At 69.8% G+C, this 57,671-nt stretch carries 42 protein-coding genes and 1 pseudogene (1 of these 43 running past the window's edge); 25 read left to right on the top strand and 18 right to left on the bottom strand.

Annotated elements, in window-relative coordinates; translation table 11 throughout:
* The 3 genes in view from VF106_RS35760 to VF106_RS35750 are tightly spaced (at most 16 nt apart) and all read right to left on the bottom strand, a layout consistent with a single transcriptional unit that may run on beyond the window.
* Positions 1-228: the 5' end (the start) of a carbohydrate ABC transporter permease gene (locus VF106_RS35760; RefSeq protein WP_330844369.1), read on the bottom strand. It extends 708 nt beyond the left edge of the window; the window shows 228 of its 936 coding nt (coding positions 1-228); it begins with the start codon at positions 226-228; its stop codon lies beyond the left edge, outside the window.
* Positions 221-1,528: an extracellular solute-binding protein gene (locus tag VF106_RS35755; RefSeq protein ID WP_330844368.1), complete on the bottom strand. Its 1,308-nt coding sequence runs from the start codon at positions 1,526-1,528 to the stop codon at positions 221-223. Before VF106_RS35755 ends, VF106_RS35760 begins: the two co-directional genes overlap by 8 nt.
* A 16-nt stretch (positions 1,529-1,544) precedes the next feature.
* On the bottom strand, positions 1,545-2,708 hold the full coding sequence (locus VF106_RS35750; RefSeq protein ID WP_330844367.1) for an ROK family transcriptional regulator: 1,164 nt from the start codon (positions 2,706-2,708) through the stop codon (positions 1,545-1,547).
* A 53-nt stretch (positions 2,709-2,761) separates the two neighbouring features.
* On the opposite strand from VF106_RS35750, the gene VF106_RS35745 reads away from it, so the two are divergent.
* The 3 genes from VF106_RS35745 to VF106_RS35735 are packed head-to-tail and all read left to right on the top strand — an operon-like array spanning position 2,762 to position 6,649.
* The gene (locus VF106_RS35745) at positions 2,762-4,858 is read left to right on the top strand and encodes an alpha-N-acetylglucosaminidase TIM-barrel domain-containing protein (protein ID WP_330844366.1); all 2,097 of its coding nucleotides are present in this window, start codon (positions 2,762-2,764) and stop codon (positions 4,856-4,858) included.
* Complete coding sequence (locus tag VF106_RS35740; RefSeq protein WP_330844365.1) at positions 4,848-5,717, top strand: N-acetylmuramic acid 6-phosphate etherase; 870 nt, start codon at positions 4,848-4,850, stop codon at positions 5,715-5,717. Before VF106_RS35745 ends, VF106_RS35740 begins: the two co-directional genes overlap by 11 nt.
* The gene (locus VF106_RS35735) at positions 5,714-6,649 is read left to right on the top strand and encodes an N-acetylglucosamine kinase (RefSeq protein ID WP_330844364.1); all 936 of its coding nucleotides are present in this window, start codon (positions 5,714-5,716) and stop codon (positions 6,647-6,649) included. The genes VF106_RS35740 and VF106_RS35735 overlap by 4 nt, the downstream gene beginning before the upstream one ends.
* Here the strand turns inward: VF106_RS35735 and VF106_RS35730 are convergent.
* The gene (locus VF106_RS35730) at positions 6,646-7,704 is read right to left on the bottom strand and encodes a hypothetical protein (protein WP_330844363.1); all 1,059 of its coding nucleotides are present in this window, start codon (positions 7,702-7,704) and stop codon (positions 6,646-6,648) included. The genes VF106_RS35735 and VF106_RS35730 overlap by 4 nt on opposite strands.
* Positions 7,705-7,912: 208 nt before the next feature.
* Here VF106_RS35730 and VF106_RS35725 point away from each other — a divergent pair, with 208 nt between their 5' ends.
* Positions 7,913-10,969: a tetratricopeptide repeat protein gene (locus tag VF106_RS35725; RefSeq protein ID WP_330844362.1), complete on the top strand. Its 3,057-nt coding sequence runs from the start codon at positions 7,913-7,915 to the stop codon at positions 10,967-10,969.
* 114 nt (positions 10,970-11,083) lie between these two features.
* Complete coding sequence (locus VF106_RS35720; RefSeq protein ID WP_330844361.1) at positions 11,084-12,448, top strand: protein kinase domain-containing protein; 1,365 nt, start codon at positions 11,084-11,086, stop codon at positions 12,446-12,448.
* Between the two features lie 139 nt (positions 12,449-12,587).
* On the opposite strand, the gene VF106_RS35715 is transcribed toward VF106_RS35720, so the two are convergent.
* A complete protein-coding gene (locus tag VF106_RS35715; protein ID WP_330844360.1) occupies positions 12,588-13,391 on the bottom strand; it encodes a dioxygenase family protein in 804 nt (267 codons plus the stop codon).
* Between the two features lie 94 nt (positions 13,392-13,485).
* Positions 13,486-15,861, bottom strand: coding sequence for a penicillin acylase family protein (locus tag VF106_RS35710; protein WP_330844359.1), 2,376 nt, complete (start codon positions 15,859-15,861; stop codon positions 13,486-13,488).
* Positions 15,862-15,988: 127 nt separating this feature from the next.
* On the opposite strand from VF106_RS35710, the gene VF106_RS35705 reads away from it, so the two are divergent.
* On the top strand, positions 15,989-16,648 hold the full coding sequence (locus VF106_RS35705) for a DJ-1/PfpI family protein (RefSeq protein ID WP_330844358.1): 660 nt from the start codon (positions 15,989-15,991) through the stop codon (positions 16,646-16,648).
* Here VF106_RS35705 and VF106_RS35700 read toward each other — a convergent pair.
* Both VF106_RS35700 and VF106_RS35695 read right to left on the bottom strand, forming a co-directional pair.
* Positions 16,631-17,272, bottom strand: a complete 642-nt coding sequence (locus tag VF106_RS35700) for a hypothetical protein (RefSeq protein ID WP_330844408.1) — start codon at positions 17,270-17,272, stop codon at positions 16,631-16,633. The genes VF106_RS35705 and VF106_RS35700 overlap by 18 nt on opposite strands.
* A gap of 262 nt (positions 17,273-17,534) precedes the next feature.
* Positions 17,535-18,119 (bottom strand): annotated as a pseudogene (locus tag VF106_RS35695) (glycosyltransferase family 39 protein); the annotation flags it as partial.
* Between the two features lie 138 nt (positions 18,120-18,257).
* On the opposite strand from VF106_RS35695, the gene VF106_RS35690 reads away from it, so the two are divergent.
* The 9 genes from VF106_RS35690 (at position 18,258) to VF106_RS35650 (ending at position 31,713) form a co-directional block, all read left to right on the top strand.
* Positions 18,258-19,697 (top strand): sensor histidine kinase, encoded by a 1,440-nt coding sequence (locus tag VF106_RS35690; RefSeq protein ID WP_330844357.1) that lies wholly within the window; start codon positions 18,258-18,260, stop codon positions 19,695-19,697.
* A gap of 2 nt (positions 19,698-19,699) precedes the next feature.
* On the top strand, positions 19,700-20,113 hold the full coding sequence (locus VF106_RS35685) for a roadblock/LC7 domain-containing protein (protein WP_414639140.1): 414 nt from the start codon (positions 19,700-19,702) through the stop codon (positions 20,111-20,113).
* A gap of 115 nt (positions 20,114-20,228) precedes the next feature.
* Positions 20,229-20,591: a DUF742 domain-containing protein gene (locus tag VF106_RS35680; protein ID WP_330844355.1), complete on the top strand. Its 363-nt coding sequence runs from the start codon at positions 20,229-20,231 to the stop codon at positions 20,589-20,591.
* On the top strand, positions 20,572-21,186 hold the full coding sequence (locus tag VF106_RS35675) for a GTP-binding protein (protein ID WP_414639137.1): 615 nt from the start codon (positions 20,572-20,574) through the stop codon (positions 21,184-21,186). Before VF106_RS35680 ends, VF106_RS35675 begins: the two co-directional genes overlap by 20 nt.
* A complete protein-coding gene (locus tag VF106_RS35670; protein WP_330844354.1) occupies positions 21,183-22,397 on the top strand; it encodes a cytochrome P450 in 1,215 nt (404 codons plus the stop codon). Before VF106_RS35675 ends, VF106_RS35670 begins: the two co-directional genes overlap by 4 nt.
* Positions 22,398-23,587: 1,190 nt before the next feature.
* A complete protein-coding gene (locus tag VF106_RS35665; RefSeq protein ID WP_330844353.1) occupies positions 23,588-25,348 on the top strand; it encodes a glycoside hydrolase family 6 protein in 1,761 nt (586 codons plus the stop codon).
* Between the two features lie 218 nt (positions 25,349-25,566).
* Positions 25,567-28,368 (top strand): glycoside hydrolase family 48 protein, encoded by a 2,802-nt coding sequence (locus tag VF106_RS35660; RefSeq protein ID WP_330844352.1) that lies wholly within the window; start codon positions 25,567-25,569, stop codon positions 28,366-28,368.
* A gap of 5 nt (positions 28,369-28,373) precedes the next feature.
* Complete coding sequence (locus tag VF106_RS35655; RefSeq protein WP_330844351.1) at positions 28,374-29,879, top strand: cellulase family glycosylhydrolase; 1,506 nt, start codon at positions 28,374-28,376, stop codon at positions 29,877-29,879.
* A 166-nt stretch (positions 29,880-30,045) separates the two neighbouring features.
* Complete coding sequence (locus VF106_RS35650) at positions 30,046-31,713, top strand: endo-1,4-beta-xylanase (protein WP_330844350.1); 1,668 nt, start codon at positions 30,046-30,048, stop codon at positions 31,711-31,713.
* Positions 31,714-31,718: 5 nt separating this feature from the next.
* Here the strand turns inward: VF106_RS35650 and VF106_RS35645 are convergent, their stop codons facing one another.
* The 5 genes from VF106_RS35645 to VF106_RS35625 all read right to left on the bottom strand — a co-directional run bounded on the left by VF106_RS35645 (position 31,719) and on the right by VF106_RS35625 (position 35,879).
* A complete protein-coding gene (locus VF106_RS35645) occupies positions 31,719-32,048 on the bottom strand; it encodes a hypothetical protein (protein ID WP_330844349.1) in 330 nt (109 codons plus the stop codon).
* A gap of 62 nt (positions 32,049-32,110) precedes the next feature.
* Positions 32,111-32,503, bottom strand: coding sequence for a universal stress protein (locus VF106_RS35640; RefSeq protein ID WP_330844348.1), 393 nt, complete (start codon positions 32,501-32,503; stop codon positions 32,111-32,113).
* Complete coding sequence (locus VF106_RS35635; protein ID WP_330844347.1) at positions 32,500-33,999, bottom strand: tripartite tricarboxylate transporter permease; 1,500 nt, start codon at positions 33,997-33,999, stop codon at positions 32,500-32,502. The genes VF106_RS35640 and VF106_RS35635 overlap by 4 nt, the downstream gene beginning before the upstream one ends.
* Before the next feature lie 9 nt (positions 34,000-34,008).
* A complete protein-coding gene (locus VF106_RS35630) occupies positions 34,009-34,737 on the bottom strand; it encodes a tripartite tricarboxylate transporter TctB family protein (RefSeq protein WP_330844346.1) in 729 nt (242 codons plus the stop codon).
* A gap of 149 nt (positions 34,738-34,886) precedes the next feature.
* Entirely contained in the window at positions 34,887-35,879 is a 993-nt protein-coding gene (locus tag VF106_RS35625; protein ID WP_330844345.1) for a Bug family tripartite tricarboxylate transporter substrate binding protein, read from the bottom strand.
* A gap of 177 nt (positions 35,880-36,056) precedes the next feature.
* Between VF106_RS35625 and VF106_RS35620 the strand changes: the two genes are divergently transcribed.
* From VF106_RS35620 to VF106_RS35605, 4 genes are read left to right on the top strand one after another with little or no spacing between them, the layout of a single operon-like run.
* Positions 36,057-37,208: an L-talarate/galactarate dehydratase gene (locus tag VF106_RS35620; protein ID WP_330844344.1), complete on the top strand. Its 1,152-nt coding sequence runs from the start codon at positions 36,057-36,059 to the stop codon at positions 37,206-37,208.
* A complete protein-coding gene (locus VF106_RS35615) occupies positions 37,205-38,125 on the top strand; it encodes an AEC family transporter (protein WP_330844343.1) in 921 nt (306 codons plus the stop codon). Before VF106_RS35620 ends, VF106_RS35615 begins: the two co-directional genes overlap by 4 nt.
* The gene (locus VF106_RS35610; RefSeq protein ID WP_330844342.1) at positions 38,122-39,501 is read left to right on the top strand and encodes an FAD-binding oxidoreductase; all 1,380 of its coding nucleotides are present in this window, start codon (positions 38,122-38,124) and stop codon (positions 39,499-39,501) included. The genes VF106_RS35615 and VF106_RS35610 overlap by 4 nt, the downstream gene beginning before the upstream one ends.
* Positions 39,502-39,557: 56 nt before the next feature.
* Entirely contained in the window at positions 39,558-40,772 is a 1,215-nt protein-coding gene (locus tag VF106_RS35605) for a GNAT family N-acetyltransferase (RefSeq protein WP_330844341.1), read from the top strand.
* Between the two features lie 3 nt (positions 40,773-40,775).
* Here VF106_RS35605 and VF106_RS35600 read toward each other — a convergent pair whose 3' ends face one another.
* Together VF106_RS35600 and VF106_RS35595 are read right to left on the bottom strand one after the other, a co-directional pair.
* Complete coding sequence (locus tag VF106_RS35600) at positions 40,776-42,101, bottom strand: FAD-binding protein (RefSeq protein ID WP_330844340.1); 1,326 nt, start codon at positions 42,099-42,101, stop codon at positions 40,776-40,778.
* A 59-nt stretch (positions 42,102-42,160) separates the two neighbouring features.
* The gene (locus VF106_RS35595) at positions 42,161-42,967 is read right to left on the bottom strand and encodes an SDR family NAD(P)-dependent oxidoreductase (RefSeq protein ID WP_330844339.1); all 807 of its coding nucleotides are present in this window, start codon (positions 42,965-42,967) and stop codon (positions 42,161-42,163) included.
* 71 nt (positions 42,968-43,038) lie between these two features.
* On the opposite strand from VF106_RS35595, the gene VF106_RS35590 reads away from it, so the two are divergent.
* A complete protein-coding gene (locus tag VF106_RS35590) occupies positions 43,039-43,587 on the top strand; it encodes a TetR/AcrR family transcriptional regulator (protein WP_330844338.1) in 549 nt (182 codons plus the stop codon).
* Between the two features lie 35 nt (positions 43,588-43,622).
* Here the strand turns inward: VF106_RS35590 and VF106_RS35585 are convergent, their stop codons facing one another.
* The gene (locus tag VF106_RS35585) at positions 43,623-44,105 is read right to left on the bottom strand and encodes a nuclear transport factor 2 family protein (protein ID WP_330844337.1); all 483 of its coding nucleotides are present in this window, start codon (positions 44,103-44,105) and stop codon (positions 43,623-43,625) included.
* Positions 44,106-44,342: 237 nt separating this feature from the next.
* Between VF106_RS35585 and VF106_RS35580 the strand changes: the two genes are divergently transcribed.
* Both VF106_RS35580 and VF106_RS35575 read left to right on the top strand, forming a co-directional pair.
* On the top strand, positions 44,343-45,446 hold the full coding sequence (locus tag VF106_RS35580) for a sugar phosphate isomerase/epimerase family protein (RefSeq protein ID WP_330844336.1): 1,104 nt from the start codon (positions 44,343-44,345) through the stop codon (positions 45,444-45,446).
* Positions 45,447-45,468: 22 nt separating this feature from the next.
* Positions 45,469-48,777 carry a ThuA domain-containing protein gene (locus tag VF106_RS35575; protein ID WP_330844335.1) on the top strand — a complete coding sequence of 1,103 codons (3,309 nt, stop codon included), beginning with the start codon at positions 45,469-45,471 and terminating at the stop codon, positions 48,775-48,777.
* Between the two features lie 40 nt (positions 48,778-48,817).
* Here VF106_RS35575 and VF106_RS35570 read toward each other — a convergent pair whose 3' ends face one another.
* Together VF106_RS35570 and VF106_RS35565 are read right to left on the bottom strand one after the other, a co-directional pair.
* Positions 48,818-50,851, bottom strand: coding sequence for a transglycosylase domain-containing protein (locus VF106_RS35570; RefSeq protein WP_330844334.1), 2,034 nt, complete (start codon positions 50,849-50,851; stop codon positions 48,818-48,820).
* 82 nt (positions 50,852-50,933) lie between these two features.
* Positions 50,934-51,779 (bottom strand): SAM-dependent methyltransferase, encoded by an 846-nt coding sequence (locus VF106_RS35565; RefSeq protein ID WP_330844333.1) that lies wholly within the window; start codon positions 51,777-51,779, stop codon positions 50,934-50,936.
* 235 nt (positions 51,780-52,014) lie between these two features.
* Here VF106_RS35565 and VF106_RS35560 point away from each other — a divergent pair, with 235 nt between their 5' ends.
* From VF106_RS35560 to VF106_RS35550, 3 genes are read left to right on the top strand one after another with little or no spacing between them, the layout of a single operon-like run.
* A complete protein-coding gene (locus VF106_RS35560; RefSeq protein WP_330844332.1) occupies positions 52,015-53,607 on the top strand; it encodes a flavin monoamine oxidase family protein in 1,593 nt (530 codons plus the stop codon).
* 4 nt (positions 53,608-53,611) lie between these two features.
* Complete coding sequence (locus VF106_RS35555; RefSeq protein WP_330844331.1) at positions 53,612-54,277, top strand: Rid family hydrolase; 666 nt, start codon at positions 53,612-53,614, stop codon at positions 54,275-54,277.
* Between the two features lie 25 nt (positions 54,278-54,302).
* Entirely contained in the window at positions 54,303-57,383 is a 3,081-nt protein-coding gene (locus VF106_RS35550; RefSeq protein WP_330844330.1) for an amidohydrolase family protein, read from the top strand.
* Positions 57,384-57,671 lie beyond the last annotated feature (288 nt).

The following is a 57,671-nucleotide window of genomic DNA, read 5'->3' as shown; positions in this document are numbered from 1 at the left end:
GTTCGAAAACCCCGCCGGGACGGCCGGCAGGATCCCGTCCCACTCCAAAAAGGACAGATAGACGGTGTGGATCGCCGGCCAGATCGCGAACAGCACGTACACCGCGAGCGCGGGCGCGAGGTACACGAGCCCGTGCAGCCGCCGACCGACCCTGCGTTTCGGCCGGCGGCGCGCGGGAGTCCGTTCCGGACGGACGGATCGTCCGGAACGGACCGCCACATCAGTCATGGTGTTCGGTCCACGACTCCTGCAGTGACGCGAGGAACTGGTCCGGGGTCATCTGCTTGCTCACGAGACCCTGCACGCCCGAGGTGAGCCGGTCGATCATGTTGGGGGACGCGAAGTCCGGGAACGGCACGATGCCGTTGTCGGCGACCACCTTCGCGAACTCCGTCGTGACCTCGGCGGTGACCCCGGTCGCCTGAAGGTCGGCGGAGGTGTCCACCGGCATGAAGCCGGACTCGAACTGCACCTTCGCCGCCTCGGGCGAGCGCATGAAGTCGAGGAACGCGGCCGCCTCGTTGGGGTGCTTGGTCTTCGACGAGATCGAGAAGGCCACGCTCGCGCCGGACGCCACCGCCGGGTTGCCCTGCTTGGCGGTCGGGAACAGGAAGAAGCCCGCGTTGTCGCCCATGGCCTCGGCGATCGTCGCCGCGTACCAGTTACCGGTGATGAAGTAGGCGTTCTTGCCCTGCGTGAAGTTCGCGAGTGCGTCGGTGTCGGCGATCGCGTTCGCCGACTCCGGCACGTAGCCGGCGCCCGCCCAGTCGGCGACCTTCTGCGCGGCCTGCTTCGCGCTGTCGGTCTCGATCGTGGCGCCGGACTTGCCGTAGACCCAGTCCCGGTACTGCTGCTCGTCACCGAGGGAGTTGTTCAGCGCGTTCCACAGCTGGAACCCGCCGACCTGAAGGCTGCCGAGGCTGAACGGCGTGGTGCCGGTGCCTTTCACCGCGGCGAGGTTCTGCTCGAACTCGGCGAGGGTCGCGGGTGGCTGCGTGATACCGGCCGCGCTGACGAGCTGCTTGTTGTAGAACACGCCGAGCACGGACAGCGCGCCGGGCACCGCGTACAGGCCGCCGGTGCCGTACTCCTTGGCCTTGGCGTCCGACCGCAACACCTCCAGGCTCGACGACGGGAAGCCGTCCTGCCAGCCGTACAGCTCCTCGTACGGCGCGAGATCGTAGATCAGCCCGCCGGGCACGAGCGAGCGCATGGCGCCGGGGTTGTACTCGGCGATGTCCGGCGGCTCGTCCGACGCCATGGACAGCTTGATCGACTTCACGTAGTCGGAGAACGGGGTCTGCTGGCCCTTGATCGTGATGTTCGGGTGCTTGTCCTGGAACGCCTCGATGAGCGCCTTCACCGGCGGGTCGTCGGTGTACGCGAGGGTCAACGTGACCTTTTCGGACGAGAGCTCTTTGGACACGTCCTTCGGCGCGGCCGGCCCGCTGCCGCCCGTCTCCGCGCAGCCGGCGGCGAGCAGCACCGCCGCGGCCACGGAGCCGAGTCGTAAGAACCTGGTACGCATGTGATGTCTCCTTCTCCTACCGCTGGCGGATGGCTCGCACGTCGAACCGCTCACGTTCGACCCAGGCCAGCGAGTGCCGGACGGCGCCGTACACGATCGCGTCAGCCCCCAATGTGGACAGCTCCAGCCGTGGCTGGCGGAGCTCCTCTGTCTCGAGCGCGCCGATGACCGCGTCGAGCAACACTTCCCCCAGTACGACGATGTCGCCGCCGAGCACGACCACCTCCGGGTCGAGCAGCGCGCGGATCGCGGCGACGCCTTTGGCGAAGCGGCTGGCGACCTTGCCGACCGCGCCGGTCGCCCAACGCTCGCCCCGGTGCGCCGCGGCCGCCAGCTCGGGCAACGCCACCGGCCGGCCGGCGAGTCGCAGCAGCTCACGGGTGCCGACCCACCGCTCGAACGGGCCGAGGTCGTCACCTCCCCCGGTCTTCGGTGCGGCCAGGTCGAGGTAGCCGAGGTCGCCCGCGTCGTTGGACGCGCCCCGGTACAGCTCGCCGCGCAGCACGATGCCGGCGCCGATGCGCTCGCCCCAGTCGACGAACACCAGCGAGTCCTCGACGTGCGGGGTGCCGCGCCAGCGTTCCCCTTCGGTGGCAAGCTTCACGTCGTTGTCGACGTAGACGGGAGCCGTGATGCCGGCGGACTGGATGCCGGCGAGGATGGCGTCGCCGGTGACCTCGGGCATGCTCACGCTGAGGCCGACGTGGCCGGTGACCGGGTCGACGATGCCGGGCGCGGACGCCGTCGCGTGCCAGATGCCGGCCGGGTCGACACCGGACCGCTCGATCGCCTTGCGCAGTGAGTCCGTCAGCGACCTGCGGCTCGACCGGCGCAACGCCGCCGTCACGTCCGTGGTGAACTCGCCGGCGAGGTCCGCGACCACGATCCGCACGGTCCCCGGGTTGACGACGACGCTCAGGACCTGGCCGGCCTCGGCCCGGAACCGCACCATCTGCGGTGGCCGGCCGGTGCCGCCGGCGGCCCTTTCTGGCGCGGAGATCTCGGCCAGCTCCATGGACTCGAGCACGGCCAGCGAGCGGGTGACGGCCTGGCGGGACAGCCCGGTGTCCTTGGCGATGGCGGACACGGGCGCACGGCGGACCGCTCGCAGGTGGGTGAGGATCGCGGCCGCGTTGTTCTCCAGCATGAACTTCGTGCCGACGGCGACTGTGCGCGTCATGGCGGCGAGGGTAACTTATTTACGTACCGTACGGAAGTATTAGGGTGGTGAGCATGTCACCGCCGTGGGCCGAGGCCGTCCGCCAACTGTGGACGAGAGTCGTCGCCGATACTCCCCCACCGCACGTGCACCGGCTGACCGGGACACGCGGTTTCGAGGTGTGGGCCGACGGCCCCACCGTGCACGTGGCCGCCACCGACGCGGGGGCGGCCTGCGCGGGCATCCACCGCTACCTCCGCGACGCCCACGACGTGCGGGTCACGTGGGACACCCCGCTGCCGCTGTCCATCGACCCGGCACCGACCCGTCCGCCGCTGCGTGGCCGCGCACGGGTGGACCGGTTCTACTACCTCAACTTCTGCACGTTCAGCTACTCCACGGCCTACTGGGACTGGGCCGAGTGGGAACGCGAGATCGACTGGATGGCGCTGCACGGCGTCACCATGCCGCTCAACCTCGTCGGACACGAGGCGGTGCTCGCGCTGGCGTACTCGCGGCTCGGCATGTCCGACGTGGACATCCGCGCCTTCCTCGGCGGCCCGGCGTACCTGCCGTGGCTCTACATGGGATGCCTGGACAGCTTCGCGGGCCCGATGCCGGCGAGCTGGCTTCCCCGCGGCCTGGAGCTGGGGCGGCGGATCCTCGACCGGCAGCGGTCGCTGGGCATGACGCCGGCGCTGCCGGCGTTCACCGGACACGTGCCCCGGCAGCTCGCGCCGGCCGGCGCGAAGACCCGGCTGTGGCAGGGCATGCCGACGACTGTCGTCCCGCCGGAGGATCCCCTGTTCGGCCGGCTCGCGGCCGAGATCGTCACCGCGCAGCGGGAACTGCTCGGCACCGACCACCTCTACGCGTCGGACCCGTTCATCGAGATGATCCCTGACGGTGACGAGCGCTATCCGGCGGCGGTCGCCGCCGCGGTCGTCGACGGTCTGCGGGCCGGTGACGAGGACGCCGTGTGGGTGTTGCAGTCCTGGCCGTTCTCCTACCAGCGCTCGCACTGGACGACGGAGCGGGTCAACCGGTTCCTCGACGGCATCCCGGATGGACGGGTGCTGGTGCTGGACCTGTGGGGTGAGGCCGATCCGCAGTGGCCGCGGCTCGACGGGTACGGCGGCCGGCCGTGGCTGTGGAACGGGCTGCTGAACTTCGGTGGCCGTACCGAACCGGTCGCCGACCTCAGTGCCACGAGCACGAACATCGAGGACGCGCTGGCGTCCGACCGGCCGCCGGTCGGACTCGGCCTCACGATGGAGGCGATCCACAACAACCCGGCGTTCTTCGAGCTGGTCACCGACCGGGCGTGGGACGAGCCGGTCCCGCTCGCGGAGTGGCTCGCCGACTTCGGCCGGCAGCGCCACGGCGACCCGGCTGGATCCGAGGCGTGGCAGCGGCTGGGCGCGTCGGTGCTGAACGCCACGGCCCGCTCGATCTTCCCCGAGTCCTACATCGGGATCGCCGTGTCCACACCGGACTACACGCGGATGCTGGACGACCGCGTGCACGACGACGTGCGGGCGGCCCTGTACTACGACCCCGATGACCTGGTGGCGGCCATCCGCGCGCTGGCCCGGATACCGGCCGCGGCCGACGACCTCGCGCTGGCGGGCATCGCACTGCTGCTGCGGGTGATCGACCACCGGTTCAGCGACCTGCTGCGGTCCATCCACACCGCACAGTGGGACGCGACGGACTTCCTGACGGTGTTCGACGATCTCGACGGCCTGGCGGCGACCAGACCGACGTTGCGCCTCGACACGTGGGTGGCGGCGGCACAGCGCCGCGCGGCGGACGACGAGGAGCGGCGGGTGCTGGAGGACAACGCCCGCCGCATCCTGACCGTGTGGCACACGGCGGACAACCCGTTCCTGGACAACTACTCCGCACGGATCTGGAGTGGGCTGGTCGGCGGGTACCTCAAGCGGCGCTGGGAGCTGTGGGCGCGGTTCCTGCCGAGGGCACTGGACCCGGAGGGACTAGCCGAGGCGCAGTCCGCACTCGACGAGTCCCTCCGCGACCTCGCGGAAGAGTTCATCGCGACCGGCCCGGCAAGCCGCGAGCCGGGGGACGTCGTCGCGGTCACCGAACACGTCCTGGCGCGCTATGGCGACGAGTTCTGTTCCCGGAAAGGAACACACAATGTCCACTGAGGATCGTAATCCACGGACCACCGACATCGACCGCTGGCAGGCGGAGCGGGTGGTCGACGCGCTGCTCACGGAGGACGCGCTGGCCGTCGAGGCCGCCCGCGCGGGCGGACCGGCTCTGGCGAAGGCCGTCGACCTGGCACTCCCCCGGCTGTCCTCCGGGGGTCGGGTGCACTACTTCGGCGCCGGTGCGTCCGGCCGGCTCGCCGTGCTCGACGCGACCGAGACGACCCCGACGTTCGGCGTGGAGCAGGGCTTGTTCACGGCACACTTCCCTGGTGGCGCCAAGGCGTTCGTCGACTCCGGACTGGACTTCGAGGACGAGGGGACGGCGGGCCACGACGACGCCGCGGTGGTCGGGCCCGGTGACGTCGCGGTCGGCATCACGGCGTCGGGCTCGACCAGGTACGTGGTCGGCGCGCTGACCCGCTGCCGGGCGGCGGGCGCGCTCACCGTGCTGATCACGTCCACTGTGGACGCTCCGCTGTCCGCCGAGGTCGACGTGGCGGTGGTGGCGGACACGGGCCCTGAGGCGGTGACCGGCTCGACGAGGCTGAAGGCGGGCACGGCGACGAAGGTCCTGCTGAACGCGTTCTCGACGGCGCTGATGATCCGCTCGGGCCGCACGTACTCGAACCTGATGGTGAACCTGGTCGCCACCAACGAGAAGCTGGTCGGCCGGGCGGCCAGGATCGTCCAGATGGCGACGGGGCTCGGTGCCGTGGAGAGCGCCGCCGTGCTGGCCCGGGCGGGCGGCGACGTGTCATTGGCCCTGGTACACGCCCTGTCCGACCGTCCACTCGACGAGTGCCGCGACGCGCTGAGCGGACGTGGCGTCCGAGCGGCACTGGACACCCTGTGACCACGTATGTCGGCGTCGACGTTGGCGGCGGCGGCATCCGGATCCGCGTCTCGGTGGGCGGTGAGGAACTGTCGGCGGAGGAACCCGGCCCGGTGCCCCGCAGGTCGGGCCATGTGGACACCCAGGCCGTGGCCGCCCGCATCGGCAGGCTGGCGGCGGGGATGTGCGCGTCGGTGGACCGTGTGGCTGTGGGCCTGACCGGCATGCCCGGACTGCTGGAGGATCCGAAGGAACTGGCCGAGCAGGTACACCGTTTCGTCAGGACAACGAGCGTGGTCGTGGCGAGCGACGCGCTGACGACCCATCTCGGCGCACTGGCGGGTCGGCCGGGCTGCGTGGTGGCCGCGGGCACGGGTGTGATCGCGCTGGGCACCGACCACGAGACGACGTGGCGCCAGGCGGACGGGTGGGGCCACCTCCTCGGCGACGAGGGCAGCGGGGCGTGGATCGGCCGGGAGGCGCTGCAGGCGGCACTTCGCCACCGCGACGGTCGTGACGGCGGCTCGGAGTTGTTGCTGGACAAGCTGTTGACCCGGTTCGGCGACACGGACGCGTTGCTGCGAACGGTCTACGGCTCCCCGTCCCCCGCACACGAGCTGGCGGCCTTCGCCCCGCTGGCAGCCGATGCGGCCCACGAGAACGACCCGGTCGCGGCCGGCATCTGGTCCCGTGCGGGCACCCACCTGGCGGCATCGGCCCACGCGGCGGCCCGCGCCCTACCCCCGGAATTCTCGTGGGGCGGCCGCCTGTTCGACGCCGGTCCGCTACTGCTCGACCCGTTCCGCGCCGAGCTGACCCGCCGTCGCCCGTCCGCCCTGGTGCGCGAACCAGCCGGCCAGGCCGTGGACGGCGCACTTCTCCTGGCCCGCCGGGGACTCCCGCCCGAGCATCCCCATCCACCCGAGTACGCGGTGGAACTACGCCGGCCCTAGCGCTTGTCTTCCCGTGACACGAGCGTTCGGATCTCCAGCTCGTAGCTTGCCCGTGTATCCAGTGCGCCCTCCAACTCGCGTAGACGGTCGAGTACGTAGTCGTCCTCGTCGAGGACGTCGCTGGCGAGGCCGATCAGCGAGTCGTCCCGGTCGGGCGTGGACGACTCGAACAGCAGGTCACAGAGTGCGTCGCAGTTCTCGGTCGGCTCTGGTGCACTGTTCAGGCCGAGCCACGGCCGGCCGACCCAGTAGTCCAGAAGCGCGGCGAACGTCGCGAGGCACTGCCACTTGTCGTACGTGCCGATATCGGATTTCAGCCTGGCGACCATGTCGGTGTACAGCTCCGGCATGGTCAGGCCGAGTACGCGGGTTCCCGCGTAGGCCCAACGATCCGATGCGGTACCGCCGTCGTGGGCATCCCACCGAGGACTCCACAACAACCGGAAGAACTCGGCGCGGGCACGGTCGCCGTGCAGCGCGATGCCCAGGATCAGGCCGCCGTTGCAGTCTGTCGAAGCCGCACCTTCACCCCACTCGACAAGCTTGCCCAACCACGACGGATCCCCCGTCTTGATGGCCAGCACCGGCAGGAACTCGGGGAACAGGGCCGCGCCGAAGTGCCGCCGCAGCGCTTCGCCGATGTCGGCGAGCAGGCCAGAACACGACAGATGCAGCAGCCCCAGACATGCGTTCATCGCCTCGTAGTGCAGGCCTTCGACGTGGTCCCACAGCATCCGCTCGGCCGGCTCGTACCCCAGGAAGCCGATCGCGTGCAACACCTCGGGCGGCATACCCTCGCGCAACCGTCCGTTCAGCACGCACGCGGCCAGCAGACGCTCGGCCATCGACACATCTCCGTGCCGGGCGAACACCGGAACCAGCCGATGGCCCGCCTCAGGATCCTCCAGGAACGCCGGGAGCAGAGCCTGCGCGTCGGATCGTGACCCGTACCGCATCACCACGTCGACGACCGCCGACTCGAACCGCGAGATCCCCGTCCGCGAACCGCTGCCGTATCTGTCGAGCAGCTCCCGCGTCGCCAGCAACACCGCCATCACGCTCCTCGCCGACCTACTGGAATGGCTCATTGGATCACGGCACTATTTTATGATCACGGTCAGACCTTTGGTTGTCCGGACGTCCTGACCCACCGTTCGATTATTCTCCGTTAATTTCCACGGGTTCCCGTCATGACCAGATGCCGTCGTGCTCTCAACGGGCAACTGCAGCTGTGGGGGAGTTTCTACAATGGCTTCGACGGGAATGGCTTCGAGCGGTCGGCCGGCCCGGGTTTTCGTGTCGTACGCGCACGACACGCCGCAGCACCGGATGGCGGTGCTGAGGCTGTGTTTCCTGCTGCGTCGGCTGGGTGTGGACGTTCGGGTGGACGAATGGGACACCGACCTGCGGCACGACTGGACGCTGTGGATGATCGACCAGCTCACCCACGCCGACCACGTCATCGTCATCGCGTCGCCGGAATACCGGGCCGCCGGTGACGGAATCGTGCCGGCCGATCATCACCGGGGTGTGCAGACCGAGTCCGCTTTGCTGCGGAACTTCCTGCACCGCGACCGGGCCACGTGGACGCCCAAGATCCTTCCGGTGATCCTGCCGGGCCGGACGGTGGACGAGATTCCGCTCTACCTGCAACCGCATTGTGCCAGCCATTACCTGGTGCCCACGATCAACCCGATGGGCGTCCGGGAGCTGATGAAGGTGTTCAACCGGCAGGCGCCCCGCCGCGAACCGACCGCCACGGCGACGCACTGGAGCGCGTCCGCGGTGTCGACCCTCCCCCGCGACGTGCCGTCGTTCACCGGCCGCGACGCCGAGGTGCACCAGTTGGTGCGGCGGATCGTCGAGGCACGCGAGGACGCCACCGCGATCCATGTCGTGAACGGCATGCCCGGGGTGGGGAAGACGGCGTTCGCGGTGCATGTCGCGCAGAAGGTCGCCGCCCGTTTTCCCGACGGGCACCTGTTCCTCGAACTCCGCGGGCACACGCCGGGCCAGCAGCCGGTCACGCCGCTCGACGCGCTCGGGTCGCTGCTGCTGGCGTGCGGGGTGGCGGCCCCGCACGTCCCGGCCGCGCTCGACGACCGGGCGCGCATGTGGCGGGACCGGCTCGCCGGCAAGAAGATGCTGCTGCTGCTCGACGACGTCGCCGACCACGAGCAGGTCCGGCCGCTGTTGCCCGGCGCGCCAGGTTGCCAGGTCGTGATCACCAGCCGGCGACGGCTGCCCGGGCTGGAGGACGCGCGGCCGCTGCCTCTCGACGTCCTGCCCCCGGCGCAGTCGGTCACGATGTTCCTGCGGCTCACCGGCCGCACGGCCGACGACGAGGAACGCAGGCGCATCGCCGACATGATGCGGTTGTGCGGCCACCTGCCCCTCGCGATCGTGCTCACCGCCGGCCGGTTACGCACCCACCCCAGCTGGGACGTGCGGTACCTGACCTCACAGATGGTGTGCACCCGCGACCGGCTCGGACAGATGCGGGCCGACGACCGCAGCGTGATCGCGGCGTTCGGGTTGTCCTACCGCGACCTCCCCGCCGACGCGCAGCGTCTCTTCCGCCGCCTTTCCCTGTATCCCGGGGTCGACTTCGACCTGTACGCGGCCACCGCGCTCGGCGGCGGCGACCTCGACACGACGCACGGGCTCGTCGAGACCCTGTACCTCAACCATCTCATCGAGGAACCGTCACCCGGCCGGTACCGGCTGCACGACCTCATCAGGCACTACGCGGAAACCCTGCTCGCCGGGGACGAGCGGCGGGACGCGGTCGTCGGGCCGGTGCTCGACTACTACGTCCACGTCGCGACCGCGGCGGCCCGCCTGCTCCCCCACCACACCACAGTGGAAGAGCCACCGCTCCGCGGCGCGCCACCCGCCCACGCACCGGACCTCACCTCGGAGTCCGAAGCATGCGAGTGGTTCGCGCGGGAACGGGTCAACCTGAGCGGGTGCGTCGACTACGCACGCGGCCACGAGCGGAACGGGCACGCGATTCGGCTCGCCGCGGCCCTGCATCCCTACCTTGCCCGGTACGGGCACTGGGACGACGCGCTCACCATCCACGACGTCGCCGTCCGTGCCGCCGAACGCGAGGACGACCTGCCAGGGCTCGCGATCTGTCTGCTCAACCTCGCCGCCGTGCAGCTCATGGTCGACGACTACCCGTCGGCGATGATCACCGTGACGCGTGCGCACCGGCTGTATGTCAACCTCGGCGACCGGCGGGGCGAAGCGGCGGCGACCAGGCATCTCGGCGCCGTGCAGTACGCGATGGGCGAGTACGCGGCGGCCACCAGGAACCTGACGCGGGCGCTCGCCCTCTGCACCGAGATCGGCGACCACCTCGGCGAGGCCACCGCGCACTACCGGCTGGGCATCGTGCAGCACCTCACCGAGGACCACGCGTCATCGTCGAAAAGCCTGGTGCGGGCGTTCACCATGTACCGCCGGCTCGGCTGCCGCCAGGGCGAGGCGGACGCGGTCAGCTATCTCGCGTTCGTCCAGGGCCGGGCGGGCGACTACTCGCCGGCCATGCGGGGCCTGACCCGCGCACTCGTGCTGTTCGAGGAGATCGGCGACAAGCGCGGCGAGGCCAACGCGCTGTGCCGGATGGGCATGCTGCTCCGCATCGTCGGCGAGTACGGGCTGGGCGTGTCCATCGAGCTACGCGCGTACACGCTGTTCGCCGAGCTCGGCAGCCACCAGGGGCAGGCGAACGCGCTCTGCGGCCTCGCCATGACCCGGTATCTCAACAGCGACCGGACACCTCGCGACCACGCGGCCGCGGTCGACACCTTCGAGAACGCGCTCGCCCTGTGCGGCCGGATCGGCGACCGGCTGTGCGAGGCCAACATCTACAACACCCTCGGCGTGGTCCAACACCTCGCCGGACACCACCAGGAGGCGACCGCGAGCCTGACCCGCGCGCTCAGCCTGTGCAGCGGTATCCCCGACCCCACCGGCCAGGTCACGGCGCTGAACAACCTCGGCCGACTCGCCTGGGACTGGCCGGAGGCCGGGGACTCGTTCAGCCACCACGACGAGGCACTGCGGCTCGCCCGTGCCATCGGCGCCGCACTGGAGGAAGGCCGCGCGCTGGAAGGAATGGGACGCTGCCTGATCCGGGACAGCTACACCGGGGCCGGCACGGCCTACCTGCGTGAAGCCCTCGAGGTGTACGAGCGGCTCGGGGTGCCGGACGCCCGTGCGGTACGCGGGACGTTGGCCGATCTGGCGGAACTCGGCCAGGAAAACACCAGGACGGCCGCACCCCGGCCACTGGTTCACGCGCATCGTTGACGAGCGCGGTGGATGCGGTGGGCGGTCGGGCTGACCGATGCCGCCGTTCGGCGCAACGACCGCACACCGCCGTGCCGGTATCCCGACGTGCGTTGGCGCGCTAGCGTGGAGGCAATGGAAGAGGGTGAGCTGGTCGCCGAACGCTACCGCCTCGTGTCTCTCGTGGGGCAGGGCGCCATGGGCGTCGTCTGGCTGGCCCGCGACGAGCGACTGGACCGCGAGGTGGCGGTCAAGCAGCTGCTGATCGCGGGCTCACCCGACAAGGCACTGGCCACCGCGACGTCCGAGGAGGCCACCAGCCGCGCGATGCGCGAAGCACGCATCGCGGCCCGGCTGCGGCACCACAACGCCATCGCCGTGCACGACGTGGTGGAACACGACGGCCGGCCGTGCCTGATCATGGAGTATCTCCGCTCGTCGTCCCTCGACCAGGTGATGATCGCGCGGGGTGGGTTGCCACCGATCGAGGTCGCCGCCATCGGCGCGCAGATCGCCGCCGCGCTCACCGAGGCACACGCCGCCGGCATCGTGCATCGGGACATCAAGCCGGAGAACGTGCTGTTCAACGAGGACGGCACGGCGAAGATCACCGACTTCGGCGTGTCCCGCGCCGCGTTCGTCGGCACCGTGACCACGACCGGGATCCTGGCCGGCACACCCGCCTACCTCGCCCCGGAGGTCGCGAGCGGCGGGCCGGCGGGGCCGAGCTCGGACGTGTTCTCCCTCGGCGCCACGCTCTACACGGCAATTGAGGGCATGCCGCCGTTCGGCATCGACGACAACCCGATCGCGTTGCTGCTGCGGGTCGCCACCGGTGAGATGAAGCCGCCCGAGCGGACCGGCCCGCTCACCGACCTGGTGATGTGGCTGCTGCACCGCGACCCCGCCCAGCGCCCCTCGATGATGACCGCGCGGGACGCGCTGGCCGCCGCGGCCGAGGGCGAACCGTTCCCGGTGCCGCGTGCCCGCACGGGAACGATCATGCTGCCCCCACCGCGCAGGCGCGTCGGCTCGATGCGGACGGTCGTCTTCGCGCTCATTGCCGTCACGCTGGTCGCGGCCGGCGCCGCGCTCGGCTGGGGTATCACCGACGGCGAGTCGACCTCGGCGACACCCCAACAACCCGGGACGAGCACCCCTGGTGCGCCGCCACAGCAACCGATCCTCGCCGAGCCGACCTGTGTGGCCAGCTACGAGGTCGCCGAGACGTGGCAGGGTGGCTACAACGCGACCGTGACCATCCGCAACGACGGGGAAAGCACGCTCAGCGGCTGGACGGTGCGCTGGACACAGCCCGACGGCCACCAGATCACCAACCTGTGGAACGGCGACCTCACCCGGGCCGGCACCGAGATGACGGTCACCAACGCCCAGTGGAACACCACCGTCCCCACCGGCGGTGAAACCAGCTTCGGCTTCACCGCCAACGCGAAGGGAAACAACCGCCCGACACCGGCGGTCACCTGCGGACAACGGTGATCACGAAGAACAGCCGCCCGATACCGGCGGTCACCCGAGGACGACGGTGACCGCCGGCACGAGCATCCGCGAGTCCCGCGTTTCCGTGCCCGGCCCCTGTTTCCGGTAGCGGACGCCGGGACTCACGGTGTCCTCGGGGTCAGGCAGTCGGTGGGTCCGTGGGCGGCGGCCCGCCAGGACCACCGCCGAAGCCGTCGTCAGCACCGACCGCCGTGTCCGACAGATCCAGCCCGATGGCGAAGTCCGCCGCGTACCCTCGGCCTCGGCGGTTCGGCCGGAGCAGCATCTGGTCGCCGACACCGCCTGCCGAGTAGATACCGTCCTGGGCGTTGGTGGTGTCCGGCATGCCCTTGCTCGCGTACGGCTCGGCGGTCAGGTACCTCGCCTTGAACTCCTCGGTGAAGTACAGCTGCGAGGTGAACTCGTACGGGTTGCCGTCCGTGCCGGTCGTGCGGATCTTGATGTGGATGTGCACCGTCCGGCCGCGGTACCAGCCGGGCAGGACGGTCGTGAACCGCACGCGGCCGGCTCTGTCGGTCACCTGGTAGCCACGCAGGAACTTCCGCCCGACAGAGCCTTCCTGGGCGATGTCGGAGTAGAGGCCGGCCGCGTCACAGTGCCAGACGTCGAAGACCGCGTCCGGGAGCGGTGCGCAGCGGCCGTCGCTGATCTGCAGCACGCGCAGGTTCATGGTCAGCGTCGTGCCGGCGGAGACCGAGCCGTCGGAGGGATCACTGCGGATGTCGGAACGGTTGAGCCCCTCGTCGACGAAGTACGGCCCCTCCGTCATCTCGGGCTTGGCAACGCAGTCGACCGGCCCGCAGTCGGTGGCGGCGGCGGTACCCGCGCCGGCGACAGTCAACGCCACTCCCGACAGACCGAGAATCGCGAGCGCCTGCCGCCGGCCGAGCACACGGCCAACGGGTACGTCATCGTCGTGCATGGTTCTCCCTCACTGTCCGGAAACAAACGACAACGGACAGTAGGAACCAATCTTGTGCGCGACCTCAGACGAACCTGTGTACGAGCTGTGTGGGTCAGCCGCGCAACCGCACCACCCGCAGCTCCGGGGACGACTGGATGTCCCGTTCACAGAAGCGGGAGGTCACCCACCCGCGCTTCGCGAACAGCTTCGTCTGGTCGGCGTGGTGCGGCGAGTTCGGGTTGGGCGACTGGGAGAACGTCAGCAGCGTCGCCGCGTCCGGGCACTGGCCGCCGGTGAACGAGACCACCTGGATGTGGCTCGACCCATGTACCACCTCGACGTCGCCGGCCGCCGGGTCCCACCCCGGGATGATCATGTTGAGCACGCCCTGCTCGTGGTGACCGCCGGGTACCGGGATCCGCTCGCCGTTCCGCACGACGTAGTGGTTCTCGCCCAGCGGCGCCTCCGGCGCGATGCCCGCCGCCCGCAGTTCGGCGATGGCGTCGCCCAGTGCCTGTGCCACCAACGGGTTCGCCGTGTTCAGCGTGTTCGGTGTGGCGACGGGATCAGCCGCGTCGAACGGCACCCGCCACAGGTCGTCGGCGTCGATCTCGCTGGCCCGCAGCCAGAACTGCTCGAACAGCAGTCCACCCCGGCTGTCGACGTTCATCGTCCTGTCCCATGTGGACAGTGCGGTGCACGCGGTGCCGACCTCGACGGCGCCGCCATCGGAGGTCGGCGCCAGGCCGCCGGGGAACGCGGCGCACATCTCGGCGGCCGCGGCGGCCGCCTGTCCACCGGACCAGCTCTCGTTGGCGAAGAGCAGGTCCTGCATGCCCTGGCGGGTGAACGTGCCCAGCCTCTCCTCGACGGCGGTGATCCCCATGCGGGTGCGTGGGTTCCGGATCTCGCCGATGTCACCCATGACCCGTGGGTAGCCGGTGATCGGCTGGTGCGGGTTGGCCAGCCACGCGCTGTCGTTGGAGTTCTCGACGTAGTCCCGGCGCGTGAGCACCGGCATCCGGCTCGGGCCGAAGATGCCCGGCACCAGCGCGTCCGGGTCGGTTCCCCACGCGCAGTCCGTGCGCGAACCGTCCAGCACGGAGATGCCCGAGCGCGGGAAGACCTGCTGGCCCAGCGGGGTGTTGCACCGGGTGGCTAGCTCGTCGGTCACGTGCGGCACGACCTGGATGTCCGAGAACAGCGCCCGGCCGGACCGGTCGGCGGCGATCGTGTTGACCCACGGCGCGCCCTGCGTCCGGGACAGCGCGTCGGTCACGTCCTTCGTGCCGCGGCTGCGCCCGAGTTCGAACCAGGTGTTGAGGCCACGCATGTTGCCCTGGTTGGCGTCCCGGATCGCGTATGCGCTGGTGGTGGTCCAGTTCAGCGGGACGCCTGGCATGGGCGACAGGACCGGCCCGTACCGCGTCGAGTACAGCGTCCGCTCGACGGTCCCGATCGAGCCGTCCTGGTTCCGCACCGGGACGGCGACCGGACGACTCGTCATCCGCTCCGGGCGGCCGTCCACGACGTAGCTCGTCGGGTCTCCCGGCACCAGGCTGACCTCGTAGAGGCCGAACGGGATCACCGTGGACACCGTGTGGCTCCACGCCACATCGCGGTTGAAACCGACCTGGACCAGCGGAATGCCGAGCAGGCTTCCACCACTCACGTCGAGCTCGCCCGGCACGGTCAGCTGCGACTGCCAGAACCGGCGGCCGCCATGCCACGGGTAGTGCGGGTTGCCCAGCAGCACACCGCGTCCGTTGGCCGTGCCCTCCGCGCCGACCGCGATCGCGTTGCTGCCCATGTCCTTGTTCCCCAAGGAGTCCAGCAGTCGTGCGGCCGCGTCGGCGGGGATCGGCGCCGGGGCACTCTGGCCCGTCGGCGGAGCCGCGTTGGTGATGCTGTCGACCACGCCACCCGCCCCACCGAGCGTGGTGAGCGCGTAGAAGTGGCGGTACACGTCGATCTCGGTGATCGGCCGCACCCAGTCGGCACCGCGGCAGGCCGGGTCGGTGATCTCACCCTCGCGCAGGAAGCGGTTGTACCCGGCGACGTAGCCTCGGACGACGTCACGCACCTGAGCGCGGGGACCGTGCGGCGGCGGTTTCGCGACGGTGCGCTCGACGACGCGCGAGTCGTTGACCTGCTGGAAGTACAGGTCGCTGTCGAGGCTGTTCGCCCCGCCGCCGAAGGCCAGGTTGCCCGGTGCGTCCGGTCCGAGGAAGCGCGAACGCCGTGCGCCGACGGTCAGGTAGGTGTCCGCGAGCGCGCAGATGTTGTCGGTGGCCGCGGCGAATCCGTAGCCGTAACCGAGCCCGGCGAAATCCCTGGCCTTGATGTGCGGGATGCCGTACTCGGTATAGCGGATCTCGGCGGCGAAGCCGTGTCGTGGCTGCGCCGCACCGGCTGGAATGCTGGATACCGTGGCGAGGACCGTCGCCGCGGCGACGAGCACCGCCCCCCACTGAGTGCCTCTTCGCATGGCACTTTCCTACCCGATCCGCTCCGGGGAGAATATCGGGGAAGTCCCTGAACCGTGGCGAGAACCCGTTGGCATCTGGCGATCACGCCCGTTCCGGACCTCGCCGGCGGCGGTTAGCGTGGCCGGCATGCGTGCACAGATCGTGTTGTTCGACGGTTTCGACCCGCTCGACGTCATCGCCCCCTACGAGGTGCTCATGGCCGGCGGAGTTCTGTCCGGCGGCCAGGTGGCGGTCGAACTGGTGTCGGCGGAGGGCGCGCGCGAGGTGCCGAGCGGGCTCGGCACCTTCTCCCTCCGCGCGACGGACCCACTCCAACCGTCCACTGTAGACATCGTGGTGGTGCCGGGTGCGGCTGGCCTGCTGCCCGGCCAGGAGCCCGCCGACGCCACCATCCCGGCCATCCTCGGCCGCGCCATCGACACACCCCTGGCCGCTCTGCTGAAGGAAGCGGTGGACCGCGCAGAGCTCACGGTGGCCACGGTGTGCGGCGGTTCGATGCTCCTCGCGCTGGCCGGGCTCATCGACGGCCGCGCGGCGACCACCCACCACGCCGGACTTGACCTGCTCGGCGCCACCGGCGTGCGGGTGGTGCGTGCCCGCGTGGTGGACGACGGCGACCTGGTCACCGGCGCGGGCGTCACCTCCGGCCTCGACCTGGCCCTCTACCTGTTGGAAAGGGAACTGGGCCCACGGCTGGCGATCGCGGTCGAACAGCTCATCGCCCACGAACGGCGGGGTACCGTGTGGCGCGACGCCGGTGCCACCACGTCAGTAGAAGCGGCGTAGTTCCGGCCAGATCGCCGACCACGGCGCGACCGGTCCCCGGCAGAGCCAGACGTCCGTGCCCTGCTCGTCGTTCTCCAGGCCGAACCCGTTGTCGTGCTGGACGACCCGCTCGCAGCCGGCGAACACGGTGTCGATCCGTGCCGTGTCGAACTCGCCGACCAGCACGACCGGCCCGTCGTGGGAGTCGGACGGCGGGCCCCAGTCGGCGTAGGACATGTGCCCGGAGTACGGCGCGGGCAGGCCCGCTTCCCCGCCGTACATCTCGATCGCACCAGCCTGACCGTAGTTGCTGGTGAAGATCACCGCGTCGGCCCGCTCGTCGGCCGGGATCCGGTCCCACACCGAGGACACCGTCATGACGAACTCGGGCCACCCCACCTGCTCGCCCTGCTCGCCGTTCATGGCCAGCACCGGCCCCAGCGCGGACACCGGCAGGACCGGAAGACTGACCAGCACCGACATCGCGGCACCGATGACCGCGGCGACGCCGGCGGACGTGCGGCGGGCCTTGCTCCTGGACAACCAGCGCAGTGTCGGCTCCGCGCCGGCGGCCGTGAGCACCACGAGCAGCGGCACCGAGTAGTACGGCTTGCCACCGAGCACCAGCAGCACCACGCACAACACGGGGATAGCTGACCGCGAGCGCCCTGGCGAACCGCACCTGCGGATCGCGCCACAGCCGCACGATGCCCGCCACCCACACCGGCACCAGCACCGGGGAGACGAGGATCAGCTGCATCGGCACGAACAGCACCCTGTTCTCGGCCCCGTCGTCCTCGCTGATCCCGGACGCGACCGTGAGCATGGGGAAGTCGTGCGCCGCCTGCCAGACGAGAATCGGCGCGGCCAGTACCAGCGCAAGGCCGACGCCGGCCGTGAACCACCAGGTACGGAACACCGCACGAGGACCGACGACGAGCAGCCCCACCAACAGCGCGAACGCGAACACCAGGATGAGCCACTTGTTGGCCACGCCGACGCCGACGACCGCACCGACCGCGAGCCACCACCGGCCCTCGCCCGTGCGGAACAGCCGCAGCGCGAACAGGGCGAGCAGCGCCCACAGCACCATGTCCACCGTGGGCGTGCCGAACATGTGCGACACCGCCACGACGAACGACGCCAACGCCGTCGCCACCGCGGCGAACACCTGCGCGTTCCGGCCGCCGCCCAGCTCACGGGCGACGAGCGCCACCACGACCACCATGACGGCCCCGAGCAGCGTGGCGATCACCCGCAGGCCCACCGGGGTGTCACCGAACAGCGTCGTGGACAGCCGCGCGAGCGACGGGGTGATCGGCGGCTGGTCGACGTATCCCCAGTCGAGCCGATCACCGGCGGCGATGAAGTACAGCTCGTCACGGTGAAAGCCGTAACGACCGGACAACGCGGTCAGCACCGCGACCTGAACAGCGACGACGGCGCCCACGGCCCCCGATGCCAGCCTCGGTAACGCACGCTCCGATTCCATGACAATCCCCCAGCCACACGACTCCGTCCGAATGAACGGAATTCTCGTCCCGAAGGGTATTCCCAGGTGACGGGGGAACCGGCATTGCTGAACGGGGTATCTTTCACTCCTGCGCCGCCGAGCATGAGGACCATATCGATGCCAGTACGAGACTCCGTCCCGCACCAGCAGGAACGCCCCTCACCGGCCGATGTGCTGCTGTTCGCGCTGATCACACTGGTTGTCACCGGGAGCGTCACGCTGTGGCTGACGTTCCGGGTGCCCGCCGAGGACCGGACCGCCGTCGCCGCGGGAGCTGGCGCGCTGTCGGTGCTTCTGTGCGTGGCCGTGGTGATCATCGCGCAGCGTGTGCGCCGGGCACGGAATGCGAACGCGCGGCTCAGATCTCTCGAGACCGGCCTCACTCTGATGGTCAACGAACTGCTTCCCAACGCGTCCAGCCGGATCAGAGCCGGGGCGTCGGTGGACACCGCGCTCGCCGAGCTCGCGCCGAGGGCCGACGGTGTGCCCACCCACGTGCTGAACGCCGTGTTACGGGAGATCAGCTCCAGCGAGCGGCAGCGGTCGGCCGCGATGGCCGCGTGCGCGAACGCCGCGGGCCGTCTGCAGGCGATGGCGACGAGCATGCTCGCCGACCTGCGTGAGATGGAGGGTCGGCACGCCGAGAACGTGCTCGGCGACCTGCTCAAACTGGACCACAGCACGGCACAGACCGGCCGGCTCGCCGACAGCATCGCAGTGCTGACCGGAGCCCGGTCCGGCCGCCGCTGGACCAAGCCGATCGTGATGGAGAGCATCCTGCGTGGCGCGATGGGCCGGATCCAGGCCTACCAGCGGGTTCAGCTCCACTCCAGCAGCGGTTCGGCCGTCGTCGGCTACGCCGCCGAGGACGTGATGCACGCGCTGGCGGAGCTGATGGACAACGCGACCCGGTTCTCCGCCCCGTCGGAGGAGGTGCACGTCTACGTCGAGGAGCTGCACACGGGCGTGGTGGTCACCGTCGAGGACGGCGGTCTCGGCATGAAACCGCAGGCCCTCACACGGGCGGAGGCGGCCGTGTCGATCACCGAGCCGCTGGACCTGGCGAAGGTGCCGGGCACCCGGCTCGGCCTGGTGGTCGTGGGTGCCCTGGCACGCAAGCACAAGCTGTCCGTGTACTTCCGGCCGTCGTCGCGGGGCGGCACCGGCGTGGTGGTGCGGATCCCGAACCAGCTGGTGGTCCACCCGCGCGAGGAGACCCCGGCGAGCCAGCCGGAACGGAAGGCGCCCGAGGTGGTCCGGCAGGTCGCCGAGAGCGGTACCGCGGGCGGCGCCCCGGCCACGGCGACCGCGGTACTGGAGGCCGAGTCGAGAACCGAGCCCCCGGCCGGTGAACTGCCCGCGCTGCCCAAACGTCCGCGAGGGCAGACGCTCGCCGCCACCTCGAAGCCCGGCAAGCCCGCGCCGAAGCGGAACAACGGCAGGCGTGACCTCGGCGCGCGGTTCAGCGCCTTCCAGCAGGGCCGCAGAACCACCGCCCCGGACGAAAGGTCGGACCAGGACGGCGCCACCGCCACCGGAGAGGAAGAAGACAAATGACGATGGCGACCGACGCCAACCTCACCTGGATGCTGGAAAGCCTGGTGGACCAGACCGCCGGCGCCAACCACGCGCTCGTGCTGTCCCGCGACGGGCTCAAGCTGTGCCACACCTCCGGGCTGACCGTGGACAAGGCCGACCAGCTGTCCGCGATCGCCGCAGGCGTGCAGGCACTGTCACAGGGCGCCTCGGTCGAGTTCGGGGACGGCACCGGCGGCGTGCGGCACTCGATGACCGAGTTCCACGGCGGCATCCTGTTCATCGTCGAGGCGGGTGAGGGGGCCCACCTGGCGGTGCTCGCCGGGGAGGACGCCGACGTCGGGTTGATCGGCCACCGGATGAACGAGCTGGTCGAGCAGATCGGCGGGTTCCTGACCGCGCCGCCGCGGCAACGTGAGCAGACCGATCCGTCATGAGCGGAGCTTGCGGAGCGAATCATCAGCAATCAGGACGGCACCTCGACCGCGGAGGGCGCCGGAGTAGCGGAGCCTGCGGAGCGTTCCGGCGCCACGGAGCGGACGAGGGGGCGTCATGATCCGCCGCGAGCTCGACAACGAGAACCCCGACCGGCTCTACACGGTGACCCGGGGGCGCAGCCGCGCGGAGGAAGGCAACGACCTCGACCTGGTCACGCTGATCGTCGCGAGCGCGGAACCCGCGCCGGGCATGCAGTCCGAGCACGTCAGGATCCTGCGCATGTGCCGTCGGCCGGTCGCGGTCGTGGAGATCTCCGCGGATCTCGGCATGCCCGTCGGCGTGGTCAAGGTCCTGCTCTCCGACCTGCTGCGCGCCGGCAAGATCACCGCCCGTCATCCGTCCACCGCACGCGCCAGCCGGCAGCTGCCCGACGCCGCGATCCTGAAGAAGGTTCTCGTTGGACTCCACAATCTCTGACCCGACCACCCGCGTGCCGCTGGCCGACACGGCGAGCGAAGGACTGAAGATCGTGATCGTCGGCGGGTTCGGCGTCGGCAAGACCACGATGGTCCGCTCGGTGAGCGAGATCCGCCCGCTCTCCACCGAGGAGACGATGACCCAGGCGGGGCTCGGCATCGACCAGAACAGCGGCGCGGCCGGCAAGACCACGACGACCGTCGCGTTCGACTTCGGCCGCATCAGCCTCAACGAGCAGATGGTGCTGTACCTGTTCGGGGCGCCGGGACAGGAACGGTTCTGGTTCCTGTGGGACCGGCTGTTCTCCGGCACCCTCGGCGCGGTGGTGCTGGTCGACACCCGCCGACTGTCCGACTCGTGGTACGCCATCGACCGGCTGGAACACCACGGGACGCCGTTCATCGTGGCACGCAACAACTTCCCGGGCACCACGACACACAGCCTCGACGCGGTGCGCGAGGCGCTGTCGCTGCCGGCGGAGGTGCCGCTGATCGACTGCGACGCGCGGGACCGGCAGTCGGCCAAGCACGTGCTGATCACCCTGGTGGACCACCTGTACGCACTGTCGACCCAGGCCGAGGCGGTGATGACGTGACCGGCGTCGAGTCCCGCGTCGACGCGGTCCGGCTGTACGGGCCGGAGTACCAGAAGGACCCGATGGCGCGGTACGCCGAGATCAGGGAAGTGCACGGGCCGGTCGCCCCGGTGCTGCTGGAGGGTGACGTCCCGGCGTGGTTCGTGTGCGGGTACCGGGAACTGCACCAGGTCACCGCCGACTCGCAGCTGTTCGCGCGGGATCCGCGGCGCTGGAACGGATGGGATCTCGCACCGGACGGTTGGCCGCTGATGGTCTACATGGTGCACAACGCGTCGGTGATGTTCACCGAGGGCGCGGAGCACCGCAGACGGGCCGGCGCGATCAGCGACGCGCTCGAGGCCGTCGACCAGTTCGAGCTGGCCACACAGTGCGAACGCATCGCCGACCAGCTGATCGACCGGTTCGCCGGCCGCGGCGAGGCCGAGCTGATGAGCCAGTACGCCTCCCGGATCCCACTCAGCGCGGTCGCGACGATGTGCGGGATGCCGGAGGCGGTGGCACATCGTCTGGTCGAGGACGTGATGTCGACGGTCACCTCACCGGAGGCGATGGCCGAGGCGAACATCAGGATCCTCGAGGCGGTTCAGCTCCTGGTCGACCGCAAGCGCGAGTACCCGGGCGGGGACATCCCGTCGCGCCTGCTGACCGACCAGGCGAACCTCTCCGGCGAGGAGATCGTGCTGGACCTGCTGTTGTTGCTGCTGCAGGCACACCAGCAGACGACGAACTGGATCGGCAACACACTCCAGCTGATGCTGACCGACGAGCGTTTCGCGATCAACCTGTCCGGCGGCCGAGCCAGCGTGGGCGACGCCCTCAACGAGGTGCTGTGGCACAACACCCCGACCCAGAACTTCCTGGGCCGCGTCGCAACCAGCGACACCACCCTGGGCGGCCAACGCATCCGCAACGGCGACCTCATCGTGCTCGGCCTGGCCGCCGCCAACGCGGACCCCCAGGTCCGCCCGGACCACGGCACCGGCGGCAACCGGGCCATGATGTCCTTCGGCCACGGCGAACACGGCTGCCCGTACCCCGCCCCGGAACTGGCCGAGATCATCGCCAAGGCCAGCGTCGAGGTCCTCATCGACCGACTTCCCGACCTGGTACTGGCCACCCCGCCCGACACCCTCGAATGGCGAACCTCCGTCTGGGCCCGAGGCCTACTCCGACTCCCGGTGACCTTCACCCCGACACACGTGCAGTAACCCCAGGCCAGACGGGCCGCCTCAGCCAGCGGCCGCGCGATCCCTCATCGCACCCACGGGATCTGGTTGACCGCTCTCGCGGCGCGGCCGGGCAGGCGGCGCGGCCGGGCAGGCGGCGCGGGCGCTTCGAGCCGGCGGCGACGCGACGAAAGCCCCTTCACAACGCCCAGCGCGAGGAAGGCCTCCCTTCATCGCACCGCCAACACCGGACCCCCCAGCATCTCGATGATCTTGCTGGCCGCTCTCCAAACGCGGCCACCGCCGGCCGGCAGCGCCGGCGGGCAACGCCGCTTCGCGGGCGCTTCGAGCCGGCGGCTATGCGAGGAAGACTCCCTTCACAACACCCAGCACGAGGAAGGCTCCCTCATCGCGTCGCATTGGCCGCCGCAGCCTGCGGGCACCGGGCGCTGCGCGCCCGTGCCCGCGGAGCGGGCCAGGCCGCCCTCGCAAGGCATGAAACTCGGCGAGATCATCGGAGGTTCGACGCCAGCGAAGAGGCGTGTCCCCTTTGCGCACCACATGGTTCGCCGCCGCCCGCGTAGCGCATGGTGTTCCCAGGCCCCAGCTTCGCAAGCGCCCGGGGACTACGCGCCGGGACGGCCGTCCCGCATGCCGTCCGAATCCGCATGTCGAGGTGCGGCCGTGGTGATGTGTGATTCGGCCATTCGTGTTCTCAGGCCCGCCACGCGTCGCGCTGCGTGTACGCGGCGGCGCTTCGCCCTCGCGCGCGTGCCGGAGGTGCCCACCAGAGGCAAACGGGGTTGGTACATCGTGGATCCCGGTTTCCGTTGTTCAGTTGTCCGACCTTTCGCACCGGTTACCCCGCGACGGGTGAAGCATGCGTGACCGGACCCGGGACGCACACTCCACTATGGCCAAAATAACGATCCGAGAGTGGGAGCGCTCCCAGAATCCGGGCGTTTCGGCGGCCTGTCAAGCGCCGCGCGACGTAGTGCGGATGGTGGGTTCCCGCACCGACCGGGGGTCCGACCTCTGGCCGTCAAGCAGTCGAAACTTTCATTCCGAGACCTACAAAAGGAATCCATCCAGATGTGTCGACCAGCGGCGCGAGATACCAACTTAACCGTTCATCGAGGGTGAGAGGCTGTACACGCCGTGTTAACACAGCTATGCTCCGTTTCTGGGAGCGCTCCCAGAGACCGTGCTCAGCGTTGAGCGGAGGATCCGCGATGAGGCTCAGACCGAATTTGTCCAAGATCAGAGTGCACCGTGGTCGCCGCTTCGCGGCTGCCGGCGTGGCGTTCGTCGTGGCGCTCACGACGTTCGTCATGACCTTCGGTGCCTCTCCGGCCAGCGCGGCGATCGCCTGCCGGATCGACTACACCGTGAACGACTGGGGCAGCGGGTTCGTGGCCACAGTCAAAATCAACAACCTCGGCGACGCGGTCACCAACTGGACGTTGGCCTTCTCGTTCGCCGGCAACCAGCGCATCGGCAACGGGTGGAACGCTACCTGGAACCAGCCGAGCGGCAGCCAGAACGTGACCGCGACCAACGCGGGACACAACGGCCCCATCGCCACCGGCGGGTCCACCGAGATCGGCTTCCAGGGTACCTACACGGGCACCAACGCCGCCCCGAGCAGCTTCACGCTCAACGGCACCGCGTGCACCGGCCAGCCGCCCAACGAGGAACCGCCGCCCAACAACCCGCCACCGGCTGGCAACCGGGTCAACAACCCGTACGCTGGCGCGACCGCGTACGTGAACCCGGACTGGGCGGCCAAGGCCAACGCTGAGCCGGGTGGCAGCCGCATCGCCAACCAGCCAACCGGCGTGTGGATGGACCGCATCGCCGCCATCGCCGGCACCCCGGGTGCGCGGGGCCTCGCCTCCCATCTCGACGAGGCGGTGCGTCAGGACTCGGCGAACGGGTCGAACGCGCTGGTGTTCCAGGTGGTCATCTACAACCTGCCGGGCCGTGACTGCGCCGCGCTGGCGTCCAACGGTGAGCTGACCGCGACCGATCTCGACCGTTACAAGACCCAGTACATCGACGCGATCGCGACGATCCTTGCGCGGCCGGCCTACGCCAACCTGCGGATCGTGACGGTCATCGAGATCGACTCCCTGCCGAACCTGATCACCAACGTCACCCCGCGCCCGACGCAGACGGCGCAGTGCGACACGATGAAGGCCAACGGGAACTACGTGAACGGCGTCGGCTACGCGTTGAACAGGCTGGGCGACGTGCCCAACGTGTACAACTACATCGACGCGGGCCACCACGGCTGGATCGGCTGGGACGACAACATGCAGCCGACCGTCGACCTGACGTGCCAGGCGGCACGGGCGTCCGGCGCGACGCCGGCGGACGTGTGGGGCTTCATCACCAACACGGCCAACTACAGCGCGCTGCGCGAGCCGTTCTTCACCGCGAACACCACGGTGGGCGGCCGGCCGCTGCGTGAGGTCTCGGGCGGTTGGGTCGACTGGAACCGGTACGTCGACGAACTGTCCTTCGCGCAGGACTTCCGCACGAAGGCGGACACGTCGTGCTTCGACGCCAACATCGGCATGCTGATCGACACCTCCCGCAACGGTTGGGGCGGCTCCGCCCGGCCCGCCGCCGCGAGCACGTCGACCGACCCGATCACCTTCATGAACCAGTCGCGCATCGACCGCCGTATCCACCTCGGCAACTGGTGCAACCAGTCCGGTGCCGGTCTGGGTGAGCGGCCTCGGTCCGCGCCCGCCGCGGGGATCGACGCCTACGTGTGGATCAAGCCGCCGGGTGAGTCCGACGGTTCCAGCTCCGCCATCCCGAACGACGAGGGCAAGGGCTTCGACCGGATGTGCGACCCGACCTACCCCGGGAACCCGCGCAACAACAACAACATGTCCGGTGCGCTGCCCAACTCGCCGCTGTCCGGTCACTGGTTCTCAGCCCAGTTCCAGGAGCTCATGCGGAACGCCTTCCCGGCGCTCTGAGTGAGTGACTGACCCGGACCCCGGAACGCCCCTCCGCCCCGGCAGCGGAGGTGGCGTTCCGGGCCCCGCGCTCCCCTGCGATAAGACCTCTTTCGACACAAGGAAGCTCCATGAGATTGCGACGCCGTCTGGGAGCGCTCCCAGCCTGTCTTGCCTTAATCATTCCGCTCGCCATACCCGCGAGTGCGGACATCAGCCCGCGCGCGGTGTCCTGCGCGGTGGACTACACCGCCAACAACTGGGGCGGCGGCGGCTTCGGCGCCAGCCTCCGGCTCAACAACCTCGGTGACCCGCTCACGGCGTGGACCCTCACCTTCACGTTCCCCGGCAACCAGCGCGTCACGCAGGGCTGGAACGCCACGTGGTCCCAGCCACAGGGCAGCGCGAACGTCACCGCGACCAACATGTCGTACAACGGAAACATCGCCACCGGTGCGTCGATCGAGATCGGCTTCAACGGCTCGTTCTCGGGCACCACCAACAACAACCCCACCAACTTCGCCATCAACGGCGTGCCGTGCACCGGCGCCAACGCGGCCCCCACGGTGAACCTGACCCAGCCCACCACCGGCACGTCCTACACCGCAGGCGCGAACATCCCGCTCGCCGCGACCGCCGCGGACACGGACGGCTCGATCGCCAGGGTCGAGTTCTACGCCGGCACGACGCTGCTCAGCACGGACACGTCCAGCCCGTTCTCCGGGACATGGAGCAACGTGCCCGCCGGCAACTACGTGTTGGTAGCGCGGGCCTACGACGACGACGGCGCCTTCACCAACTCCACGCCGGTCGACGTCACGGTCAGCCCGAACGCCGGGCCGTCGGTGGTCGTCGAGCAGGCGGCGGTGAGCGTGCCGGAGAGCGGCAGCGCGAACGCGTCGATCCGGCTTTCCCAGCAGCCGACCGGCAACGTGGTCGTGACCACCGCGCGGACGGCGGGCGACACCGACCTGACCGTCGGGACCGGCGCCTCGCGGACGTTCACCACGACCAACTGGAACCAGCCGCAGACGGTGCAGCTCAACGCCGCGGAGGACACCGACAGCGCCAACGGCGTGGCGACCTTCACCGCGAGCGCGACCGGCCAGGCGTCGGCGACGATCACCGCGACCGAGGCCGACAACGACCTCTCCGACTACGCGCAGCGGTTCCTCGCGCTGTACAACAAGATCAAGGCCCCGGCCAACGGCTACTTCTCCAGCCACAACCCACCGATCCCCTACCACTCAGTGGAGACGCTGATCGTCGAGGCGCCCGACTACGGGCACGTCACGACGTCAGAGGCGTTCAGCTACTGGATCTGGCTCGAGGCGCAGTACGGTCAGGCCACACAGGACTGGACACGGTTCAACCAGGCCTGGCAGTCGATGGAGACCCACATCATCCCGACCGCGGCCGACCAGCCGGGTAACGCGAACTACAACCCGGCCGACCCGGCGACCTACGCGCCGGAGATGGACACGCCGAACCAGTACCCGGTGCCGCTGGACGCGAACGTCCCGAACGGCGCCGACCCGCTCGCCAACGAGCTGCAGAGCACGTACGGCACGCGGGACATCTACGGCATGCACTGGCTGCTCGACGTGGACAACCGCTACGGCTACGGCCGCCGCGGCACGCCGAACACCAGCCCGTCCTACATCAACACCTTCCAGCGCGGGCCGGAGGAGTCGGTGTGGGAGACGGTGCCGCACCCGTCGTGGGAGGACTTCGACAACGGCAGCACCAACGGCTTCCTGCCGCTGTTCGTCCAGGACAGCCCGTACGCACAGCAGTGGCGCTACACCAACGCGCCCGACGCCGACGCACGTGCGGTGCAGGCCGCGTACTGGGCGCTGCAGTGGGCGACCGCGCAGGGTCAGCAGGGCCAGATCACGGCCACGCTCGCCAAGGCGGCCAAGCTGGGTGACTACCTGCGGTACGCGATGTTCGACAAGTACTTCAAGCAGATCGGCAACTGCACCAGTCCACAGTGTCCGGCGGGCAGTGGCAAGAACAGCGCCCACTACCTGATGTCCTGGTACTACGCGTGGGGTGGCGCAACCAACGGCGGCTGGTCGTGGCGGATCGGGTCGAGCCCGTCGCACTTCGGTTACCAGAACCCCCTGGCGGCGTACGCGCTGGCGAACGTGCCGCAGCTGCGGCCGCAGTCGCCGACCGCGGTCGCCGACTGGCAGCAGAGCTTCACCCGCCAGCTGGAGTTCTACCGGTGGCTGCAGTCCGCGGAGGGCGGCATCGCCGGTGGCGCGACCAACAGCTGGGCCGGACGGTACGCGGCCCCGCCTGCCGGTCTGTCCACGTTCTACGGCATGTACTACGACTGGCAGCCGGTCTACCACGACCCGCCGTCGAACCGGTGGTTCGGCATGCAGGCGTGGTCGATGGAGCGGATCGCCGAGCTGTACAACCAGACCGGCAACGCGACGGCCAAGGCACTGCTGGACAAGTGGGTGCCGTGGGCGATCGCCAACACCACGGTGAACGTGGCCGCCGGCACGTGGCAGATCCCGGACAACCTGTCCTGGACCGGCCAGCCGGACACGTGGAACCCGGCGAGCCCGGGCGCCAACACCGGCCTGCACGTCACCGTCGCCACCCGCGGCAACGACGTCGGCATCACCGCGGCGCTGGTGAAGACGCTCGCGCACTACGCGTCGGAGTCCGGCAACACCGCGGCCCGCACCATGGCGAAGAACCTGCTCGACGCCATGTGGGCCACGCCGAACCAGGACACTCGCGGCATCTCGGTCACCGAGTCGCGTGGTGACTACAACCGGTTCGACGACTCGGTCTACGTCCCGAGCGCCTTCTCCGGTGACATGACGAACGGCGACCTGATCAACTCCAGCTCGACGTTCATCGGGCTGCGGTCCTGGTACCGCCAGGACCCGGCGTGGCCGCAGGTGCAGAGCCATCTCAACGGCGGCGCCGCACCCACGTTCCGGTACCACCGGTTCTGGGCGCAGGCCGACCTCGCGATGGCACTGGCCGAGTACGGCCGACTCTTCCCGACCGGCTGACGACAATGGCACGAAGGATTGTGGCGCTGTTGTTGGCGCTCACACTCCTGCCGCTGGTGGGCCTCGCTTCGGCGAGGCCCGCCTCGGCGGCGGGCGCCGGCTACTGGCACACGAACGGCCGTCAGTTGCTGGACGCGAACAACCAGGCAGTGCGGATGACCGGCATCAACTGGTTCGGCCTCGAGACGGCGAACTACTCCCCGCACGGGCTCTGGTCACGCGGCTACAAGGACATGCTCGACCAGATGAAGAGCCTGAAGTACAACACCCTTCGGCTCCCGTTCGCGAGCCAGCTCTTCGACCCGGGTTCCACCCCGACGAGCATCCGCTACGACCTCAACCCCGATCTGGCCGGCCTCACGGGCATCCAGATCATGGACAAGATCATCGACTACGCCGGCCAGATCGGCATGAAGGTCGTGCTCGACCGGCACCGGCCGGACTCCGGCGCGCAGTCCGCGCTCTGGTACACCAGCGCCTACCCGGAAAGCCGGTGGCTGTCCGACTGGCGAATGCTCGCGCAACGCTACGTCGGCAACACCACGGTGATCGGCGCGGACCTGCACAACGAGCCACACGCCATCCAGGGCGGCACCGGCGCGTGCTGGGACTGCGGCGACACCGCGCGGGACTGGCGGCTCGCGGCGGAGCGGGCCGGCAACGCGATCCTCGCGGTCAACCCGAACTGGCTGATCATCGTGGAGGGGGTCAGCGAGTACAACAACGACGGCTACTGGTGGGGCGGCAACCTGCAGGGCGCGGCGACCGCACCCGTCCGGTTGAACGTCGCCAACCGGCTCGTCTACTCCGCACACGACTACGCCACCTCGGTGTTCCCGCAGGACTGGTTCTCCGATCCCAGCTATCCCAACAACATGGCGGCGATCTGGGACAAGAACTGGGGCTACCTGTTCAAGAACAACGTGGCGCCGGTGCTGCTCGGCGAGTTCGGCACCACCCTCGCCGACCCGAGGGACCAGACCTGGCTGCGGACGCTGATGGCCTACCTGGGCACCGGGACCAACGCGATCAGCTTCACGTACTGGTCGTGGAACCCGAACTCCGGTGACACGGGTGGGATCCTCAACGACGACTGGACGACGGTCAACACCACCAAGCAGGCCTACCTCGATCCGTACCTGATCCCGCCGGACGGTGGCACCACTCCCCCGCCACCACCTCCGGTCGGCTGCCGGGTGACGTACTCGACGAACGACTGGGGCACCGGGTTCACGACCTCGGTGTCGATCGCCAACACCGGCAGCTCGGCGATCAACGGCTGGACGCTGGCCTTCACGTTCGCCGGCAACCAGCGGATCACCAACGGCTGGAGCGCGACCTGGACACAGGCGCCCGGCAGCACGAACGTCACGGCGACCCCCGCCGACCACAACCGTGTGATCGGCGCCGGGCAGTCGATCACCGGGCTGGGCTTCAACGCCGGCTACAGCGGCTCGAACGCCCGGCCGGCGGCCTTCACGGTCAACGGCCAGACCTGCACCGTGGCGTAAGGACGGTGCACGAGAGCACGCAGCGGTGGACACCGCTGCTGGACCGGGTCGGTTGGGAGAACTGGGGTTACAACGGCGTACACAGTCTCGCAACCGACCCGGTCCACATCCAGGACCCGCCACGTTTCTGCCGAACGACAGCCCCTGCACCACCGGGAGTTGACCCATGTTCCTGAAGAGAGCGTTATCAGTCGCGACCTGTCTGCTCGTTGCCGTGGCCGGCACGCTCGTCGCCGCCACGCCGGCGAGCGCGTCGGGTCCGCTGCGGGAGCACGCCGCGGCGCGGGGCAAGATCATCGGCAATGCCGTGGACACCAACGAGATCACCGACAGCGCGTACCGCCCGGTCATCGCAGGCGAGTTCAGCCAGCTGACCCCCGGCAACGCGATGAAGTGGGACGCGACCGAGCCGACCAGGGGCCAGTTCAACTTCACCAGGGCCGACGAGATCGTGGCGCTGGCACAGCAGAACAACCAGTCCGTGCGCGGTCACACGCTGGTGTGGCACAGCCAAACGCCTGCGTGGGTGCAGAGTCTCACCGCGACGGACCTGCGGACGGCGATGCAGAACCACATCACCACGGTCGTCGACCGCTACGAGGGTGACCTGTACGCGTGGGACGTGGTGAACGAGCCGCTGAACGAGGACGGCACGCTGCGCAACTCGTTCTGGTTCCAGCGTCTCGGCGAGAGCTACATCGCGGACGCGTTCCGCATGGCCCGCGCGGCGGACCCGGACGTGAAGCTGTACATCAACGACTACAACACCGACGGCATCGGCGCGAAGAGCGACGGCATGTACCGGCTGGTGCAGTCGCTGCTGGCGCAGGGCGTGCCGATCGACGGCGTGGGTTTCCAGTCCCACCTGGCGATCCAGTACGGCTTCCCGAACCAGATGCAGCAGAACCTACAGCGGTTCGCCGACCTCGGACTCGACGTGGCGATCACCGAGCTGGACGTGCGCATGCAGCTGCCGTCCGACTCGACGAAGCTCACCACGCAGGCCACCTACTTCCGCAACGTGGTCAACGCCTGTCTCGCGGTCACCCGCTGCGTGGGTGTCACGGTGTGGGGCTACACCGACAAGTACTCGTGGATCCCCGGCACGTTCCCGGGTGAGGGCGCGGCACACCTGGCCGACGCGAACTTCCAGCGCAAGCCCGCCTACACGGCGGTGCACGACGCGCTGGCCGGTGGCAGCACCCCGGACACCACACCGCCGACCGCGCCGGGCACGCCGACGTCGTCCGGTGTGACCGCAACCAGCGCCGGACTGTCGTGGACGGCGGCGACCGACACGGGCGGCAGTGGCCTCGCCGGCTACAACGTCTATCGGGAGCAGGGCACGACAGATCCCCTGCTGGGTCAGTCCACGACGAACTCGATCACGTTGTCCGGACTGACCCCGAACACGCAGTACCAGGTGTACGTGCGGGCCCGTGACGGCGCCGGGAACCTGTCGACCCCGTCGGCGAGCGCGACGTTCACCACGCCACAGGGCAGCGGCACGGGCCCCTGCCGGGTCGCCTACAGCGCCTCGAACTGGGGCGGCGGCGGAGGGTTCACCGCGGGCGTGACGATCACCAACACCGGCACGGCGACGGTCACCGGGTGGACGTTGGCGTTCACGTTCCCGTCAGGACAACAGGTCCGGGAGGGCTGGAACGCCACCTGGAGCCAGGCCGGCGGAGGCGTGACCGCGACGAACATGTCCTACAACGGCACCCTCGCCGCAGGCGCGTCCACGCAGATCGGGTTCAACGGCAGCTACAGCGGCACCAACACCGCGCCGAGCACGTTCACACTGAACGGCCTGACCTGCACGACGGCGTGAGGGGTTCAGCCGAGCGCGATCGTGACCCAGACGACCCACGCCGCGGCGAACGCGACGCCGACGATGACGAACGGCACGCCGCGCCGGTCGTGGCTTCTGATCTGGACGACTCCGCCGACGGCCGCGACGAGCGTGGCCAGGGCGAAGATCGAACCGGCGAGCCCGCTGAACATGCCGACGGCGGCGGTGATCAGTCCGAAGACGAGCGCGAAGGCCGCGAGCTCGCTCATGGGACCGTCGTTGCGGCGGCGTTCCTCGCGCATCAGCTCGTTGAAGAACGCTGACCTGTCCTCATCGGACCTGGTGGCAGGCGGGTGCTCATCGGGCATGGACATGGCGAACTCCTCCCCAGCGGGCCCCGACCCGAGGAGGAGTTTACCGATCAACGCAACGCGTTCTAACCCGGTTTCACCGCCAGCACCGGGCGGTTCGCGTCGAGCAGGATCCGCTGCGCGCTGCTGCCCAGCAACAGCTTTCCCACCGCCGACCGGCGACGAATACCGATCACGATCACCGAGGCCCGCAGCTCGTCGGCGACCCGGACCACCTCCTCGGCGAGGTCGCCGGCATGGGCGTCCTGCCGCACGGTCAACGAGACGCCAGCTTCCTTCGTCGTGGCCTCCAGCCGTGCGACCACGTCCGGTGCCGCGACGTCCGAGCTGACCGGCGCGCCGCCACGCGGCGAGTTGAGCACCACCAGGTCTTCGCTGCGCAGTACGGCCTCGGCCAGACCGGCGGCGAAGGCGGCTTCGCCCTCGGACGTGGGCACGTAGCCAACCAACACAGTCATACCAGCTCCTTGTCCTTGGCACGCCGCTTCATCAGTGCCCGCACGGCGGGAAGCGCGGCCACGAGTACGAACACGGCGAGCAGCGTGCCCGAGATGGGCCGGGTGACGAATCCGGTCGCGTCGCCGTCGAAGATCAGCAGCGAGCGGCGCAGCGACTCCTCCAGCAGGGAGCCCAGAACGAACGCCAGCACGAGCGGGCCGGGGTCGAAGCCGAGCTTCTTCATCAGGTAGCCCAGGGCACCGAAGACGATCACCAGGACGATGTCGAACACGTCGTTGTTGACCGTGTACACCCCGACCAGGGTGATCAGCACGGTGATGGGCGCGAGGACGGTGGCCCGCACCCGCAGGATCCGCACGAACAAGCCGACCAGCGGGATGCTCATGATCAGCAGCAGGATGTTCCCCAGGTACATGGAGTTCACCACGCCCCAGAACAGCTCCGGCTCCTCGGACACCAGCTGCGGGCCGGGGCTCACGCCCTGGATCAGCAGCGCCCCGAAGATCACCGCCATCGTGGCGTTGGCCGGGATGCCGAGCGTGAGCAGCGGGATGAACGACGACGTGGCGGCGGCGTTGTTGGCGCTCTCCGGCGCGGCGACGCCTTCGATGGCGCCCTTGCCGAACCGCGACGGGTCCTTCGCGCGCCGCTTCTCCATGGCGTAGGCGGCCAGCGAGGACAGCGTCGCCCCGCCGCCGGGCAGGATGCCGAGGAAGAAGCCAAGCACCGAGCCGCGGCCGATGGCACCGGACGACTCCCGAAGGTCCTTTTTGGACGGCCACACGTTGGCGACGGTCGCGGGCGCCTGCACCGCGCGGTGCCGTTCCTCCAGGTTGTAGAGGATCTCGCCAAGGCCGAACAGCCCCATCGCGATCGGCACGAAGTCCAGCCCGTCGGCGAGCGACAGGTTGCCGAACGTGAACCGCTCCGCGGACGTGAACCCGTCCCGCCCGACCGTGGCGAGCAGGAGCCCGACGCACGCCGCGATGAGCGCCTTCAGCCGGTGGCCGCTGCTGACGGTCGACACCAGGAGGATGCCGAGCAACGCGAGCGCGGTGTACTCGGGCGGCCCGAAGTCGAGGGCGAAGCTCGCCACGACCGGCGCCAGCAGCGACAACGCGATGATCGACACCGTGCCGCCGATGAACGACCCGATGGCGGCGACGCCCAGTGCGGTGCCGGCCTTGCCCTGCCGGGCGAGCGCGTGGCCGTCGAAGACCGTGACGACCGACGAGGCCTCACCGGGCAGTCGCAGGAGCACCGAGGTGATCGTGCCGCCGTACTGTGCGCCGTAGAAGATGCCGGCCAGCATGATGATCGCGGTCACCGGCTCGATGCCGAAGGTGACGGGCAGCAGGATCGCGATGGTGGCGGCGGGTCCGAGCCCCGGCAGCACACCGATCAACATGCCGACGACCACGCCGATCACGCAGTAGAGCATGTTCGTCGGCTGGAAGACGACGCCGAAGCCGTCGAGGACAGGGGTCAGGTCCATGCTTGTTTCCTAGAACAGGTGCGGGATCGGCACGGCGAGCGCCGCCACGAAGACGAGGTAGAACCCGACCACGACGGCAAGGCTGGTGAGGACCGACATGCGCCAGCCTTCCCGCCCGAGGAACCGCAGCCAGACGAAACAGAGCAGCACGGCGGGAATCTCGAACCCGACGACCTCGATGACCGCGACGAACACGACCATGGTCGCGAGCCCGGCGAGCACCAACCAGCTGCTGTGGGAGAACTTCTCCGCGTCCGAGGTCCGCCGGAAGCCCAGGAGCAACGCGACCCCGAGCACGGCCAGCGCGACGCTGACGAGCAACGGCCACAAGCCCGGCCCCGGCTGCCGGGCACTCCCGAACCCGAGCGACAGCGCGCCGAACAGAGCGGCCACCCCGAGCACGACCACCGCGACCGCGGTCACGACATTGCTGACGGCCCCCGCGGTCGGCGGACGGTACTCGTGCTCGAGCGCCTCCACCTCACGGACCGCTTCGTCGAAGTCGAAGCCGTCCGGGGATTCGCCGGGGCGCGCAGCCTCATCCGCCGGCCGCTCAGAGGCACCCGCCTCGGGAGACACCTCGCCGACGACGACGCCGTACTCACCGGCGACCGACGCCACGCGCCGATCGGCGGCCACGCCACGCGCCTGCCCAACCGACCCCGCGGCACCTGCCTCAGCCGGCGAGCCGGCGGTCCGCTCACCCGCGGCTGACTCCGCGGCCCCATCGCCAGACACGCCACCCGCCTGCCCAATCGATCTTTCGGTGCTCGGCGCTGCCGAGCAGCCGGCGGCCGGCTCCTCGGGACCAGTCTCCTGCGAAAGGGCACCGTTCTCGGTGCCACTCCCCCGCGTGCCCCCACCCCCCTCCCCGTCCCTCTCCACGGTCACTGCTGTTCGCCGAGGGTGATCTTGTACTGGCCGACGAGCTTCTGGTACTTGTCCAGGTTGTCCGTCCACTGTGCACGGAGGGCGTCGCCGTCGATCTCGTTCGGGGTCAGCTGGTTGTCCTCGTTGAACTTCTTGTACGCGTCGGTGCCGAAGGCCTTCTCGAACGAGCCGCGGAGCGTGTCGAGCACCTCCTTCGGCGTGCCCTTCGGGGCGAACACGGCCCGCGACTGCTGCACCGGCGTGTCGTAGCCCGCCTCCACCGCGGTCGGCGTGTCCGGCAGGTACGACGGGCGCTTCTCCGCGAACGTGACGATCGGCGTGAGCTTGCCGGCCTCGATCTGCTCGACGGCCTCGCCGAGCTGGATGGCGCCGACGTCCACCTGGCCGCCGAGCACCGCGGTCAGCGTCGGGTTGCCGCCGTCGAACGGCACGGCCGTCGCCTGGATGCCGGCCTGCGCGAACAGCAGTGCCTGGGACAGCTCACTTCCGGTGCCCACGCCGGTGGTGCCGTACTTGATCGGCTTGCCCTTGAGGTCCTCGACCGTCTTCAGACCCGACGACGGGCCGCTCACCAGCACGTAGTCGTCCTGCGAGACGCCGGTGACGATCTCGTAGCCGGCGATGTCGACCGCCTCGTCCTCCGGCACGGCCAGCGGCGTGATGAACGCGAGGCTGCCGTTGAAGACCATGATGGTGTGGCCGTCGGCCTTCTTGCCCGCGAGTTCCTTGGCGGCGAGCGCGCCGTTGGCGCCCGGCTTGTTCTCGACGGTCACCGCGACGCCCAGGTCGTCGGACACCGGCTCGGCGAGCGCACGCGCGATGAGATCCGTGCTGCCGCCGGGGTCAGCGCCGACGTAGATGGTGATGGGGTCGCCGCCGGGGAACTCCGCGCCGTCGCCGCCCGAGCCGCCGCCGAGGTTGCTGCCGCAGGCGGAGACGGTGAGGGCAAGTGCGAACCCGAGTCCACTCACCACCAATTTCCTGGTCATGTCGTGCTCTCCTTCGAGACTTCGGCAGCTGACGCTGGATGCGGGGAGCGTAAAGATCAGGGGTGATGCTTGTCCAAATCCGCATGAGCATGGATTAATACCTTTCGTGCATCATGCCTGATGGGTATCGCGTCATGCGAAACAAGCGTTGGACAGGCATCACAACAGCGTTCTTACATGGGTGGTATGACGACCGCCGCCGTTCTCGACCGGATCGCCTCGGTGACCCTCTCCTCGGTGACCCTGCCGCTGCCGACAAGCATCAGCGACGCCAAGGTGCTCACCGGGCGGCAGAGGCCCATGACCGAGGTGGCGTTCCTGTTCGCCGAGATCACCACCGAGGAGGGGCTGGCCGGTGTCGGCTTCAGCTACTCCAAGCGTGCCGGCGGTCCAGCCCAGTTCGCGCATGCCCGCGAGGTCGCGCCGGACCTGATCGGCGAGGACCCGAGCGACATCGGCAGGCTGTGGACCAAGCTCGTCTGGGCCGGCGCGTCCGTGGGCCGCAGTGGCGCGGCGACCCAGGCACTCGCCGCCATCGACGTCGCCCTGTGGGACCTGAAGGCCAAGCGCGCCGGTCTGCCACTGGCCAAGCTGCTCGGCGCGCACCGCGACTCGGTCCGCTGTTACAACACCTCGGGCGGCTTCCTGCACGAGACGGTCGAGCAGGTCAAGGACAACGCGACCGCCACGCTGGCGGCGGGGATCGGCGGCATCAAGATCAAGGTGGGTCAGCCGGACTGGCGCGAGGACCTGCGCCGGGTCGCGGCCGTGCGTGAGCACCTCGGCGACGCCGTGCCGCTGATGGTGGACGCCAACCAGCAGTGGGACCGGCCGACGGCCATGCGGATGGGCAAGGCCCTCGAGGAGTTCGACCTCGTGTGGATCGAGGAACCCCTCGACGCCTACGACGCCGAGGGCCACGCCGAGATCGCCCGCGCGTTGACCACCGCGGTCGCCACGGGCGAGATGCTGACGAGCGTCGGCGAGCACTACGAACTGATCCGCCACCGCGCCGCCGACATCCTGCAGCCGGACGCGCCCCGAATCGGTGGCATCACACAGTTCCTCAAGCTCGCGACGCTCGCCGAGCACGCGAACCTCGGCCTCGCCCCGCACTACGCGATGGAGATCCACGTGCACCTCGCGGCCGCGTACCCGGCCGAGCCGTGGGTCGAGCACTTCGACTGGCTGTACCCGCTGTTCAACGAGCGGCTGGAAACCAGCGGCGGCCGCATGCACCTGTCCGGCCGCCCCGGTCTGGGCATCACGCTCAGCGAGCAGGCGCGGGCCTGGACGGTGGAGAAGGTCACGGTCGACAAGCCGGCGTGAACTCTGTCCTCGTCGGTTTCGGGGCGCTGGTCGCGGTCATCGTCGTCGGCTGGATCGCCGGCCGGGCACGGGTTCTTGGCGACGGGGCGGCCGGCGTGCTGTCGCGCCTGTCCTACTTCGTTGCCACCCCGGCGTTGTTGCTGCTCACGCTCGCCGAGGCCGACCCGGGGGTGCTGCTTTCCCCCGCGCTGGTCGCGAGCGCGGGAAGCGCGGTGCTCTGTGCCCTGCTGTACGCCGGCCTCGCGCGCTGGCGCTGGCGCTCCCGCCCGGCCGAGCTGGCGACCGGCGCACTCGCGTCTTCCTATGTGAACGCGGGAAACCTGGGCGTGCCGATCGCGGTGTACGTCCTCGGCGACGCGTCCTATGTGGCCCCAGTGCTGCTGTTCCAGGTGCTGGTGCTCGCGCCGGTCGGGTTGACCGTGCTGGCCGGTTCCCGCGCGGAGTCCCGCTCCCGACTGCTGACCCAGCCGCTGCGCACGCCGGTCGTCATCGGTTGCGCATTGGGACTGGCCGTGGCGGCGGCTGACTGGGCGATGCCGCCCCTGGTGCGCCAACCCATCGACCTGCTCGCCGCGCTCGCGGTCCCGGCGGCCCTGCTGGCCTACGGGATGAGCCTGCACGGCGCACCACGCCCGGCCTCGGGCGACGGCGCCGGCCAGGTCTGGCTGGCGGTCGCACTGAAGACCGTCGCCCAGCCGGCGTTGGCCTTCGCGCTCGGCAAGTGGGTTGCTCAACTAGACGGTGTGGCACTGCTCGCGGTCGTCATCACGTCGGCACTCCCGACAGCACAGAACGTCTTCGTGTATGCCACCACCTACGACCGCGGCACCAGCCTCGCCCGCGACGTGGTGCTGCTGAGCACGATCCTGTCGGTACCAGTGCTGACGACCACTGCGATCGTCCTAGGACCACGATGAACCTTCTCGACCGACTCCACGCCGCCGTCGGCACGGCGGGTCTGGTCACCGATCCCGACCAGCTCGCCGGTTACCTCACCGACTGGCGCGGCGCTTTTCGCGGCGCCGCGGCCGCGGTCGTCCGGCCCGCCAGCACCGCCGAGGTCGCCGCAACCGTCCGGATCTGTCACGACGCGGGCGTGGCGGTCGTCCCGCAGGGCGGCAACACCGGGCTGTGCGGTGGTGCCGTGCCCGACTCGTCCGGCCGGCAGATTGTGCTGTCCCTGACCAGAATGCGCGGTGTCCGCGTCGACAGGGTGAACCAGACGATCACGGTCGGCGCGGGCACGGTGCTCGCCGACGTCCAGGCCGCGGCGGCGGAGGCCGGCCTGCTCTTCCCGCTGTCGCTGGGTGCCGAGGGCAGCTGCACGATCGGCGGCAACCTCGCCACGAACGCCGGCGGCACCGCCGTTCTGCGCTACGGCACCATGCGCGACCTGACGCTCGGTCTGGAGGTCGTGCTGCCCGACGGCCGGATCTGGGACGGCTTGCGCGCGCTGCGCAAGGACAACACCGGCTACGACCTGAAACACCTGTTCATCGGCGCCGAAGGCACGCTCGGGGTGATCACCGCCGCCGTGCTGCGGCTCTTCCCCGGCGTCCGCGCACGAGCCACGGCCTGGGTCGCCCTCCCCGACGTGGCGGCGGCGCTCGACCTGATCGGTGTCGTCCTCGGGTGGGCCGGCGACCGGCTGACCTGCTTCGAGCTGATGTCCAAGCAGGCCACCGACTTCGTCGCACAAAGAAACCCACTGCGACCGCACCCGTGGTACGCGCTGGTGGAGCTCACCGACACCCTGCCGGACGCCGACCTCGACGAGGTCCTCGCGCACGCGCTGGCCGAGGCGGCGGTCGACGACGCGGTCATCGCGGCCGGACCGGCGCAGACCGCGGCGCTGTGGGCGCTGCGTGAGGGCATCTCCGAGGCGCAGAACCACCATGGGCCGAGCCTCAAACACGATGTCACCGTGCCGACCGGCGACCTGCCCGCCTTCGTGGCGCGGACCGGCGCCGCGCTGCGCGACGCCCTTCCCGGCATCCGACTCGTGACGTACGGCCATGTCGGTGACGGCAACCTGCACTACAACCTCAGCAAACCGGTCGATGCCGACGACGCGGCGTTCCTCGCGAGCGCGGACGAGCTGACGCGGATCGTGTACGACGAGGTCGCGGCGTTCGACGGCAGCATCAGCGCCGAACACGGCCTCGGTCAGTCCAAGAACGAGACGATCGCGCGGTACAAGTCGGACGTGGAGCTGTCGCTGATGCGGGGGATCAAACAGCAGCTGGACCCGGCCGGTCTGATGAACCCCGGCAAGGTGCTGCCGACCTCGTAACGGAACCGTCACGGCCACGGAGCACCGGGGCAAAAGCCCGCGGCGAGGCTGGCGGCATGAGTCGAAGATCCGGTTCCTGGACCCGCGAGCTGCTCGAGTTGGCGGCGTTGTTCCTCGCCGTCGCCACGGCCGACCTGTTCGCCAACTCGCTGGCACACGTCTCCCGAGGCACGGTCGTGCTCGCCGCGATGGCGGTCGTGCTGGTGGTGTGCGCGGTGGTGCATCACCGGATCAGGCACCGCAGGCCAACACCCGAGTCGCCGGAGCCGCCAGCGGCCGCGATGTGGCGGGTGCGGGCGACCGTGCACGACAAGCCGGGCCGCCTCGCGGAACTGGCGGCGAGCCTGTCGAGCCGGGCGGTGAACATCCTGTCCGTGCAGGTCCACCCGGTGCCGGACGGTGTGGTCGACGAGTTCCTGGTCGAGGCCCGACTGCCGGCCGAGGACATCGTCGCGGCGGTCACGGCAGGCGGGGGCTGGGACGTCAGCGTGTCCGCCGCGGACACCCACGACCTGGTCGACATCCCCACCCGCATCCTCACGATGGTCGGTCAGGACATCACCCGAGGCACCGCGGACGGCATCGACCTCGCCCGTTCGGCCCGCACGCTGCTCGGCGACTGCGAGTTGCGGTGGGACGCGACCGGCACGCCCACCGACGGCCCCTCGGACACGACGATGCGGCTGCGCGACCCGGAAGGCGGCGTCCTCACCGTGAGCCGCCCAGGCCCCGCGTTCACGCCCGCCGAGTACGCCCGCCTGCACGCGCTCCTCGACCTGGACGCCGAGTTCGCGCGCTGGCTGCGTGCCCAGCATTCCGTGGTGTTGCTGGCTTCTGGCGCGGAACTGACCGTTCGGCAGGGCTCCGCCGCGGACGTGCCGGCGCTCGCCGCGATGCACGAGCGGTGCAGCGAACGGGCCCGCCGGCTGCGCTACCTGGGCAGCGGCGCCTCCCCCACTCCGGCCGCGCTCGCCCGTCTGGTCAACCGCCGCCACGGCCACACGTTGGTCGTCGAACACGAGGGGCACGTCGTCGCCATGGGCAACCTGATGCGCGACGGCGACGACTCCGAGGTCGCACTCCTCGTCGAGGACTCCTGGCAACGCAACGGAATCGGCACGATGCTGTTGCGCCGCCTGCTCACCGCGACCGACCGGCCGGCGCTGGCGGTCACCGCACCGCACAACACGGCCATGCTGCGCCTGCTCCATCGGGCAGGCGCGGAACTGACCCACCTCGAGCCGGGCGCCGCGCACCTGACCGTCCGGTGACGATCAACCCGTCCCTGTTCCGTTGCTCACCGTCTCCGTGGCCGTGAGGCCGAACACCAGTGCCGCCGCGAGGCCACCCGCGTAGGCGCGGCGCCACAGGCCACCCGCGTCGGCGCCGGCGGCGAGCAGTCCGGGCAGGGGCGAGCCGTCCGGCCGCAGAACCCGTGCGTGGTCGTCGATGCGTACGCCGTGGAAGGCGAACGTGATGGCCGGCTCGGCCTCGATCACATAGTACGGCGGCTCGTCCAGCGGGAGGCGGTCCAGCGCGCGCCCCGGCACCAGCTCCTCCCCCGCCGCGGCCCGCTCGTTGAACAGCGCGACCCCGTCGCGGACGGCTTTGCCCGCATAGCCCCATTCCTCGGGCAGGTTCGTGAGGTCGTCGAGGTCCTCGGCCATTCCGGCGCGGCCACCCCGCTTGCTCGCCATGGCGAACTTGTCGACCGCGACCGCACCGTCCACATAGGAACCGACGATCCAGTCCCGGAAGACCCGCGCGTCCGCGACGAGCAGCCCCCGGCTCTCCGGCTGGTCCAGCAGCGCCATCGTCGTGAGGTGGTCGCCGAGCGTCTCGTCGACGAACCGCTCGTTCGCGAGGTTGAACAGCAGCGCGTGCTCGCTGTAATAGAGCGACAGGTCGACGAAGTCCGCCGGGTCCGTGAACGGGACGCCGCTCGGGACGAGATGCCCGTAGAAGCCGGCGTCGTCGGGACCGGTGGCCGCGCCGGCCGCGGTGGCCAGCCGGTAGCCGCCACCACGGCTGTGTGGGTTGGCACGCAGGCCAATCCGGTCGGCGTCGGGGTGGACGTGCGCGGCACGCAGCCCGAGGTCACCCTGGAGCCCGCCGGTCGCGAGCAACGTCCACCTCGCACGCACCGCGCCGCCCGGCCGCAGCACCGCACCGGTCACGATGCCGCCGTCGACGGTCAGCCGTTCGGTCTCGGTGCCGAGTCGGACCGATCCACCGGCGTCGAGCACGATCCGCCGGCAGGTGTCGACGTAGTGGTTGGTGTCGAACCGATGCCCGCGACCGAAGCTCAGGATCCGTTGCGGCGCACCGACTTCCACCCCGACGGACCGGATCCACTCGACCGCGTCGGCGAACCGGTCCACGAGGGCATGCCGCAGCGCGACGTCCCCGCCGGGGTTCTGCGCGGTCATGACCTCGTGGCTGGGCGCGGTCCACGCGTACCCGGCGAACCGGGCCGAGCCGCCGACATCCTCGGCGACCTCGGTGACCAGCACCGACAACCCGGCCCGTGCCGCACGGGCGGCCGCGGTCAGCCCGGCCATTCCCGCCCCGACGACCAGCAGGTCCACCTCGTCCGCCATCCGAACCTCCCGCGATCCAGGCCCGGAGCCTAACTGAAGTCAGTTCAGTTCCACCAGTCTCATCTGGCGAGCGGCGTCAGCAGACAGTCGGTGACCTCGTGCAGCCGCTCGACGTCCGCCAGGTCCACCGTGGACAGCGGTACCACCTTGCCGCCCCGGTAGGCGGTGAGCGGCTCGGCAGGCGGCTCGTCGAGCAACGCGACGAGCGGCGTGACGGCCCGCTCCGGCGGAGTGCCCAGGGTGCGCGCCAACAGCGTGACGAACGCACGAGCCGGACGACTCAGCGCACCCTGGTGACTCGTGCGCACGAAACCGGGATTCACCAGGACGTACCGCAACGCGCCCGCCTCCGGCCGGGTGACCAGGCGCTGAGCGGAAAGCTCACCGAGCCGCCGGCTCTGCAGGTTCGCGACCTTCCAACCGAAGTCCCGCGACAGCTGGAGATCGTCCCAACGGACCGCGTCCTTCGGCGCGCCGGGCACGGTCGCGTCGAGGACCACCGGTCGCGGCGCCGCGGCGAGCGCGGGCAGCAGGCCGGCGGCCAGCAGGTGCCGGCTGAGGTAGTACAGCGCGAACGTGTGCTCGAAGCCCTCTTCGGTCAGCTGGCGGTCGCGGTGCACGAAGGCCGCCGCGAGCACGAGTGCGTCGATCACCGGGAACCGCTCCCGCAGCTCAGTGACCACGCGCTGGTTCTCCCGCACCAGCCGCAGGTCGGCGGCGACGAAGTGCGCGTCACCGCTTGGCAACGAGTCGAACTTGGCTCTACTGCGCCCGACCACCACCACGGTCTCGCCACGCCGCAACAGGTGCGCGGCCAGCGCGCGACCGATGCCGTCAGTGCCGCCCGTGATCACCGTGGTGCCCATCCCTGAACCTCCATTATCCGGAACATCCGTTTCGGATAATGGCGGAACATGCGCTCCGGTAAAGTCGCCCCATGACCCGCCGCCGCCGTGAGGACTCCGTACGCAACGAGGCACAGGTGTTGACCGCCGCACGCGAGACGCTCGACGAGCGCGGGCTGGGCGCGGACGTGCGGGAGATCGCGCGCCGGGCCGGGGTCGGCGTCGCGACGGTGTACCGGCACTTCCCCACCAAGGACGACCTGGTACAGGCGGCCATGCGGACGGACCTCGACGGGTGGACCGAGGTCACCGCTCAGGCGGTCGAGGAGGCGGACGCGTGGACCGGCCTACGCACGATCGTGGAGCACACGGTGGCGACAATGGCCCGCCACCGCGCGATCCTGGATGGCATGACCTCGCGCGCGGAGGCGTTCGCCGCATGCCACGCGCACCTGGCGGAGGCGCTGTCCGGCGTGGTCGCGCGCGCACACGAGCAGGGCACGTTGCGCCGTGACGTGTCGGCCGGTGACGTGGGTCTGCAGATCCTGGCGCTCAGCGGTGTCGCCCAGCTGGCGCCGGACGAGCAGACATTGCACCGTCACGTCGGCCTCACCCTTGACGGGCTGCGCGCTCGCACTTAAGCCCGGGGCCCACACGCGGTCAGTTGCAACGCGTTCTATCCAGCTGACGCCGTGGCCCAGCGGTTCGCGGTGAGGCGGAAGCTCGGCAGGTCGTCGAGCTTGAGTGTCGCCTCGTACGTGCGCTGGTAGCCCGTGTGGGCGATGCGCCAGCGGCCGTCGTCGCAGCGCCGGTAGCGGTCCTCGTAGAACGCCGCGCCGATGATCACCACCCGGTGTTCGGTGGAGATCACGGTGTCCTCGAACGCCCAGGTGCCGGCCGCCTCGTCGCCGTCGAGGTCGATCTCGGGCTGGGTGGCGAAGTGCGTGGTGATCAGGCCCGGGCCGAGGCTGTCGCGCAGGAACCCCACGATCGCGTCCCGGCCGGTCAGCTTCAGCGGCCGGCCGTAGGTGGGCGTGCCGTAGTCGGCGGTCGCGTCAGGGGTCAGGACGTCCGCGAGGTCGTCCCAGTCCTTGGTGTCGACGCAGCGGAGGTAGCGGTGCTTGAGGCGCTTGATCTCTTCGAGGGCGACGAGGTCCATGGGTCAAGCTTCCGCCGTTCCAGACGTCAGCACAAGAACGTGTTCTTGTTTGATCATGAACACCGAAGGGTGCATTCTCACTCCGCCATACGCACCAACTTTTGTCATCAATCAACAAAAGTATGTTGTTCATGACTAAAAGCATGCATAGTTCGAGCGGAAGTGTTCACACAGCTGTCACAAGCGGCTAACCCGTCCCCCCGCCTAGCACCGAGTTCCGCGAAAGGTGCGAATTCCATGGACGTGACCCCCGACAAGCCCCGTTTCACCCGGCGCGACGTGTTCCGGGCATCGGCCGGTGCGGCCACCGTGCTCGGTGCCGCCGGCCTGCCGGTCGTCGCCACCGGCGCCCCCGCCCTCGCCGACAACGACCGGCACGGCGGTGGCCGCCTCCGGGTCGAGCCGCTGATCCCCACGCAGAACCGCGGCATCATCCTCTACAGCGTCCGCGACCGGATCGCCGCCGCGCCCGACGCCAGCGGCGTGCCGTACGGGTTCGAGCGCGTGCTCGCCCGGCTCGCCGAGATCGGCTACAAGGAGATCGAGTTCGCCGGCTACAACCAGCACACCTCGATCCTCGGCCGACAGATCACCCCGCGGGAGATCCGCAAGATCCTCGACGACAACGGCCTGGTCGCCAACGGAACGCACACCCAGATCAACCCGGCGACCTTCACGCAGCAGATGGACATCGCCCAGGAGCTGGGCATGAAGAACATCGGCACGGGCTCCGACCCGACGAACAGCCAGTACCAGTCCGACTGGGACGCCGCCGCCGAGGTCTGGAACGACCTCGGCCGCCAGGCACGGGCGCGGGGACTGCGCCTGTACACGCACAACCACGACGCCGCCTACAGCTTCCTGCTGGACTCCGGCCCGCTCGACGCGAACGGAAAGCCGACCAGGAGCTCCGGGGTGCGCCGGCTCGAGTACTTCTTCGACAAGGTCGACCCGAGGTTCGTGTTCTTCGAGATGGACGTGTTCTGGGCGTACGTCGCCCGGTTCAAGCACCAGACCTACACCGACAAGTGGGGCCGGCAGCGGACCGACCTGTTCGATCCGATCCTGACCGTCGCCCAACGCACCAACCGGTTCCCGCTGTTCCACGCCAAGGACGGCAACAAGAACCCCGCCGCGGGCAACGGCTACGACATGGTGCCGCTCGGCGAGGGCGACATCAACTTCCAGCAGTTCTTCGAGGTCATCGGCGAACAGCACTTCCACCACGCCAACTGGGAGCAGGACACCGCGCCCGGCGGCGCGGCCGCACCGGCGCAATCGCTCGACTTCGCCGCGCTCAGCTACACCAACATGTCCGAGCTGACCATCTACCGCCGCTGAGTCAGCACCTGGAGGCAAACCCATGCCAACGCCGGCAAGACGCCGGTGGCTGGCCGCTGCCCTCGGTTTCGTCGCAGCCGCGTCGTTGACCATGGCCAGCGCCACCACCGCCACCACAGAACCATCCGACGACCGTGACCTGACCGCCGGGGAGAACGGCCCCGCCGCCCTGCGTTCCGACGAGCGGCGGCCGCCCGACTATCGCGTGCTCGTGTTCACCAAGACCGACGGTGAACGTCGTCCGTCCATTCGAGACGGTGTGCGGACGATCCGGGACCTGGCCAAGGACAACGACTTCCAGGTCACCGCCACCGAGGACGCCGCCGCCTTCACAGCGGAGAACCTCGCGCGGTTCCGCGCCGTGGTGTTCCTCAACACCACCGGCAACGTGCTCAACCCGGCGCAGGAGGCCGCGTTCGAGGGCTACATCCGCGCGGGCGGCGGCTACGTCGGGGTGCACGCCGCCGCCGAGACGGAGCCGGACTGGGCGTTCTACCAGCAGCTCGTCGGCACCCGCGTCGCGAACGTCGCCGGCGTCGGCCGGGGCAACGTCGCGGTGGCCGACCGCGCGCACCCGTCGACCGAGACCGTGCCGCGCACGCTCACACTGACCGAGGAGTGGTACAACTTCGCGGCGAACGTGCGCGGCAAGCAACACGTGCTGTCCACAGTGGACGAGAAGTCGTTCACCGGTGGCACCATGGGCTTCGACCACCCGGTCGCCTGGTGCCAGGACACCGTCGGCGGCCGCTCCTGGTACACCGGGCTCGGCCACTCCATCGAGTCCTACCGCAACGGGAACGTGCGCGAGCACCTGCTCGGCGGCATCGAGTGGGCCGCGGGCGTGGTCGAGGGCGACTGCGGCGCGACCGTGCTCGGCAACTACGAGAAGGTCACGCTCAACGACGAGCCTGGCGAGCCGATGTCCCTCGCTGTCCTGCCGGACGGCCGGGTGCTGCACAACACCCGCGGCGGCGAGATCCGGCTCTACGACCCGGCCAGCGGCGCCAGCCCGGTCATCACCACCGTCCCGGTCTACAGCCACGACGAGGACGGCCTGCAGACCCTGTCGATCGACCCGGACTTCGCGTCCAACAAGTGGGTCTATCTCTACTACTCACCCAAGCTGAACACGCCGGTCGACGACCCGTCGACGCCGGGCGTCAACGAGGGCGACGCACCACTGTCCAGCGCGGACCCGACGGTGTGGGACAAGTTCAAGGGTTACAACCAACTGTCCCGCTTCAAGTTCGTGGAAACGCCGACCCCGCACCTGGACATGGCCACCGAGCAGCAGATCCTGCGGGTGCCCGTCGACCGGGGCATCTGCTGCCACGTGGCCGGCAAGGTCAAGTTCGACGGCAAGGGCCAGCTGTACCTGATCACCGGCGACGACACCAACGCGGGCGGCTCGGACGGGTTCACGCCGATCAACGACGGGCCGACGGCCGCACCCGCGCTCGACGCGCGGCGTTCCTCGGGCAACACCAACGATCTGCGTGGCAAGCTGCTGCGGATCAAGGTGCGCGCCAACGGGACCTACACCATTCCGAAGGGGAACCTGTTCCCGGAGGCGGAAGATCACGAGGGCAGGACCCGGCCGGAGATCTTCCTGATGGGCATGCGCAACCCGTTCCGCTTCGACGTGGACGCCTCGGGCCGGGTGTACATCGGCGACTACTCCCCCGACTCGCGTACCTCCAGCCCCACCCGGGGACCGGAGGGCACGGGTCGCTGGTTCAGCACGAACAAGGCGGGCAACTACGGCTGGCCGTTCTGCTACTCGCCGAGCCTGCCCTACATCGACTTCGACTTCGACACGAGGACGCCGGGTGCGGCGTTCAACTGCGGCGCGCCGGTCAACGACTCGCGGCACAACACCGGACTGCGGGTGCTGCCTTCGGTGCAGCAGCCCCAGTTCTGGTACACCTACGAGGCCAGGACGCCGTGTGCCGGCGCGTACCTGGTGACGCCACCGACCACGTGCGACTTCAAGTGGCCGGTGATCGGCACCGGCGGCGTGGGCCCGCACGGCGGCCCGATCTACAACTACGACACCGAGTCCACTTCGGACACGAAGTTCCCCGAGTACTACGACGACTCGGTCGTGTTCGGTGAGTTCACGCGGGACAAGCTGTTCATGATGCGGACCGACGGCAAGGGCAACCTGGTCGGCGTCGAGCAGTTCCTGCCGGGCACCGTCTTCGACAACCCGATGGAGATGGAGTTCGGGCCGGACGGCAGCCTGTACGTGCTCGAGTACGGCGACGGGTTCTTCCGCCCGAACCCGGACGCGCAGCTCGCGGTGATCCGGTACGTGAAGGGCACGCGTTCCCCGGTCGCGGTCATGAACGCGACGCCGACGTCGGGCACGGCGCCGCTGACCGTGGCGTTCTCCAGCGCGGGAAGCAACGACCCGGACCCGGGTGAGTCGATCTCCTTCGCGTGGGACTTCACCAACGACGGCACGGTCGACTCGGCTGACCCGAACCCGTCGCACACCTACACCACCAACGGGCAGTACACGGCCAAGCTGACGGTGACCGACTCCAGCGGCAAGACGGCGGTGTTGACGCGCACGATCACGGTGGGCAACACCGCGCCGACAGTCACGATCACCTCGCCGGTCGCGGGCTCGTTCTTCGACTGGGGCGACAACGTCCCGTTCGAGGTGACGGTCACCGACCCGGAGGACGGCACGATCGACTGCTCGCGGGTGACCGTGACGTTCGTGCTCGGCCATGACAGCCACGGCCACGGCGCGGGTTCCACCACCGGCTGCACCGGTGTGCTCGCCACGCCCGCGGACGGCGGCGACCATGCCGGCGGGTACCTGTACGGCGGTGTCAGCGCGTCGTACACGGACCTCGGCGGCGGCGGCCAGCCTGCGCTGACCACCATCGGGCAGGCGGTGATCCAGACACCGCGCCAGCAGGCCGAGAACGCTCAGGTCAAGCAGGGCGTGGAGGTCACGGTCAGTTCGGACACCGGCGGCGGGCTCGCGCTCGCCAGCGTCGACCCGGGCGACCACATCGCGTTCGACCCGATCAACCTGGGCGGCGTGGCGTCGGTGACGCTGCGGTACTCGGGTGGCTCGGCGACGACGGTCGGCACCCCACGCGCGGCGGTCGAACTGCGGCTCGACGCGCCGGACGGCCCGGTCGTCGGGACAGCCACCCTGGCGGCCACGAGCGGGACGAACGCGTGGGCCAGTCAGGGCGTGCCGGTGTCCCAACCGGCCGGCGCGCACCGGCTGTACCTCGTGTTCCGCTCGGTGACCGGTGGCCCGGCGACGGGCCTGGTGAACCTGAACTGGGTGGAGTTCAGCTGACCGTGAAGGGCCCTCTCACCGTCGAGAGGGCCCTTCGCGGTCATTCGTTGGCGAGGATTTTGTTCAGAGCGTGGAAGTAGGGTGGTGCCGCGACCGTGCCGCCGAACGCGCCGTGGCCGCAGGAGCCCAGGTGCACCGGCGGGCCGGGGCACAGCTCGCCCGGCTCGGCGCCGTCGGCGAACACCAGCGACGACACCGCGTACGCCCCGGTGCCGCCGACGAACGCGACCGACTCGCTCGTCTGGGTCGTGCCGGTCTTGCCGATGCCCGGCCGGGTCCAGCCGGCGGCCCGGGCGGCGGCCGCGGACGTGCCGTCGGTGGTGTCCTTGCCCAGCCCGTCCATCAGGGTGTTGGCCACGTCGGTCGACACCGCCTGCTCGCAGGCCGGCTGTCGCAGCGTGACGGCGTGCCCGAACCGGTCGGTGACCGACTGGACCGGGTCCGGCGGGCACCAGGTGCCGCCGCTCATCAGCGTCGCCGACACGTTCGCGAGTTCCAGCGGGCTCACCGGGCTGTTGCCGAGCGTGAACGACGGCTTGTCCTGGAAGTACTCCGACTGCGGCTGCGCGCGCTGCGGGTCGGACGACGAGGTGTTCGGTGCCTGCCCCGCGTCGTTGGTCTTCATGGTGTCCCGCAGGCCGAGCCGGCTCGCCATGTCGATCACCGCCGGCATGCCGACCTTCGTCTCCAGGCCGACGAACGCGGTGTTCGGCGACGTCGCCAGGCCGTCGACCAGTGTGATCGGGTCCGGGTAGTCGCCGTCGTTGTGCACCGTGTAGCAGCGGCTACCCGACAGCGCGAAGCAGGCGGTCGGCGGGTTCGGCAGCGGCGAGTCCAGGCCGGCGACCCCCTTCTCCAGCGCCGCCGCCGCGGTGAAGATCTTGAACACCGAGCCCGCGCCGAACGGGTCGGACACCTCGGCGACGATGTTGGTGGCGGTCTCGCCCTGCGACGCGTCCGTGCCGAGGCTCCGGTTGGCGACCATGGCGAGCACTTCGTGCCGGTCGCTGCCCGGCGCGACGATCGCCATCGTGTTCGCCACGCCCTTCTGTGTTGGGGCCACGTTGGCGTCGACGGCCTCCTTCGCGGCCTTGCTCACGGCCGGGTCCAGGGTCGTGCGGATCGTGTAGCCGCCGGTGGCGAGCTGGTCGTCGGTCAGCCCGGCCGCGGTGTGCAGGTAGGTCAGCGCGTACTGGCACAGGAACCCGGCGTCCGGGGCGGCACCCGCGCAGGTGCTCGTCGGCACGTTCGGGCCGTTCGGCAGCACACCCAGCGGTGTCTTCTTGGCGGTGTCGGCCACCTTCCGGTCGATCGAGCCGGTGGCCACCATCGCGTCGAGCACCTGGTCGCGACGGTCGAGCGCGGCCTGGGGGTGGGCGTACGGGTCGAACACCGTCGGGTTGTTGACCATGCCGGCGAGCAGCGCGGCCTGCTCGAGGTTCAACTGCTCGACCGGCGTGCCGAAGTACGCCTGCGCGGCCGCCGCGGCGCCGTAGACGCGGCCGGTGAACTCGACGACGTTGAGGTAGCTCGAGAGGATGTCGGCCTTGGCGGTGGTGCGGTCGAGCTCGATGGCCGAGCGCGCCTCGCGGATCTTGCGGGTCAGCGTGTCCGCTCGGTCCTGCGCCTGCGCGGCCGGGTCGTTCCGGTCCACGACGTTGATCAGGTAGTTCTTCACCAGCTGCTGGGTGATCGTCGACCCGCCCTCGGTCGGACCGCCGTCGACGTTGTTCAGCAACGCGCGGAGCACCGCGGACGGGTCGATGCCGTGTTCGGTGTAGAAGTGGCGGTCCTCGATCGAGATGATCGCCGCCTTGAGCGTCGGCGGGATCTGGTTCTCGGCCAGCGGCAGCCGGTACTGGTCGAAGACCGTGGCGATCGGGGTGCCGTCGCGGTCGGTGACGGTGGTCATCAGCGGCGTCTCCCCCACCAGCGCCGCCGGCGAGATGGAGGCGGCGGTGGCGACGACCTTCCCCGCGGCGAGCCCGCCGCCCACCACCACCGGCGCCAACACAGCGGCGACCAGGACCCCGCCCAGCACACACCCGCCCACCAACCGCACCAGACGCAGCATCGCCCACCCCTCGTCCCGCCCCGTTCCCGTCGGTGCCACGTTCCGCCGGGAACCTGAGGGGAAGGTGAGAGAGGGCTGAAAGTCAGCCGAGGATGCGGCCGACCGCGCCGTAGCCGATGAGCCGGGCGGGGGACGCCTCGTGCTGAGTCCACAGTGGGTCGCCCTCGGCGGAGCGTTCCGTCCGCCACTGGTGGAGCAGGACCAGTCCGGGGTCGACGAGCTCGGTGCCGGCGAACCACGACTCGATCGTCGCCTTGTCCCTCGGGTAGATCCGCTCGTCGGCCATCTCGTACAGCTTCAGCAGGTCGGCCAACTGCTCGGCGGTCGCCGGGTCGGCCTCGTCCTGGCTCATCGTCGAGATGGCCAGGTAGCTGCCGGCCGGACAGGCGTCCCGGTAGGTGGCGAGGAGCCCCGCCGGGTCGTACTCGTCGGAGATGAACAACAACAGGCCGGCGCACAACAGCCCGATGGGCTGGGTGAAGTCGAGGAGCCTGCGGGTCTCCTCGTGCTCGAGCACCGACGTGGGCTGGCGGACGTCCGCCCACACGACCGTCGCCTTGTCGTTGTCCCGCAACAGCTCGTGGCTGTGGTGGACCGCGACGGCCTCGTAGTCCACGTAGACGACGCGGGTGTCCGGCTCCCGGCCCTGCGCGATCTCGTGCACGTTGCCGACGGTCGGGATGCCGGAGCCGAGGTCGAGGAACTGGCGGATGCCCTGGGCCACCAGGAAGTCCACCACTCGCCGCAGCCAGGCGCGGTTGATCCCGGCGATGTGCCGCACCCACGGCGTGACCTGCTCGACCTGGGCGGCGAGTGCCCGGTCGGGCGCGAAGTTGTGCGAACCGCCCAGGAAGTAGTCGTACATGCGGGCGGCGTTCGGCTTCTCCAGATCGAGCTCGCGGACGCCTTCCGGCGGTTGGGGCCTCATAGCAGGGAAACTCCGTTCGACGACGGCAAGGGCCCCCGAGCTTACGACCCCGCGCGTGTCCAACACCCCAGACCCGCGTGTCCAACACTCAGGCCCGCGAGGGCGACGTGTCGCGGAGATCAACGAACCAGGCGGATCGGCGGACACTTACCAACGAGTACGACATGCGGTCGTCACGGAAAATGGTTCAGACATCAACAAGGCTCCTTTTCGGATCAACCGGAAAAGGAGTTCCATGACACCAAACGTGACGCGCCGAACCTTGTTGCGCTCCATCGGCGTCGCCGGCGGCGCGGGTGTGATGTTCGAGTCGATGCGGGCACTCGGGCTCGTCGCCTCACCGGAGGCGCTCGCGACGCCCGACTACCAGCCACCCGCGCCGGGCGACCTCCCCGCCGGCAAGCGGGGCAAGAAGGTCGTCATCCTCGGGGCTGGCATGGCCGGGCTCGTCACCGCCTACGAGCTCGGCAAGGCCGGCTACGACTGCACTGTCCTTGAGGCCAAGGACCGCGTCGGCGGACGCAACTGGACCGTCCGCGGCGGCACCACCGCGACCGATCTCGACGGCACCACCCAGACGGCGCGCTTCGCCAAGGACCAGTACCTCAACGCGGGCCCGGCACGTCTGCCGCAGTCCCACATCACGCTCGACTACTGCCGCGAGCTCGGCGTCCCACTGGAGATCTTCGTCAACCAGAACGCCAACGCGCTCATCTACAACGAGCAGTCGGGCGTCGCGCCGCAGCAGTACCGGACCGCGAAGTCCGACGTGTACGGCTATGTCTCGGAACTGCTGGCCAAGGCGATCGACCAGGGCGCGCTCGACCAGCGAATGTCCTCAGAGGACAAGGACCGGCTACTGACGTTCCTGTCCGGGTTCGGCGCGATCGGCGACAGGGCCAGCGGCTACGCGTACGCCGGCACCAGCCGCCGAGGCTACTCGGTCGAGCCGGGAGCGGCGGACCAGGCCGGTGTGGTGCTCGGGCCGCCGCCGGCACTGTCCTCGGTCCTCGCGAGCCAGGTCGGCAGGTACTTCTCGTTCGAGTTCGGCTACGACCAGGCCATGACCATGCTGCAGCCGGTCGGCGGCATGGACGCCATCCCGATGGCCCTGTACCGCAGGCTGGGCAACAAGGTCCGGCTCGGCGCCGCGGTGACGAAGCTGACCGACGGGCCCCGCGGCGTGGAGGTGGTCTACAAGGACAAGCGGGGCAAGGAAAACGTCGTTCGCGCCGACTACTGTGTCGCCGCACTCCCGCCTCACGTCATGGCCCGCGTCCCCACCAACCTCGACCCGAAGGTCACGGCCGCGCTGCGCTACCCGGTCGCCACACCGGTCGGCAAGATCGGCCTCGAGTACCGCCGCCGCTGGTGGGAGCAGGACGACCGGATCTACGGCGGCATCACCGAAACAGACATGGACCTCGCCCATGTCTGGTACCCGTCCTACGGCTTCCACGGCGAACGCGGCCTGGTCGTCGGTTACTACAACACCGGCGCCAACGCAACCACCTACGGCAACCTCTCCCCCGCCGACCGCACCACGCGGGCCGTCGCGCAGGGCGTGAAGATCCACGGCGAGAAGTACCGCACCGAACTGGCGAACGCGTTCTCCGTGGCCTGGCAGAAGGTCCCGCACATCGAGGGTGGCTGGGTGAGCTGGCCGTCCCGCTCGAGCGGCGAGTACACGCTGCTCAACCAGCCCGCCGGCCGCGTCTACTTCGCGGGCGACTGGCTGTCCTACTTCATCGCGTGGCAGGCGGGCGCCATCGACTCCGCCCGCTACGCCGTCACCAATCTCCACAAGCGCGTCATCGCGGAAAGGTAGGGATATGAAGGGGTTTTCTCGGCGCAGGTTGGGCCTCGTCGCAGGTGGTGCGGCGGCCGCACTGGGCGTCGGCGCGGTGCCCGCGACCGCCGCCTCCGGACACCGGAAGGGCCCACGCCCGACCGAGACCCGGGTTAACCTGCCTGTCGGCAACAGCAATCCCGCCATCGCGGACGGGGTCGCGGTCGGCAGCGCGGTGGCAATCTACACGAGCAGCGGCCTCGGCCCCGCCGCAGCCAACCCGTCCGCGCCGGCAGGCACGCCTGAGCGGTACCTGGACCTGTCGTTGTTCCCCGGCGGCGCATTGCCGGCCGGGGTCACGATCACCGAGGCGCAGGCGTGGAACACGCTCGCCCGCATCGTCGCGAACCTGGAGACGGTCGGTTTGACGCCCCGCGACGTGATCACCATGAAGGCGTACGTGAAGCGGCCGGCTGGAGCAGCGGATGCGGACTACGCGGGATGGAACCGGGCCTACCGCCAGTTCTTCGCGAACGTAGATCTTGCCACGGGTGGCACAATTCCAGTGCCGACGGGAACCGGCGCGCCCGCGCCGCCCAGGATCGTCAACGCCGCGCGGCCGGCGCGGGCGACGCTGGAGGTGGCGGGGCTGGCGGTGCCCGGCTGGCTGATCGAAGTGGAGGTCCAGGCCACGTACTCGTGGCGCTAGCTGCGCTTGATTTGGGGGTCTCAACATGCAGGACGCGGAACTCACCCGTCGGGAAGTTCTCCGTGGCGCCGGTGTCCTCGCCGGCGCCACGGCGCTGTCCGGGGCGGTCACCACGCCGGAGGCGGCGGCGAAAACCGGTGGTACGACCACGATCGGCGAGGGCACCAACATCTCGGCCCACGTCTCACCGGACGGCAGGCACGTCGCGTTCGACCTGGTGACCGCGGTCTGGACGGTGCCGATCGCCGGTGGCGAAGCACGCCGGCTCACCGGCGACGACACCGACGCGACACAGCCGTCGTGGTCACCCGACGGGAAGTCCCTGGTGTTCCAGGCATACCGGGACGGCAACTACCACCTGTACACGATCCGAACCGACGGTTCCGGCCAGCGGCAACTGACGAGCGGACCGTTCGACCACCGCGAGCCGCGGTTCTCCCCCGACGGCAGGACGATCGCGTTCTCCTCCGACCGCGGCGGCAGGTACGGCGTCCACACGCTCGACCTGGCGACCGGCGCGGTCACGGCACGCACGGACACGGCAGCCGAAGAGGGGATGCCGTCGTGGTCACCGGACGGTCGCCGTCTGGTGTACACAGTGGACGGTACGGCCGTCGACTCGCTCGACCTGGCCACTGGCGCGGTGACCCGACTGGTGACCGCGCCGGCCGGCGCCACGCTGTTCGGCCCGTCGCTTTCCCCTGATGGCTCCACGCTCGCCCACGTCCGGATCGCCGGCGCCACAGCGGAACTGGTCGTCGGCGACCGGGTCGTGAGCGCGGAGGGCGAGGACGTGTTCGGCTTCGCGCCGTCGTGGCTGTCACCGAACGAACTGCTGCACACGGCGGACGGGGCGCTGAAGCGCCGCCGCCTGGACGGAACAGTGTCCACGGTGGCGTTCGCGGCCGCCGTCCCGGTCGTGCCGCGCCAGCGGTACCAGCAGGCCGTACGCGACCTGGACTCGACGCGGGAGCAGCGGGTGCTGGGCATCGCCTCACCGGTCGCGTCGCCGGACGGCACGCGGGTGGCGTTCCGCGCGCTCAACGCGTTGTGGCTGCTGAGGATCGGCGACCCGAAGCCGACGAGGGTCGTGGCCGACGGCTACTTCAACTCCGACCCGGACTTCACCCCGGACGGCCGCTCGCTCCTCTACACATCCGACCGCGCGGGCGACGCCGACCTGTGGCTGCGCGACCTCACGACCGGCGCCGAGCGACGGCTGTCGGGTCTGCCGGGCGCGCAGCTGGCGCCGCGGGTCTCCCCGGACGGTGGCCGCATCGCCTACACCGACCAGGACGGCGTGGTGTGGGTGCTCGACCTGGCCACGGGCACGCCGACTCAGGTGACGCCGCCACTGTTCATGCCGGGCCGGCCAACGTGGTCCCCGGACGGGCGAACGCTCGCACTGGCGGCGGTGAAGCCGTACTCACGCCGGTTCCGCGAGGGCACGAGCCAGATCCTGACGGTCGACCTGGCCACGTCAGCGCTCACGTACACCGAACCCATGCCACACGCGTCGATCGCGACCCGCGGTGACGACGGCCCGGTCTGGTCCCCGGACGGGGCGTACCTGGCGTTCGTGGTCGAGTCGTGCGCCTGGGTGGTACCGGTGAACGCGAACGGGGTGTTCACCGGACCGGCGCGGCAGGTGACCAGGGAGGTGACCGACTCACTGTCGTGGCTGGGCCCGAACCGGTTGCTGTACCTGCACAACGGCACACTGCGGTCGGTCGGTGTCAACGGCGGCGGCGCACGGGACATCCCGCTGTCGCTGCGTTGGCGACCTGCACGGGTCCGGCAACACGACGTGATCAGGGCCGGCGCACTGTGGGACGGCACGTCGACCCGCCTGCGGGAGCAGGTGGACATCGTCGTCGACGACGGCAAGGTGGTGGACGTGCTGCCCCGGGGCAACCGTCCGTACACAGTGGACGCACGGCGGCTGACCGTGATGCCGGGCCTGATAGACGCGCACATCCACTGGCACCTGCGGGGCCGCGCGTGGGGCGACCGGCAGGGTCGGGCATGGCTGGCGTACGGCATCACGACGACGCGCTCGCCCGGCGACCCGGCATACCAGTTCACGGAGACACGCGAGGCCCTGGAGTCCGGCGAACGCGTCGGCCCCAGGTTCTTCGGCACCGGCGAGGCCATCGACGGGTCACGGGTCTTCTACAACTTCATGCGCACCACGAGGTCCGTGGCCCAACTGTCACTGGAGCTGGAGCGCGCCAGAGCACTCGGCTACGACCTCATCAAGACCTATGTGCGGCTGCCGGTGTCCTACCAACGTCGGGTGGTGGCCGCCGCACACCGGGCGGGACTGCCGCTGTCCTCGCACTACCTGTATCCGGCCGAGCGAATCGGCATGGACGGCATGGAACACACGGGCGCGACGAACCGCCTCGGCTACTCCCACACGGTGTCCCGGCTGGGCCGCGCCTACGCGGACGCGGTGACGCTGTTCGCCGAGTCGGGCATGTCGATCACCCCGACCCTCTTCAACTCCTCGGCCATGTACGCCTTCGACCGGTCCCTGGTGGAGGACGTGCGCACGCGAACATTGTTCCCGTCGTGGGAGTACGCGGCGTACGTGGCGAAGGCGGACACCGCACAGACCCCGGCCAACGCGGCGACACTGGCTCTCCTTACCGCGAACGTGAACATGTTGCTGCGGATCCATCGTGCCGGCGGTTTCGTCATCGCTGGTACGGACGCACCGCTGGACAACCCGGCGGTTTCACTACACACGAACCTGCGGGCCAAGGTGAGGTTCGGCTTCACCCCGTACGAGGCGTTGACGACCGCGACCCGCAACCCGGCCCGCTGGCTGGGCCTGGCCGACAAACTGGGCGAGGTAAAACGCGGCGCCTACGCGGACCTGTCCTTCGTGAGCGGCAACCCGCTGACCGACATCAACGCCGCGGCCGCGGTCCAGATGGTGATGACGGGCGGCAAACTTCGCCGGGTCGATGACCTACTGGCACCGTTCACCACACCGACCGCGGCCACGACCCCGGCGCTGGCCACACAAGCGGCCCCGACAAACCACCACAGCGACCACTGGTGGCACGAACCCGAATGGACCCACCACTACTGCTGCTGACACCCGACGGAGCACGCGACCCAGCCGGGTGAGAGCCAACAGAACACGGCCTCACCCGGCCCGGCTGCGCGGTTCGAGCAACTCACTACCGAGCCGCGCCTTCCCGACAACTCGCCCACCGCGCCGCACCCACCTGACCGAGAAAATCGGATCAAGCAGGCTCACCACCGCACCGCACCCTCCCCCGACACTCCCCACCGTGCCACGCCTCCCCGACAACTCGCCCACCGCGCCACGCCCTCCCGGCCGAGAAAATCGGATCAAGCAGGCTCACCACCGCACCGCACC

It is taken from the genome of Actinophytocola sp., from assembly GCF_036378875.1.
In the GTDB taxonomy this organism is placed as follows: domain Bacteria; phylum Actinomycetota; class Actinomycetes; order Mycobacteriales; family Pseudonocardiaceae; genus Actinophytocola.
This window is presented reverse-complemented; position numbering and strand designations above follow the sequence as displayed.

Bases quoted from the DNA above. Each gene is read 5' to 3' on its own strand.
- VF106_RS35755 (WP_330844368.1), bottom strand. From the start codon at position 1,528: ATGCGTACCAGGTTCTTACGACTCGGCTCCGTGGCCGCGGCGGTGCTG.
- VF106_RS35750 (WP_330844367.1), bottom strand. From the start codon at position 2,708: ATGACGCGCACAGTCGCCGTCGGCACGAAGTTCATGCTGGAGAACAAC.
- VF106_RS35745 (WP_330844366.1), top strand. From the start codon at position 2,762: ATGTCACCGCCGTGGGCCGAGGCCGTCCGCCAACTGTGGACGAGAGTC.
- VF106_RS35740 (WP_330844365.1), top strand. From the start codon at position 4,848: ATGTCCACTGAGGATCGTAATCCACGGACCACCGACATCGACCGCTGG.
- VF106_RS35730 (WP_330844363.1), bottom strand. From the start codon at position 7,704: ATGGCGGTGTTGCTGGCGACGCGGGAGCTGCTCGACAGATACGGCAGC.
- VF106_RS35725 (WP_330844362.1), top strand. From the start codon at position 7,913: ATGGCTTCGAGCGGTCGGCCGGCCCGGGTTTTCGTGTCGTACGCGCAC.
- VF106_RS35720 (WP_330844361.1), top strand. From the start codon at position 11,084: ATGGAAGAGGGTGAGCTGGTCGCCGAACGCTACCGCCTCGTGTCTCTC.
- VF106_RS35715 (WP_330844360.1), bottom strand. From the start codon at position 13,391: ATGCACGACGATGACGTACCCGTTGGCCGTGTGCTCGGCCGGCGGCAG.
- VF106_RS35710 (WP_330844359.1), bottom strand. From the start codon at position 15,861: ATGCGAAGAGGCACTCAGTGGGGGGCGGTGCTCGTCGCCGCGGCGACG.
- VF106_RS35705 (WP_330844358.1), top strand. From the start codon at position 15,989: ATGCGTGCACAGATCGTGTTGTTCGACGGTTTCGACCCGCTCGACGTC.
- VF106_RS35690 (WP_330844357.1), top strand. From the start codon at position 18,258: ATGCCAGTACGAGACTCCGTCCCGCACCAGCAGGAACGCCCCTCACCG.
- VF106_RS35685 (WP_414639140.1), top strand. From the start codon at position 19,700: ATGGCGACCGACGCCAACCTCACCTGGATGCTGGAAAGCCTGGTGGAC.
- VF106_RS35680 (WP_330844355.1), top strand. From the start codon at position 20,229: ATGATCCGCCGCGAGCTCGACAACGAGAACCCCGACCGGCTCTACACG.
- VF106_RS35665 (WP_330844353.1), top strand. From the start codon at position 23,588: ATGAGGCTCAGACCGAATTTGTCCAAGATCAGAGTGCACCGTGGTCGC.
- VF106_RS35655 (WP_330844351.1), top strand. From the start codon at position 28,374: ATGGCACGAAGGATTGTGGCGCTGTTGTTGGCGCTCACACTCCTGCCG.
- VF106_RS35650 (WP_330844350.1), top strand. From the start codon at position 30,046: ATGTTCCTGAAGAGAGCGTTATCAGTCGCGACCTGTCTGCTCGTTGCC.
- VF106_RS35645 (WP_330844349.1), bottom strand. From the start codon at position 32,048: ATGTCCATGCCCGATGAGCACCCGCCTGCCACCAGGTCCGATGAGGAC.
- VF106_RS35640 (WP_330844348.1), bottom strand. From the start codon at position 32,503: ATGACTGTGTTGGTTGGCTACGTGCCCACGTCCGAGGGCGAAGCCGCC.
- VF106_RS35635 (WP_330844347.1), bottom strand. From the start codon at position 33,999: ATGGACCTGACCCCTGTCCTCGACGGCTTCGGCGTCGTCTTCCAGCCG.
- VF106_RS35625 (WP_330844345.1), bottom strand. From the start codon at position 35,879: ATGACCAGGAAATTGGTGGTGAGTGGACTCGGGTTCGCACTTGCCCTC.
- VF106_RS35620 (WP_330844344.1), top strand. From the start codon at position 36,057: ATGGGTGGTATGACGACCGCCGCCGTTCTCGACCGGATCGCCTCGGTG.
- VF106_RS35610 (WP_330844342.1), top strand. From the start codon at position 38,122: ATGAACCTTCTCGACCGACTCCACGCCGCCGTCGGCACGGCGGGTCTG.
- VF106_RS35605 (WP_330844341.1), top strand. From the start codon at position 39,558: ATGAGTCGAAGATCCGGTTCCTGGACCCGCGAGCTGCTCGAGTTGGCG.
- VF106_RS35600 (WP_330844340.1), bottom strand. From the start codon at position 42,101: ATGGCGGACGAGGTGGACCTGCTGGTCGTCGGGGCGGGAATGGCCGGG.
- VF106_RS35595 (WP_330844339.1), bottom strand. From the start codon at position 42,967: ATGGGCACCACGGTGATCACGGGCGGCACTGACGGCATCGGTCGCGCG.
- VF106_RS35590 (WP_330844338.1), top strand. From the start codon at position 43,039: ATGACCCGCCGCCGCCGTGAGGACTCCGTACGCAACGAGGCACAGGTG.
- VF106_RS35585 (WP_330844337.1), bottom strand. From the start codon at position 44,105: ATGGACCTCGTCGCCCTCGAAGAGATCAAGCGCCTCAAGCACCGCTAC.
- VF106_RS35580 (WP_330844336.1), top strand. From the start codon at position 44,343: ATGGACGTGACCCCCGACAAGCCCCGTTTCACCCGGCGCGACGTGTTC.
- VF106_RS35575 (WP_330844335.1), top strand. From the start codon at position 45,469: ATGCCAACGCCGGCAAGACGCCGGTGGCTGGCCGCTGCCCTCGGTTTC.
- VF106_RS35570 (WP_330844334.1), bottom strand. From the start codon at position 50,851: ATGCTGCGTCTGGTGCGGTTGGTGGGCGGGTGTGTGCTGGGCGGGGTC.
- VF106_RS35565 (WP_330844333.1), bottom strand. From the start codon at position 51,779: ATGAGGCCCCAACCGCCGGAAGGCGTCCGCGAGCTCGATCTGGAGAAG.
- VF106_RS35560 (WP_330844332.1), top strand. From the start codon at position 52,015: ATGACACCAAACGTGACGCGCCGAACCTTGTTGCGCTCCATCGGCGTC.
- VF106_RS35555 (WP_330844331.1), top strand. From the start codon at position 53,612: ATGAAGGGGTTTTCTCGGCGCAGGTTGGGCCTCGTCGCAGGTGGTGCG.
- VF106_RS35550 (WP_330844330.1), top strand. From the start codon at position 54,303: ATGCAGGACGCGGAACTCACCCGTCGGGAAGTTCTCCGTGGCGCCGGT.